The sequence below is a fragment of the Streptomyces cavernae genome (genome assembly GCF_004023625.1).
Classification (GTDB): domain Bacteria; phylum Actinomycetota; class Actinomycetes; order Streptomycetales; family Streptomycetaceae; genus Streptomyces; species Streptomyces cavernae.
The window spans coordinates 208940-266610 of sequence record NZ_ML137708.1 but is presented as its reverse complement, the minus strand read 5'-3'; the positions used below and the strand labels follow the sequence as shown (position 1 = coordinate 266610).

The following is a 57671-nucleotide window of genomic DNA, read 5'->3' as shown; positions in this document are numbered from 1 at the left end:
TCCGACGGCAGCACGATGGTCTGCGGGGCGGGTGAACTGCCGACGGTGACGTCCAACTGGAGGTCCGGATAGGCGGCGCGGATCTGCCCCGCGACGGAGTTGACCCGGGCCCGGGAGGCGGGGTCGACACCCTTCACACCCTCCACCCGGATCCGGATGGCACTGATCGGCGCCTTCTCCTGCGCCGTGGCCTTTCTGCGGCTGTGGGTGAAGACGGAGATCGAGTCGAGCGTGGTGAGCAGGGTGGGCGGCGCGCTGAGGTAGCCCCCGAGGTTGCGGTCGGGACGCAGCGGCTGGTTGTCCAGGGCCTTCCGCGTAGCGTCGTCCGCGCCGGTGACCTCTGGCGACTGGTACGTCTCCAGCGGCACCTTGGACAGCGCGGAGAAGCCGCGCAGCTTGGCGGCGTCGTAGCGGCCGACGACGTTCAGCACCGGCGCCGGCCCGCGCCCGCGGTCCTCGGGCTCGCAGTCCTTCCTCCCCAGGCAGCTGGTGGAGGCGTGCGGGGTGACCTTGCGGAACTGGGTGCCCGTGTTCTCCTCGGGGACGTTCCACTCCAGGGACTCGCCGACGTTGTCCTTCCACAGGCCCGGAGGCTGTGCGGGCCGGGTCTGCGCGACCAGGCCGTCCTCGGTGCTGCGGTAGCCGACCGGGCCGACCGTCCAGTAGTTCTCCACGATCTCGTTCACGGCGATCTTGGATCGGAAGCCCGCGGCGAGGTCGGCGGTCACCTTGCCGACGGCGGTGCCGCGCAGGCCGTTGACGAAGTCATGGGCCTGGGCGCTGCCCAGCTTGGCGGGCAGGGCGGCCGGGTCGCCGACGTCCAGCCGCTCCACGGTGGCGCTCAGGGTGCCGGCGGTCAGGGCGCGGCTGCTGAGCATGACCGGTGTCTGGTAGTCGTGCTGCCGTTGCGATTCCACCGGGTCCAGGCTGAACGCGTCGGGCCCCCACACCGGCCGGTCCTTCGCGGTGAGCATCCGCCCCGAGGTGACCGCACCGCTCAGGCCCACGAGTTCGTCCTCCGCGGCCGGGTCGATGGCCGACAGCAGTACCGGGAAGGCGACCGGCACCTCGGCGACGGGCTTTCCGTCCCCCGGTACGCAGGTCATGCGTGAGCGGGCGTCGGGGGAGAAGGCCGTTTCGGGTTCGGGGTTGAACAACGTCATGGGCCGGGGCAGCGGCTCGCCATTCCAGTCCTTCGTCTTCCCGCTCTTGTCCTCGTTGTAGAACCAGCAGACCGCGTACTTCTTGCCGCCCGCCTTCTCGTGCAGGAGGCCGGGCCAGGTCGTCTCGTTGAACTCCTCGTAGTCGACGATCGGGTTGCGCGTGAGGTAGACGTACTGGTCGGCGGACGGGTATCCGGCCAGCCCTGCGGTCAATTTCGGTTTGAGGCGGAGCAGTTGGGACTGCGCCTTGCTGTCCCTGAACGCCGACACGTCGACCGGGACGGTGCTCTGCACGAGTGTGTAGCCGATGTTGGCGACCGGTGCGGCGGTCTCGACTCCAGAGAGGGACTTGATCCGCCGGTACTGGTCGAGGGTCATGCCGCCGAAGACCCCCGACAGGAAGTTGGCCTCGACCAGACCCCGGTCACGCTCCACGGCGCCCTTGGTGCCGGCCGGCCGGACCAGGATGTCGTACGCGGAACGGGCACTGGCCTCGACGATCCCGGTGGTCCGTGCCTGGCTCGTGGTCACCGTCCCGGTAAGCAGGACGAAGCTGGTGGCGGCGACCAGGATGCCCGAGGCCAGCGCGAGGGCGCGGGAACGGCGTCTGCGCAGCTGGGAGAGGATCATGGCGATCACGGACGCAGACCCCCGAGCCGGTCGAGCACGTCGGGGGCCGGTGCCACGCGTTCGTCGGTGACGATCCGGCCGTCGTGCAGCCGCACGATCCGGTCGCAGGCGACGGCCACCTCCGGGTCATGGGTGGTGAGCACCATCGTCATCCCGTAGCGCTCACGCAGCGACAGCAGCAGATCGATGATCTCCCGCCCGGTCGCGCTGTCGAGGTTGCCGGTCGGCTCGTCCGCGAGCAGCAGCCCGGGCCGGTTGATCAGCGCCCGGGAGATCGCCACCCGCTGCTGCTGGCCACCGGAGAGCTCGGACGGCAGCGCGTCGCCGCGTTCGCCCAGACCGACCGCCTCCAGCAGCTCCATCGCGCGGGCCCGCCGGTCGAAGTCCACCCGGCGGGGCAGCACCGGTGCCATCACGTTGTCCAGCACGGTCAGCGCGGGCAGCAGATGGAAGCGCTGGAAGACGAACCCGACCCGACGGCGGTGCGCGTCCAACTCACGAGCCGTCAGTTCCTTGCCGTCCACCTCGACGGCTCCCTCGTCCGGCCGGTCCATGCCTCCGACCAGGTGCAGCACGGTGGACTTTCCCGAGCCCGACGGGCCGGTGACCGCTACGGCTTCGCCGTCCGCTATCTCCAGGTCGACGGCGTCCAGGGCGGTCAGCCCCGGATACCGTCGCGTCACACCCAGCAGTCGCACACCCATGATCTCTCCCACCCATCGTGCATTGCGGCAATGCAGCGGTACATTGTCACAATCCAGTGGAGGTGCAAAATGCCGCTGCATCACGCCGTGTTGGCGTTGCTGACCGAGGGGCCCGATCACGGTTACGAGCTCAAGGGTCGCTTCGAGGAGGCCGTGGGCCCGCAGTGGGGCGGGCTCAACATCGGGCACCTTTACCAGATCTTGGAGCGCCTCGTCCGCGACGGCTATGTCACCAGGTCCCAAGTGGCCCAGTCGGACCGGCCCGACAAGACCCTGTACAGCCTCACGGCGACCGGGCAGGAGGAGTTGCGGGAGTGGGCCACCAGCGCTTGGGTGCGCACGGGCGGTTTCCGCGACGAACTGTTCCTCAAACTGTTCGGTGCCTCCGCCCTCGGCGCCGACGCCCTGAACACCTTCGTGACGGCGCAGCGCCAGTCGTACCTCTCCGAACTCGCCGGCCTGACCCGGCTGCGGCGCTCCCACACGGGCGACCCCCTGGTGTCCCTCCTCATCGACGCGGCCATCGCCCACACCAGGGCCGACCTGGAACTCGTCGAGGGCGCGGCCGACCGGCTCGCCCCGCTCGCCGGGTCGCGCGTCCGCGCGCGCCCAAGGGCGGACCCGCACCAACGGCCCGAGCGGGCACCGGAAGACGGGCTGCGGGAGGAGTGGGCCTGAGGGCCTCCAGGCCCGACGGGTTCCGGGTCCCAAGGGGTTCGTTGCCCGACGGGTTCCGTGCCCCTACGGGACCCGTGCCCCGACAGACCCGTTTGGTGCGGCCGGCGGGTCGCTCAGAGCCGGTGCAGGGCGGCGAGGACAGGCGCCACCCCGTCCTCGGCGCGGATCCGCCCGGCCAGGTCCCGGGCCCGACGGGCGTCCGACGGCTCCCGGGTCGCCCGTAGGAGGGCCGCTGCGAGCCGGTCAGCGGAGAGCGTGCGCAGTGGGACCGCGCACGGCGCGACCCCGAGCGAGACCAGCCGCGCGGCCCAGAAACCCTCGTCGAACTGGACGGGCATCGGCACCGCGGGAACACCCGCGCACAGTCCCGCCGCGGTCGTGCCCGCACCCGAGTGGTGCACCACGGCGGCCATGTGCGGGAACAGCGCGGAGTGCGGGACCTCGTCGACGGTGAACATGTCGTCGCCGTCCGCCCGGAGACCGGCCCAGCCGCGCTGTACGACACCCCGCAGCCCGGCCGCACGCAGGGCCCGCACGATAAGACGGCTCACCAGCTCGGGATCGGGTACGGTCGCGCTGCCCAGTCCGATGAAACACGAGTACGGGGAGCAACGCGCGGGTCGGGGCGTGTACTTCATCGCCGCCACGCCGTCCGACGGAGGTGAGCGCGTCAGCGAAACGGTGGCGTCGTCGGCGCCGGGCCACCGGCCGCCGTCGACGAACTGCGCACCGCATTCTGGGCGGCGGCCTTCATGAGCACTCCTTGTCCGGACTATGAGCGAATGATGACGGCGGGCGATTGGGCTATCGAGGGCTGTTGTGCTGGGGGCATGAACAACAGGCACAAGTCCCGTCCCCGTTCTCCTCGCAGCCCCCGCCATGCCCTGAGCGCGGTCACCGCAGTCGCCGTGCTCGGCCTGACCTTGGTCGGGTGCGGCGAGGAGGGCACCGGCACCAGGGACGAAAGGAACGGCAACACAACGACGAGCGCAGGTACGAAGGTGCTTTGGCTGGGCGACTCCATCGCGGGCGCCCAGGCTCCCGCCCTGGGCGCGGCCCTGAAGGCGAGTGGGGTGGAGTTCAAGGACTCCTCTTCGAACGGTGGGGGCACGATCGTCGACAGCGGCGAGAAGATCACGCGGATGATCTCCAACGAGACATGGAAGCAACTGGGCAAGGACATCGAGTCGTTCCGTCCCACCGTGATCGCCTACCAGGTCACGACGTACGACTGGGGAAGCCAGGACCAACAGCGGGCCGCCTACCAGAAGGCCGTCGACACGGCCGAGGAAGCCGGGGCCAAGGCCGTGTTCGTCTCACCGCCGCCCATCAAGATCGACGGGTTCTACCGGCAGCACGAGAGGCAGATGCGCACCGCTCCCAAGGCAGCCGCGGAAGTCGCCGGGAAGAGCGGTGGCGCGGCGGCGTTCCTCGACGCCCAACAGGTGTGGGGCACCGACGCCTCGGCGAAGAAGGCGCAGCGCGCCCCGGACGGGATCCACAACTGCCAACAGGGGGCGGCCACTTTCGCCAAGTGGTTCACCGACGAACTCGGTAAGCAGGAGAGCTTCACGGCGGCGTCGGTGGACACCTGGGCCCAGGAATCCTGGACCGGTGACGAGCGATACAGCAAGCTCGGCTGTGCCGACTGACGGAACGGTTGACTTCATGCCTTCGCGTCTTCCGTCGCCCGCGCCGGTGCGCGGCCGCACGGTGCCTGCCCGGCACCGTGCGGCACGCCGCGGCGGGGTGGGCCGTGCGCACATTGCAGCTCTTGACGGGCTGCGCGGGTTCGCCGTCGCGGCCGTGCTGCTCTTCCACGCCGGGCAGCTACGGGGTGGTTTTCTCGGCGTCGACCTGTTCTTCGTGCTCTCCGGCTACCTGATCACCGGGCTGCTCCTCGCCGAGGCGACGGGGCGCGGCCGGATCGCCCTGGCCGTGTTCTGGGGCCGCCGTGCCCGTCGCCTGCTACCCGCTCTCGTCTGCGTTGTGGTCATGACCGTGGTGGCCACGTGGGCTTGGGGGAGCACGGCGCAGCTGCGCTTCGCGCTCGACGACATGCCCTGGGTCGGGGCACAGACGGTCAACTGGCACTACATCACGGAGCAGGTGGGCTACTGGAACGCCTCCGACACCCGCGTCTTCGCCCACCTGTGGAGCATCGGCGTGGAGTGGCAGTTCTACCTGGCCTGGCCGTTGGTGGTGGCGGTGGCCGCCCGAGGGCGGTGCGGTGAGGGGACCGTGGCCTCGCTCGCCGGCGCGGGTGCCCTGGTCTCCCTCGCCCTGACCGTCTCGCTGGGTGCCGCGGTGGACACCACCCGCGCCTACGAGGGTACCGATACCCGTGGCGCCGCCCTGCTGCTCGGAGCGCTCGCGGCCACCGCGCCGGTGTGCAACCTCGCGCGTCGCGTGCCGCGCCGCGCTGCCGACCTCGTGTGCCTGTTCCTGGGATGCGGGCTGGTGGTGGCGTGGGCCGTGACCGACGGCGAGACGGCGCCCCTGCTCTTCCAGGGCGGGCTCTTCCTCCACTCTCTCGCCGCGGCCGTACTGATCGTCCTGATGGCCCAGGTACCAGGCACCTGGGCGGCACGGATCGCGGGCAGCCGCCTGCCGCAAGGCCTGGGAAAGGTGTCGTACAGCCTGTACTTGTGGCATTGGCCGGTGTACCTGCTGCTGTTGCCACGACTGTCGGTCCTCGGGGACCGGGGCGGAACCGTCGTCGCGATCGGGGTTTCGCTGGTGGCCGCCGCGGTGACGAAGCGGTTCGTCGAGGATCCGGTGCGGTTCCGGGTGGGCTGGGCGCGCGGCAGGCGCGGGGTGATCGCGACGGTCGCGGTGGCCCTGGCCGGAGTCATCCTGTGGGGAGCGGTGCCTGAGCCGGTTCCGGGGGCGGGCACGGTCGACATCGACCAGTTGGAGTGACCCCCGGACCCCGGTCTCTCTGACGGCTCACACAATTGACGGAACAACACGCTCTCCGTGGAAAGGGAACCGCACATGACCCGTGTCCTGTTGATCGAGGACGATCCGGCCGTGCGCCGCGGTGTCGTCCTGGGCCTGGCCCGCAACGGGCACGAGACCGAGGCGGTCGGCACCGGCGAGGACGGGCTCGATGCCCTGGTCGCCATCAAGCCGGATCTGGTGCTCCTCGATCTGATGCTGCCCGGCATGAGCGGGCTGGAAGTATGCCGCCGCATCCGCGAGACCAGCCGGGTTCCCATCGTGATCCTTTCCGCGCGCGGCGACGACATCGACGTCGTGATCGGCCTCGAGGCGGGCGCCGACGACTACGTCGTCAAGCCCGCCGGGGCCGCGGTCATCGAGGCCCGGATGCGCGCGGTGCTGCGCCGCGTCGCCCCTGCCCCGGCCGACACCGACACAGGTGCCGGTCCGACCTCGGTGGGCGACCTCGAGATCGACCGCGACGCGCTGATCGTCCGCAAGCGCGGCGAAGAACTCCCGCTCGCGCCCTCCGAGTTGAAGCTGCTGCTCTTTCTCAGTGCCGCCCCGGAGCGGACCTTCAGCCGTCAGCAGCTGCTGGAGGACATCTGGGAGCACAGCTACTACGCGGACGCCCGCCTGGTCGACGCCTGTGTGATGCGGCTGCGCGCAAAGATCGAAGAGGATCCGCGCCGCCCGGTATACGTCCAGACGGTGCGTGGCTTCGGCTACCGCTTCGGCCCGCTGCCCGCATGAAACTCACCCTGCCCCGCGGACTGCGTCCAAGGCTGGTCGTCGCCTTCGTCCTCGTCGCCGCGCTCGGCGCGTCGATCACCGCCGTGCTCACCTTCCGGCAGGCCCGCAGCGCGATCCTGGACCGCACTCAGAACAGCGCGGTCAGCGAACTGCGCCTCCAGATCGACTCGCTTGCCCCCACCCTTCCGGCCGATCCCACTGACGCGGATCTTCGTATCCTGGCGCGCCAGCTGGACGGTGCCTCGGGCGCGCGGGGTTGGCAAACGGCCGTCGCCCGCGATGGCGGGCCACTCATCGGCACCGTGGGCGATGTCAGCGGCGCCCTGCGCGACATGACAGAGAACGGCGACGCCACCTTCTATGAGCGTGTGGAGCACGCCGACGGGCCGCGGCTGTTCATCGGCATGCCGATCAGCTACACCGGTGGGCGCGATGGAGCCGAGAAACCATCGGGGCTTGTCGCCTACGCCGTTCTGTCACTTGAGGACGAACGGGCCGACGTCTCCGCCCTGATCACCGCGGTCTGGGCGGGCGCCGTCCCGACGCTCGCCTTCGCCGTCGTGCCCGCCTTGTTCGCGGCCCACCGGGTGCTGCGTCCCGTACGGCAGCTGCGTATGGCCGCCGAGAAGATCACCTCGGGTGCCCTGGACACGCGCCTGGACGTCGTCGGCAACGACGAACTCGCCGCGCTGACCGGCACGTTCAACACCATGGCGGCCGCACTGGAGCGGGACGGCGCCGAACTGCGGCGGATGGAGGTCAATGCCCGTCGGTTCGCCGCGGACGTCTCGCACGAGCTGCGGACGCCGCTCGCCGCCATGGCCGCCGTCACCGACGCCCTCGACGAGGACGCCCACTCCGGCATCCTGCCTCCGGACACCGCCGACGCGGTCCTCCTCATCAGCGACGAGACCCGCAAGCTGGCCGGCATGGTCGAGGACCTCATGGAGATCTCCCGCTTCGACGCGGGTGCGGCGGTGTTGCACCTGGACGACGTGAGTCTGCGCACCGTCGTCCACAAGACGCTTCACCTGCGCGGCTGGCGCGAGCCGGAGGAGGTGATCACCGAGCTACCCGAGGACGACCCGCGCATCCGGATCGACGCGCGGCGCATCGACGTCGTCCTCGCCAATCTGATCGGCAACGCGCTGCGCCACGGCGCCGCTCCTGTCACGGTCCGGGCGACTGCCGCGCAGGAGTTCCTTGTGATCGACGTCGCCGACGACGGCCCCGGCATCCCGGAGGAGGTCCTGTCGCATGTCTTCGACCGCTTCTACAAGGCGGACGCCGCCAGGGGCCGGTCCGAGGGCAGTGGCCTCGGTCTCGCCATCGCGATGGAGAACGTACGACTGCACCACGGCACCCTCACCGCCGCCAATCTCCCCGACGGTGGCGCGGTGTTCACCGTCACACTCCCGCGCGCACTCCGGCAGGAGGACCAGCCATGAAGCGCCGACTCAGCTGTCTCGTAGCCGTGGTGGGCGTGCTGTCGGCAGGCTGCGGCATTGGTTCGACCGGCCCTGTCCGAGCCGGCGCCCCGGCGTCCGGCCTTCGCGAACCGGGGTCCGCGCACCACTATGCCCAGCTCTACTTCGTCAGCCCGTACGGCATTCAGGCCGTCACCCGCGAGGTCGACGCCCCCCTGACCCCGCAACAGGCACTCGACCTGCTCCTCAAGGGGCCCGACGCCGCCGAACGGGCCCGCGGCCTGATCACCGAGGTACCCCCACTCGACTGGAGGCTGGTCGCGCAGGGCGCCGACAACGCTGTGGACCTGCGCCTCCCAGTGTCCGTGGCGGACATGACCCGCGGTGGCGGCCTCGGGCTCAGCCAGGTCATCTGCACCGCGGCCAACGCCCAGGCGTCCGACAGCGAACAATCCTCCGACGTGGACGTGCGGGTCTACGAGGAGGGCTACGAGACGCCCTGGACCGTCCGCTGCAACGCGGCGGGCAATGTCGTGCCGGTGCCCGACCCGTAGCCCCTCCTCCCACCGCCACGGCACCGGGGCTCCCTGCGTGTCGCTGGTGCTCGGAAGTGTCACTGCGACGACTCAGCCCGTCGCCAGGGAGACCTCCGTGGACTTGATGAGAGCGACGGCCGGGGCGCCCGCCGCGAGGTCCAGGGCGGTCACCGCGTCATTGGTGATCACCGCCGTCAGCTCGCCGCCCGGCACGGCGACCTTGACGGACGCCATGGCCCCACCGGGGCTGATGTCCATGACCTTGCCCGGGAGTTGGTTGCGGATGGACAGGCCCTCCATCACATCGGTGGCGAGCGCGACCTCCGTCGACTTGACCAGGGTGCGCACGGCCGTGCCCTCCGCGAGGTCGAGTTCCTGGACGGCCTCCAGCGTGATGGCCGCGGTGATCTCCTGGCCCCCGTCGAGCCGGACCTTCACGATGGCCAGCACCCCGCCCGGGGTGATGGCGGTGACAAAGCCGGAAAGCTGGTTGCGGATGCTCAGGCTCATGGGGGACGCCTCACAGAAAGAGAGGAATATGTGGTTTGTCCAATTCTGGAGTCACCCTATCCGCATGAGTGGCCGCCGCGGCGTCAGGCGGGATACGCATGCGTCTGCATGGCCTTCACCGTCGCCCAGACCGGTGCGCCCGGGTGGAGGCCGAGCTCAGCGGCGGCGACCGTGGTGAGGTCGGCGGCCAGGGCGAGCTCACCGGTGAGGTCCGTCCGGATCCGGTCCCCGTACGACTCCAGGCCGACGACCCGGCACTGCCACAGATTGCGTGCGCTGGAGCCGGTGGGCCGGTCGCGGTGCAAGGTGACGGCACCCGGCGGGAAGGCCACGAAGGCGGGCCCGGTGAGGTCCTCGGTCGTGGTGATCGCCGGTCCGTCGTCCAGCCGGACGGTGTGGCCCTCGGCCCGGCCCCGGTAGAGGTTGAGACCGACGAGACGCGCGATGTAGTCGCTGCGCGGATGACGGGCGATGTCGGCGGGGGCGCCGTCCTGCACGACCCGGCCCTCCTCGATCACGACCAGCCGGTCCGCGAGCACCATGGCGTCCAGCGGGTCGTGCGTGACCAGGACGGCCACCGCCTCGAACGCGGCGAGGTGGCGCCGGAGCTGTGCGCGTATCTCCAGGCGGGTGCGGGCGTCCAGCGCGGCCAGCGGCTCGTCGAGCAGCAGCAGCCGGGGCCGGACGGCCAGCGCCCGGGCGAGCGCCACACGCTGGGCCTGCCCACCGGAGAGCCGGCGCGGCTTGACTCCCGCGCGGTCGGCCAGCCCCATGCGGTCCAGCCACTCCGCGGCCCGGGCCCGCGCCTCGCCCTTGGGCACGCCCTGACAGCGGGGACCGAAGGCGACGTTGTCCAACGCGGTGAGGTGCGGGAAGAGCAGGTAGTCCTGGAAGACGACACCGACGGGCCGGGACTCCGCAGGGGTCCTCTCCAGTGACTCCCCGTCCAGCCGCAGATGCCCGCCGCCGAGCGGGGCCAGTCCGGCCAGCGCCCGCAGCGCGGTCGTCTTCCCCGCCCCGTTGGGGCCGAGCAACGCGACCACCTCACCGGGCGCGGCGGCGAGCGGCACGTCGAGACGGAAGGAACCCCGCTCCACGAGGAGCCGGGCGTCGAGCCCTTCGGCGGCCCCGGGTGCCGTCGTCCGGGGGCTGCCGTCCTCGGCGGGGCCGTCGGCGGTCATGACGTGGTCATCCAGCGGTCGCGCAGGCCCGCCAGGACGGCGATGGACACCACGAGCAGCACCAGACTCAGCGCGATCGCCGCCTCGGGGTCGCTCTGCAGCGCCAGGTACACGGCCAGCGGCATCGTCTGCGTACGCCCGGGGAAGTTGCCCGCGAAGGTGATCGTCGCACCGAATTCACCGAGCGCGCGGGCCCAGGCCAGCACCGCGCCCGCCGCGATCCCCGGCGCGATCAGCGGCAGCGTGACCCGGCGGAACACGGTGAACCGGGACGCGCCCAGCGTCGCGGCGGCCTCCTCGTAGCGCGGATCCGCGGCCCGCAGCGTCCCCTCCACACTGATCACCAGGAACGGCATGGCCACGAACGCCTCCGCCACGACCACCCCGGCCGTGGTGAACGGCAGAGTGATCCCGAACCACGCGTCCAGCCACCGCCCGACGACCCCGTTGCGCCCGAGTGCCATCAGCAGCGCCACGCCGCCCACCACCGGAGGCAGCACCAGCGGTAGTGTCACCAGGGCCCGTACGAGACCCCGCCCCGGGAAGTCCGTCCGGGCCAGCAGCCAGGCCAGGGGCACACCGAGCACCAGGCTCACGGCGGTGGCCGCCGTCGCGGAGACCAGGGACAGCCGCAGTGCCTGCCACACCGCCGCGCTGGTCAGCAGCTCCGGCAGACCCCGCCAGGGACTACGTACCAGCAGGGCGATCAGCGGCAGCAGCAGGAACGCCAGACCGATCAGCGCGGGCAGCAGCAGCGCCGCCGGGGGCCTCGCGGCCGCCGGCTTCCGGGACCCGCCCGGACGGATGAGGCCGCGGCGCCGCGGACCGCCCGCCAGGGTGTTCGCCGCGCCGTCGGACGACGCCTCGAGCCGGGTCATGGGTCGTGGGGTCACGGCTGGAGGAAACCCGCCCCGGTCAGGACCCGGCGGCCCTCGGCGGACGTCACCAGTTCGATGAACGCCTTCGCCGCCGCCGCGTTCGGCGCGTCCTTGAGCAGGGCGATCGGATAGTCGTTGACGGCCTCGGCGGACTCGGGGAACGTCACGCCCGCCACCTTGTCGCCCGCCGCCTTCACATCGGTCTTGTAGACCACCGCGGCGTCCGCCTCCTTCAGCTCCACCTTCGTCAGGGCGCTTTTCACGTCCTGCTCGTAGGAGACGGGGGTGAGCTTCAGACCCGCGGCGGCGAGCGCCTTCCGGGCGGCGGCGCCGCAGGGCACCGCCTCGTCGCACAGGACGACCTTGAGGCCGGACTTGGTGAGGTCCTTCAGGGAGGAGATCCTTTCGGGGTTGCCCGGCAGGGTGGCGATCTCCAGCTGGTTGCGCACGAAGGTGACCGGCGCGCCGGCGGCGGCCCGTCCGTCGGTGACGATCGCCATCGTCTTGGTGCTGGCGGCGGCGAAGACGTCGGCGGGGGCGCCGCCCGTGATGCTCGCGGCGAGCGTGTCACTGCCGCCGAAGTTGAAGGTGACCTTCGTGCCGGGGTGGTCCTTCTCGAACTCCTTGCCGAGCGTCGTGAAACTTTCCTTGAGGGAGGCGGCGGCGAACACGGTCACCGATCCGGAGAGCCCGTCCGACCCGTCCGAGGGCACCCCCGCGGCCGCCGTGGAATCGGAGTCGGTGGTGCCGCCCCCGGCGCCGGACGAGGAGCAGGCCGTCAGCGTCAGCAACGCGGCGGCACCCGCCGCGGCCCAACACATGCTCGGGCCGGGTCGACGTACGGAACTGGCCATGACAGCTCCACCCCTCTGCTCACGCTGTCGCACCTCGCGCATGCGTCGATCATACAGACGCATATGCGAGGTGTAAGGGCCCTGAGGCATCGCATGAGCCGGGTCTCGACGCCGATGGAGGGCGTATGTGCGTTCGGCGTGGAAGCCGGCGGAGCGACTCAGGTGCGATCGGCGGAAGCCGGTGGAGTCAGGTGCGATCGATATGGACGTTTGTCGACTTCACCCGTGCGGTGGCCTCCATTCCGACCTCGAGCCCGAGCTCCTCCACCGCCTCCCGGGTGAGCAGCGCGACCAGCCGGTGCGGTCCGGCCTGAATCTCGACCTGGGCCGCGACATCACCGAGCTTCACGGCGGTCACGATCCCGGGGAAGGCGTTGCGTGCGGAGGTGTAGGACACCTCCTCGTCGGCGTCCGCCTTGGCGAGTTCCACCGAGAAGGCGGCCAGGTCCCGCCCGTCGATGAGCCGCCGCCCGCTCTCGTCGCGATGGGTGGCCACCCGTCCGGCATCCGCCCACCGGCGTGCGGTGTCCGGGCTGACACCGAGGAGGCGTGCCGCCTGACCGATTGTGTAGGACTGCATGCCGATCAAGCGTAGTCAGCAGGCTCACGCCGGTGACGCGCGGTTCGAGGGCGTGGGCGAGCCGGGTCCCTGCGCGGAGGTGAGCGATCTCCCCGGCGGGGTACTCCGACCGGGCGCCGAGCAGGTGGGCAAGGTGAGCCCGGGGGAAGTGAGGACTGGGTGACCGGGGTGACCGGCGCAGGAGACGGACACGAGGAGCGGTCAGACATGACAACCGCGGACGACCTGCCCGTGCTGGGCTCACTCGGGGAGGTGGCGGCCCTGGTGGAGCGGAATCCACGCCTGTTCGTGCGCTGGTCGCACGGTCCCGCGGCGGACCTCGGCTCCGCGGAGAGCACCGACGAGCTCACGGGGGTCCGCATGCCGGGCCTGTCCGCCAACCCGCTGGGCATCGAGCCCTGGTGGGAGGACCGGTCCCCCGAACTGTGGGTGGCACGCCGCCTGCACGACTACTCCCATCTGCCGCGGGACAAGGGCCCGGGAGTGCGGCCCTGGGTCCTGCTCGGACGGGTCGTGGGGCGCGGCCCCGACAACGAGCCCCTGGTGGGAGACGTGGAGCCGGTCGCCTGGATCGACGAGAGCGTCATCGAGGCCGCCGAGGAAGCGGTCGCCCGGCAGGGCAGCCCCTGGGGCACGCTGCGGCGCAACGAATGACGGGGCGCCGGTTTCGTCGGCCGGGGCGGCTGCGGGCGGGCCGGTGATGAGCCGACGGTCATCCGGACCGTCACCGTGCTCGGCCTGTGCAGGGTCGGCCTGTCCAAACTCGGCCTGTGCCAGCTCCGCCCGTCGAAGCTCCGCCTGTGCAAGGACGAGACCGAGGACGAGCAGCGGGCCCGGCTCGTAGCGTCATCGCCGGCCCGCCGGACGACGGGTGCCCCCGCGCGGCGGTGATCGGCACGGCCGGAAATCGCGGTTCGACCCGGGCGGCTCACGGGTACCCAGCGAAGTCGCGATGCCCGGAAAAGCACGGCCCGACAGCAGGAAGGTGCCATGAGCAGCGAGAGGAACCCCCTGAAGAAGGTGGCGGCGAAGGCAACCGAAGTGGCGGAGACGCTGCGTGAAGACGGCCCGTCAGAAGGGGTGCCGGGCAAGCCTTCGCCCGCGACCCCACCGGTCGACGAGCCCACCGAACCCCGTCCGCCGCTGCCGCCCAAGCACGACCAGAGCGCCCCCGAGCCGGTGAGCCCCACGGGACGCCGCGTCGACGCCGATCCGGCCTACCGTTCCCAGACGGACCCGTATCTGACCACCGCTCAGGGAGCCCGCCTCTACGAGACCGACCACTCGCTGAAGGCCGGCCCCCGGGGCCCGGTCCTCCTCCAGGACCACCATCTGCGGGAGAAGATCACCCACTTCGACCACGAACGCATACCCGAGCGGGTCGTGCACGCGCGCGGCGCGGGCGCCCGCGGTGTGTTCCAGAGCTACGGCACCGCGGCGGGCATCACCAAGGCGGCGTTCCTCGCCATGGACGTCGAGACCCCGGTCTTCGTACGGTTCTCGACCGTCCTCGGCTCGCGGGGCTCCGCGGACACCGTGCGTGACACCCGGGGGTTCGCGACGAAGTTCTACACCAGTGAGGGCACGTTCGACCTGGTCGGCAACAACATCCCGGTGTTCTTCATCCAGGACGCCGTGAAGTTCCCCGACGTCATCCACGCCGGGAAGCCGCACCCGGACCGGGAGATCCCGCAGGCGCAGAGCGCCCACGACACGTTCTGGGACTTCGTCTCCCTGCACACCGAGGCCACCCACCACACGCTGTGGAACATGTCCGACCGCGGCATCCCGCGTTCGTACCGGATGATGGAGGGCTTCGGCGTGCACACCTTTCGGCTGGTGAACGCCGAGGGCACCACCACGCTGGTGAAGTTCCACTGGAAGCCGAAGCTCGGCGTGCACTCCCTGGTGTGGGAGGAGGCGCAGATCGTCGGTGGCATGGACCCGGACTTCCACCGCCGCGACCTGGCCGACGCCATCGAGGCCGGCGCGTACCCGCAGTGGGAACTGGGCGTGCAGACCTTCCCCGACACCCCCGAGCAGACCTTCGAGGGCATCGACCTGCTCGACCCGACGAACATCGTCCCCGAGGAGCTGGCGCCGGTGCAGCCGGTCGGGCTGCTGACGTTGAACGCCAACCCGGCCAACTACTTCGCGGAGACCGAGCAGGTCGCCTTCCACCCCGGTCACCTCGTGCCCGGTATCGACATCACCGACGACCCGCTGCTGGCGGGCCGCCTCTTCTCCTACCTCGACACCCAGATCAGCAGGCTGGGCGGTCCCAACTTCGGCCAGCTTCCCGTCAATCGCCCGCACGCCCCCGTCAACGACATGCACCGCGACGGCATGCACCAGACGGCCGTGCACAGCGGGGTGGCCCCCTACCACCCCAACTCCCTCGACGGCGGCTGCCCGTTCATGGCGGGCGCGGACACCGGCGCGTACGTCGAGACACCGGTGACGGTGCCCCAGGCGAAGAAGGTCCGCGAGGCGGCCGAGTCGTTCGCGGATCACTTCAGCCAGCCGCGCCGGTTCTGGCTGAGCATGACGCCCGTGGAGCGCGAGCACATCATCGGCGCCTACACCTTCGAGCTGAGCAAATGCTATGAACAGGCGGTCAAGGAACGGCAGTTGCGAGTGCTCGCCAATATCGACCCGGAGCTCTGCGCGGCGGTGGCGACCGGCCTCGGTCTGCCCGCGCCGGAGGCCACCGTGCCCCTGGTGGACGTCGAGCCCAGTCCCGCGCTGTCCCAACTGGGCCGCACCTGGCCCCTGGACGGCCGCATCATCGGCATCGTCGCCGACGAACGCGGTGACCTGGACGGCGTACGCGCCGTGCGCGAGGCCGTCCTGAACGCGGGCATGGTGCCTCTGGTGATCGGCCCGCACGGCGGAAGGCTCGACCCGGAGGGCGAACCGCTCACGGTGCAGCGCACGTTCGCGGCGGCCCGGTCCGTCGAGTTCGACGCCGTCCTGGTCGCGGGCAACCCGCGGCCGGGCGGGGACGCCCTGGGCGTGCGGGACGCCAAGGCAGGGGACGCGGCGCCGACGGGCACGGACCCCCGGGTGCGGCTGCTGCTGTCGGAACTGTTCCGGCACGGCAAGGCGATCGGCTGCTGGGCGGACGGCACGGGGGCACTCGCGTCCGCCGGGATCCCGGCGGACGCCTCCGGCGTCATCACCGCCGACACCGGAACGAGCGCCCTGGAACAGCTGACGGGGCTGCTCGCCGCGCACCGGGTCTGGGAGCGGTTCGAGCACGGGCTCGCCGTGTGACGAACGGGGGCCGTCCGCCGGGTCCGGGTGGTCCGATTGGGGCTGGCCCGGCTGGGGTTGGTCCGGTTGGGGCCGGCCCGGCCAGGGGACCCTAACCGAGCGTCTCGTCGGGCAGCGCGGTGCCGCAGCGTGAGCAGAAGCGGGCGTCGGACTGCTCGGCGAGGCGTCCGCACTCGGCGCACACCCGGTGCAGCAGACAGGCTGGTTCACCGGCGGCCGATTCCGAGGGCGCGGCGGAGCCGATGGTCATGCCCGGGCGGCGGGCGTGAACGGTCAGGTAGTACAGCCCCGCCGGGCCGGCGTGCAGTGCTCGCCGGGAGGTCCTGGGGAGCCAGACGGCGGTGTGCGGGGTGAGTTCGTGCGCCCCTTCGTCCGACTCCAGCCGGCCGTCGCCTCCGAGGACGACCAGCAGGACGTCCAGTACATCCTCGCGATGCCAGTCGACGGTCGTGCCGGGTGGCAGCCGTACGGCGTTGGCGTCCAGCCCGCGCCCCGGCTCGGCCAACCGCCACAGCGCACCCTGCCGGTCCGCGGGAGCCTTGGCCAGCCGGTCGTCGAGATCGGCCAGAACGCGGGCGATGGCGGGCATGGTGCTGCCTCCGGGCGGGTGTCGTGCGGCTGGGTGGGGGACCGATGGTAGGCGTTCGCCGCCGGTGCCGGACACGATTCAGCCCCTCCGGCCCCCAGCCTCCACCCGCCGGGTGGGTCGGTCCAGTGGGGCCCGGCGCAGCGCCGGGCCCCACTGTCGTCTCGCCGACTCCGGGCCGGTCGGTGGGCTCAGAGCCTGCGGCCGTTCGGCTCGGGGCCGGTCAGTCGGCCCGAGCCTTCTACCGGTCGGCTCGGGGCCGGTCGGTGCGCTCAGAGCCGGCCGAGGATGGCCTTGAGCTCCTTCACCTCGGCCGACTGCCCGCTGACGATGTCGCCCGCCATCTTCACGGCGTCGGTGTACTCGCCGTTCTTCTGCTCGTTCTTGGCCATGGTGATGGCGCCGTTGTGGTGGTCGATCATCATCTGCGCGAACATCTTGTCGAACTCCGCGCCCTTCATGGCCTTGAGCTCGTCCATGTCCTCGTCGGACATCATGCCCTCCATGCCGCCCGCACCGTGGTCCATGCCCGGCATGGACTCCATCGCGGTCGGCTTGTTCCAGGACTCCAGCCAGCCCGTCATCGTCTTGATCTCGGGCTCCTGGGCCTGCTCGATCTTCCCGGCGATGTCCTTGAGCCCGGCGTCGGCGGCGCGCCCGTCGGCCAGCTTCGCCATCTCCAGCGCCTGCTGGTGATGGGGGATCATCATCTGCGCGAACATGACGTCCGCGTCGTTGAAGCCCCCGGACTTCCCGGACTCGGCGGACGCCGACGCGGAACTCTTGCCGCTGCCGCTGCCGTGGTCCATGCCGCTCATGTCATCGCCGTCGCCGCCGCAGGCGGACAGGAGCAGGGCCCCCGCCGCTACGACTCCCACGGCGGACATCCGGCGGACGGGCGTGCGGCTCAGGGCGCGCGTGAAGGCAGTCATGGTCGTTCTCACCTCGTGCTGTCGGTTCTGTGGTGGTTCGGTGAACTGTGTGGCGTACGCCAGATCGCGGAGCCGCGCACGGTGCGCGCCCGCGGGGCGTTCCGGCCTACAGCCGCAGCACTGACAAGGAGGTGAGATCCGGGCCTCTCGGCGGAGGATCGGGGCGGGCTGAGGCGAGGGCCCGGGCGAGGAGATCCGCAGGGGAACCGGGACGACGGGCGAGTGCCGACCGCAGCAGGGCGGCGAGCACCCAGGCGCCGAGCAGCACCGCCACGCACAAGGAGAGCATGTCCATCGCCATGACGGGCCGGTGGACGGACGCCGCGTGCGGGTCCGCCTCGCTCACCCGACCCGGCTCCCCGGCGGCCTCGGCCTCCAGGTCCTTCATCGCGGTCTTCGCCTTCATGGCGGCCTCGGCCTGCATCGGGACTTCGCCCTTCATGGCGACTTCAGCCTTCATGGCGGCCTCGGCCCCCGATGCGGATCCGGATGTGCCATGAGCCGTGGCGCCCGTCCGAGCTGTGGCGCCCGTCCTAGCCGTGGCGCTCCTGTCGACGGTCGACGTGTGCGCCGCGGGATCCATGCCCATGGCGGAGGAGTCCTGAGGGTGCCCCACGGTGTGCATGACGAACACACCGAGCGCGAGCACGACGACGAGCAACAGGTGCCCGAGGGCGCCCCCTGCCCGTACGTGTCGGCTCACGTTCACCGCGATACCTCCGACCTCTCCCGATCGTCCGTCAACCTCTTCACGGGCAGCCACTGCGGACCGCCGCAGCCGACAGTACTAAAGGAGGACGGAACCTGCCGCGCGGGGGAGGTAAGACTGCTGTTCTGCTAAGCGGATTGGCGGAAATGGGCGAGATCGCGACGGCGTCCGGCAGGGGGCCAGCCCGTCGGCGAGGGCTTGCGCACCGGCAGACTACGATGAAAATTCACTCGTCCGGAGGTATGACGCTCCGGCGGCGAAGGGAGTGAGCGTGCGTCAGCTGGGTGAGCTGGAGGCGGAGATCATGCACCGCCTGTGGGCCTGGGGGCGTCCGGCGACCGCGCGTGACGTGCTGACGGACATCAACAAGCAGCGGCCCCTCGCCTACAGCACGGTGAAGACCGTCGCCGACATCCTCCACCACAAGGGCATGCTCACCCGGCACAAGGAAGGCCGCGCCTGGGTGTACACCCCGACCTGTACGCGCCAGCAGTACACGGCGTCGCTGATGCAGGAGGCGCTCGGCAGCAACCCGGACCCGGTGGGCGCCCTGGTGAGCTTCGTCGAGCGGATCACACCCGAGGAGACCAACGCGCTCCGGGCCGCACTGCGGGCGGCGAAGAGGCGGAACGACGCATGATCACCGCCGTGGCGCTGGCCGGCTACGCGGCCCTGGTGGGCGCCGCGCTGCCGCCTCTCCTGGCGCGCGCCGGCTGGGCCCACCGGACACCGGCGGTCGCCGTCCTCGCCTGGCAGGGCCTGATGCTGACGTTCGTCGTCGCCGCCTCACTCGCCGTGTACCACCTGGTCTTCGCGGGCGAGCACGCACACGGCGGCCTCATCGGTCTGCTGGCTGTCTGCGGGCTGGCCCAAGGTGCCCCGTCCCACGCCCCCGCCGCGGGTGACGCCTTCGTCCTGGCCGCGCCGGTCGTGGTGCTGGTGCTGCCGGTGGGGTGGCTCGTGCGCTGCGCCCTGCGGGCACGCCGTGCGCGACAGCGTCAGTTGGACATGCTCGCCCTCGTCGGGGAACCGGCCCCCGAGTACGGTGCCACGGTCGTCGACCATGGCGCCCCGGCCGTCTACTGCCTGCCGGGACGCTCCTCCCGAGTGGTCGTCACACGAGGCGCGCTGGACGTCCTCTCGGACGCGGAACTGCGGGCGGTGCTCGAGCACGAGCGCGCCCACATCACCGGGCGTCACCATGTGCTGCATCTGGTCGTGGACGCGTTCTCCCGGGCGTTCCCCGGTCTCCCGCTCGCCCGGCACGTCAAAGGGCAGACCGTACTGCTGCTGGAGATGGTGGCGGACGACCGTGCCCTGCGCTCGCATTCCCGGGACGCTCTGGCCACCGCGATGTGCGAGGTGGCGGGGGGCCGGGTGCCGCGGGTGGCCCTGGGGGCCGACGGTGGCGGTTCCGGCGCGCTGCTCCGGCTGCACCGGGTGCTCACTCCGCAGCCGCGCCCGCACTGGACGGCGTGGCTGGGGATCGTGACGGCAACCGTGGCGGCACCGCTGCTGCCGCTGCTGCTGGTCTGCGGTCCCTGATCCCGTCTCGGTGACCGCGTGTCGGTGACCCCGCGTCGGTGAGTCGGTTACGCGTCTTTGCGCTGTCCGACTGCACGTCGCGCGGGCGAACCCGCCATGCGTAGTTGGCGCACCTCGCACGGCCCCGGCCCGTCTTCCTGTCGGCGCTCAGAGTGCCGAACGGGCCGAGGCTCAGGGGCGGCGAGGTGCTGTCGAAGATCGTACTGCTACGAGGGTTAGTAGTCGAGCAGCGGCACCAGTCGAACGTGTTGAACCGGGCGGGGGGAGTGGTGACGCCGAGGTCGGTGGAGCCAGTCGTCCGATCAATGGCCAATAGCTGGCGGCCCGTCGGTCATGCCCGTGTGGGTCGCCGCGTCTGTGGTCGTGTCCGTGGTCGTGGCCGACGACCCGTCCTTGGGTAGGAGCCCCGCGTGACTGACAAGAAGCCCTTTCTGTACGTCGTCGTCTGTGCTGCCGGTATCGCGGGCGATGTCGGGAAGCTGATCACCGCGGCGCAGGAACGGCAGTGGGAGGTCGGCGTGGTGGCCACCCCTCAGGGGCTCGGCTTCATCGACGCGGCGGCCGTCGAGGCGCAGACCGGATACCCGATCCGTTCGGCCTGGCGGCTGCCCGGCGAGCCGCGCCCGCTGCCGGACCCGGACGCCGTCGCGGTCGCCCCGGCCACGTTCAACACCATCAACAAGTGGGCTGCGGGGATATCCGACACCCTCGCGCTGGGCATCCTGTGCGAGGCGTACGGCATGGGCGTCCCCATCGCCGTACTGCCCTGTCTCAACGCCGCGCAGGCCGCTCACCCCGCGTACCCGGAGAGCCTCGCACGGCTGCGCCGGATGGGAGTCCTGATCAGTGGCTTCGAGCCCGGGGACGCCCGCGGTTTCCGCTGGGAGGAGGCGCTGGAGCTGCTGGAGCCCGGACTGCCGGAACCCCGCCGGCGGAGGTCCCGGCGCCCGGATGCGGATGCCGCGCGCTGAGGAGACCCTGGACGCAGGGGCCGCACGGCGAAGGGATCCAGCCATGTCCGTGATGGACAAGATCAAGCAGATGCTGAAGGGCCACGAGGGCGAGAGCCGGCGGGGGCGCCACCGGGCTGAGGAGCGCGTTCAGGAACGCAGCCGGGGCGAGTACCCCTCCCAGGCGGACATCGTCCGGGAGAAGCTCGGCGACGATTTCGGTCCGCAGGACAAGAACCCGCCGCGGAGCTGATCCGATCGCGGAGGCCGGTGAGCGGCAGCACCTCGGTGCGGCGGCTCTCCGGGTTCCGTGCGGGTCTCGAATCCGCCGTCTCCGGGTTCCGGGGGGCCTCAAGACCGCCGTCTCCCTTTCCGGAGGCGGCGGTTTCCCGGTCTCAGGGGCGGATCCGGGTGAGACGGGCCCGTAGCCGCTACACCGCCTCGTCGGAGCGGCGGCGGAGCAGCCGGAAGTACACGGCCGTGGAGACCGCCACCAGGCCCACGGCCGTCATCGTGCCCATCGTGGAGACGCCCGGGACGTCGGCCCGGGCGCTCGCCTCGGTGGGTGGCGTTCCGCCCGGTACCGCACCCGCCGACGTCCGGGCGGTGGGGCTGGTCCTCGGCGCGTCGGCGGTACTCGACGCACCCGGGGTCTCGGACTCCGTACAGTCCACCGTGAACGTCTTGGACCTGCCCACGCCGCTGCCCCCGGTGATCCGCCAGGTGAGCTTGTACCGCCCGTCCGGCAGCGACAGTGGCAGCGTGTGTCCGGTGCCGGAGCGCAGTGGGAGCGCGCCGTCGAGGCCGTCACCGCCCGATCCGGCCGGGTGCGGCTCGATCGCCCAGGTGGCGCCCTCGGCGCTGCCGAAGCCGAAGGCGGCGAGATGGAATCCGCAGACCTTCGGCTCGTCACGCTCGTCGGAGAAGGGCGTGCCGGTCTTGTGAATCTTGATGTCACCCTTGTTCGTGCTGGCGTCGTGGTCAGCGCTGCCTTGGTCGTCGCCGTCGGCACCGGGCACGGCGAATCCGGGAGCCGCGGCCATCGCGTCGGCGGTCGGCACGCCCGCGGCGAATCCGGGAGCCGCGGCCAACGCACCGGCGGTCGGCATGCCCGCGGTCAGCGCGAGCGCAGCGACGATCCCGGCCAGGGAGCGTCGAGGGAGTGGTGAAACAGGCATGAGGTCCTCCGAGCCGTGGGCTTGTCGTACTCGTCATCCCTTCGCGTGTCTCTGTCTCACATCCGCCCTCTCAACCCCCGGCGCATCGCTGGAGACCACCCGGGATATCGCCCGTCCGGCCGACATCCGAGCCGATCCCGTCGGAACCGTTGACGCCCGTCGCCCCCTTGTGAACACTGGCCTGACTACGTAGTCAACGCGACCCTCGCACCCTTGCGGGGCACGTTGACTACGTAGTCAAAGGCCAAGACCCAAGAAGCTGTCGCAGAGTCGCCCCACCGGACCGGAAGAAGCCATGCCGACCACCATGACGCAGGTCGCCCGCGCTGCCGGGGTGTCGCAGAAGACGGTCTCCCGGGTCGTCAACGGTGAACCGCACGTCAGTGCCGACGTCCGGGACCGTGTCCTGCGGGTGATCCGTGAGCTGGACTACCGGCCCAACAACGCGGCCCGTGCCCTGCTGATGGGCCGCTACCGGCGCATCGGCGTGGTCTCGCTGGGCTCCGCGCTCTACGGTCCCGCCACCCTGCTCATCGCCTTGGAGCGGGCGATGCAGCGGGTCGGCTACTCCTTCGCCCTGGCCAGCACCCTCGACGGGCAGAACGGCGGGGTCGCGGCGGCCGTGGAGTCACTCCTGGAACAGGGCGTCGACGGCATCGTCCTGTCCGAACCCATCGACGACGGCACCCCGCTCAGCGTCACGGCGGACGTGCCGGTGGTGAGCATGGGCGAGGGCGTGGAACCGGCCGGCGCTCCCAGCGCCGTGGTCTGCGCCGACAGCGTCGCCGCCGCCCGCACCGCCACCGAGCACCTGCTCGGGCTGGGCCACCGGACCGTCTGGCACGTCCCCGGCCCGCAGGACTGGTGGACCGCCCGTGACCGCGTGCGCGGCTGGCGCGAGGCCCTGGCCGCGGCCGGCGCTCCCGAACCGCCGCTGCCGCCGGAGGGCGACTGGACCCCGGCCGCCGGCTACCGAGCGGGACAACGCCTGGCCCGGGAGCGGGAGGCCACCGCCGTGTTCGTCGCCAACGACGAGATGGCGATCGGTGTGCTGCGCGCCTTCACCGAGGCCGGACGCCGGGTCCCGGACGACGTCAGTGTCGTCGGCTTCGACGACATCCCCGCCGCCGCCTACCTCACCCCACCGCTGACCACCGTCCGACAGGACTTCGCGGCCGTCGCCACCCGTGCCGTGGACGTCCTGCTCTCCATGATCGAGGACAGACCGCACCCGGCCGAATCCGCGGGCCCCGCCGTCGAGTTGACCGTACGAAGCTCCACGGCGGCCCCACGGCCAACCACCCGCTGAACCCACGGCCATCCACCCGCTGAACCCACGGCCAACGACCCGCGGAAGCCATGGCCATCCACCCGCTGAACCCCCTGCCCATCACCCGCTGAACCCGCGGCGGACGGACCGGGCACCGGTCCGGGCCGTTCCGCCCTGTCCGCGTGCGCCGCCGGGCGGCCGTCGCACGCGTGTCCGTAGCCGCACCGCGTGAGGAGTCACGTGTGTCACCTCCCCAGCCACGCCCCCGCACCTCGCCACCCCTATCGCGCCGCACCGTGCTGCGCGGTGCACTCGGCCTCGGCTCCGCCGCGGCACTCGCCGCCTGCGGCCGGGGCAACTGACCCCCACCGATCCCCTATACGTCAACTCATATGAAGGAGAAGCATGTTCCAGCTGCCCGGCCGGGTGCTGTTCGGAGCCGCGTACTACCACGAGTACCAACCGTACGAGAGGCTGAAGGACGACCTCGACCAGATGGCCGAGGCCCGGTTCACCGTCATCCGGGTCGGGGAGTCCGTCTGGTCGACCTGGGAGCCGGAGAACGGCCGCTTCGACCTGGACTGGCTTCGGCCCGTCCTCGACGGCGCGCACGAGCGCGGGATCTCCGTGGTCCTCGGGACCCCGACGTACGCCGTGCCGCCGTGGCTGGCCCGGCTGTACCCGGAGATCGCGGGCGAGCGTGAGACCGGACGCCGTATCGGCTGGGGTGCCCGTCAGGAGGTCGACTTCACGCACCCCGCCTTCCGCTTCCACGCCGAGCGGGTCATCCGGAAGATCGTCGGCAGGTACGCCTCCCACCCGGCGGTCATCGGCTTCCAGGTCGACAACGAGCCGGGCAACGAACTCCTCCACAACCACGGCGTGTTCCAGCGCTTCACCGACGAACTGCGCGAGCGGTACGGCGACGTGGAGACCCTCAACCGCGAATGGGGCCTGGTCTACTGGTCGCACCGGCTGTCGACCTGGGCCGATCTGTGGACGCCCGACAACAACGCCCAGCCCCAGTACGACCTCGCCTGGCGCCGCTTCCAGGCCCGACTCACCACCGAGTTCATCGGCTGGCAGGCCGACATCGTGCGCGAGTACGCCCGCCCCGACCAGTTCGTCACGACCTGCATCTCCTACGACCGGCCCGCCGTCGAGGACGACCGGCTGACCGAGCGACTCGACGTCACCGCGGGCAACCCCTACTACGCGATGCAGGACGGCCTCGCCCACCCCGACTCCGGGCAGGTTCCGCAGAACTGGACGACCAGCGGGACCTGGGCGCTGTACCAGAGCGCCGACCGCATGTACTCCTCGCGTCAGGAGCCGTTCCTGGTGACGGAGACCAACGCCCAGGCGATCGGCTACCCGTGGCAGAACCGGCCCGCCTACGACGGCCAATGGCGGCAGGCCGCCTGGGCGTTGATCTCCCGCGGGGCGTCGATGATCGAGTACTGGCACTGGCACACCCTGCACTTCGGTGCCGAGACCTACTGGGGCGGAGTCCTGCCCCACAACGGCAGGCCGGGCCGGGTTTATCGCGAACTGGCGGCGCTCGGCGCGGAGTTGGCGACGGCCGGCGATCTGGTGTCCTCGCTCACCCCGGACGCCGACGTGGCCTTCCTCTACTCCAACCCGAGCAAGTGGGCGCTGCAGGGCCAGCCGGCGCTGGCCACCGCGGACGGCGGGCCGGACCACCGCTCGTACCAGACGATCTTCGAGGCCTTCTACCGCGGCGCCTTCGACGCCGGCCTGCAGTCACGGCTCGTCCACCCGGGGCAGCTGCCGGACGTCGAACTGCCTCCGGTGCTGGTGGCTCCCGCCTTCTACGCGGCGGAAGACGAGACCCTCGACCGGCTGCTCGCCTACGCGGAGGCGGGTGGACACCTGGTGGTGGGTCCTCGCACGGCCTACGCCGACTCCGAGGCGAGGGCCCGTACGGACGCACAGCCGGCGCGGCTGGCGCAGGCGGCCGGGGTGACGTACGACGAGTTCAGCAACCTGGACAAGCCCTTGATGGTGCGCGGCACGGACGCCTTCCCGCTGCCGGCGAAGACCTGCGCCCTGCACTGGGCGGACGGTCTCCAACCGCGGGGCGCCGAGGAGTTGGTGCGCTACGAACATCCGCACTTCGGCCGCTGGCCCGCCGTCACCACCCATCGCCACGGCGCGGGCCGCATCACCCACGTCGGCACCGTCCCCGACCAGACCCTGGCCCGGGTCCTCTTCGACTGGGCGTGCCCGGAGGGCCCTTGGCGCCCGAACCAACCGAGCGTCACGTCCACCACGGCAACGGCGAAGAACGGCCGCCGGGTCCGCTTCCTCCACAACTGGTCGTGGAACCCGGTCACGGTGACTCTTCCCGGCCCGGCCCGGGACGTCCTCTCCGGGGAGCCCTGCGCGGACGACGTCCGGTTGGGGCCTTGGGACGTGAGGGTGTTCGAGGATTGACGCCCTCGCCTGCGTGAACGCAGGCGATTCCGGTCCGCACCGCTGCGCGGTGCGACCTTGGGTTCCTGCTTCACAGGCCCTCGCCCGCTCTCTTGCGAGAGCCGGTCTTACGTTCTAGGGCCTGTCCTGCTGCACCTGGCCCGTCTCCCAGGCCCAGGCAGCGATCTTCACCCGGTTGCGGGCGTTCAGTTTCAGCTGGACGCTCGCCAGGTGGGTCTGGACCGTGAAGAGGGACACGAAGAGTTCGGCGGCGATCTCCTGGTTGGTGCGGCCGGTCGCGACCAGACGGACGACGTCCAGCTCCCGGTCGGTGAGGAGCTCCGCGGGGTACGTGGCGGGGGGATGGGCGGGTGTGGACTGCTGCTCCGTGAGCTGTCCGAGGAGGCGGACCGTCACCGAGGGCGAGATGAGCGAGTCGCCCCGGGCCGCCGCGCGGACCGCCTCCACCAGGAGGGTGGGCCCGGCGTCCTTCAGGAGGAAGCCGCACGCGCCGCCGCGCAGTGCCCCGTACACGTACTCGTCCAGGTCGAACGTGGTCACCACGACCACCCGCAGGGGGTCCGCGACGCCCGGACCGGCCAGCTGCCGGGTCGCCTCCAGTCCGTCCAGGGCCGGCATCCGGATGTCCAGGAGACAGACGTCGGGGCGCAGCCTACGGGCCAGCGCCACCGCCTGCTCACCGTCCGCGGCCTCCGCGACCACGGTGATGTCCGGCTGGGCGTCGAGGAAGAAACGGGAGCCGGTGCGGACCATGTCCTGGTCGTCGGCGAGGAGCACCCGGATCGGCCCTTCGCCGCCGGAGGCGGACGACGGGGCCGACTGGCCGCCGTGTGCGGGCGGGGCAGGGGTCGGCCTCGGGTCGGAGCCGGATGCGGTCGTGGGCATGCCCCGATGATGCCTCGCCGATGCCGGGCCGGGGGGACCCGGGTGTCCAACCGACGGCTCGGGTCCGCCCTTCGCCGCGGAAACCTCCGAACAGCGGCCCCGGGGTCCGGCCCGTGCGCCGTTCGGGCGCCCCGGAGTTGACGGTCGTTCGAGGGGCGAACCGTCGAGTGGGCGCACCACGGGGTTGGCCGTACTGCCGTCCGGGCGGCCCTCGCCGATCAGCTCAGTCGGGCGCCGATCGCGTCGGTGATCACCCGGGCCATGCGCACGATGCCGGGGGAGCGGACCGGGCACGGCTTGGGCTTCGATGTCGTCGGCGCCAGACAGAAGTGCAGATAGTCGTCGTCGCGGTGGAGCGCGGTGCGGCCGTTGCCCGGCTGTGTGCAGTAGTCCGGGTGCTCGCGCTCGTACGCGGTGCACGGCAGGTACTGGGCCCAGGTGTAGCGTGCGCCGGCCGGGCTCACCGCCTTGCCGGCGTCCGCGAGCAGGCCGTCCGAGGCGGCGGCCTGCTTCTCGTAGATCCGGTTCACCCGGCGTACCCGGTCCGGCGTCATCGGGTCCGGCCCCTGCAGCACCCACATGACCTTCCCGGCTCCGGCCCCCTCGATCTGTTCGGTCAGCTTCCGGGCGTCGGAGGTGTAGCGGGCGAAGTACTCGTCGCGCCGCTTGCCGTAGGTGATGCCGTCCATGCAGGGCGTGTAGTCCCAGGCGTTCCCCCAGAACTGCAGCACCACGACGTCGGGCCTGAGCCGGCGCACCAGCGCCGCGGCCTTGTCATCGGGCGGGACGAGCGAGTCGACGCCGGTGCCCTCCAGATAGTCGCAGAGCGTCGTGCCCGAGTACGGCGCTCCGGTGTAGCGCGCCTTCAACTCGTCGCGCAGTAACTGCCCGAGCACCTTCTGGCTCTCCATCGCGAGCGAGTCGCCGAGATAGAGCACGGTGGGTTCCCCGGCCGGAGCCCGGGGTGAGGCGGGCGCCTGCTGATGGGTGGTCGGGGCCCGGGACATGGAAGGGGCGGGAGGCGGCGCTGCCCCTGGGCCGGAGTCCGGATCCCCGCAGGCACCGAGCAGCAGCACGGAGGCCAGCGTCACCACTCCGACCAACCGCGTTCTGCGCGCCGTGCACGGTCTGCGCATGCCCCAACTCCCGGTCCAGTCAGCCGAAACGGTCCCCCAGGCAAGCACAGTGTGACGCGAGGGGGAAGACGTGCGCCGGTCGGGAAAATGCGCGCCCCGAGTGTGATGTGTCGTGCGAGGACGCGCGCATGGCGACGATCAGAATGGGAGATGCCGCATAGGCGCCCGAACGCCGTCCGAGCCGAGCGTCGGCGGCTTCCGAGAGGTGTACCCGTCCGCCGGATCAGGGGTGTCTCCGCACGGACCCGCGCGGCCGTCCGCCGTGTCGAGGCCGAGTACCGGTGGCCGGAAGTGGTCCGGACGCCCTGTGAGGATATGAATTTGACCCACCGTCATCGATCACCGATTCCCGATCACCGATTCCCGAAGGACGGTCACCGATTGAGATCGGCGATCAAGGGCACTGGCCATGGAGTGACGGGGCACCCGGTCACGGTCAGGGGTAGCGCGGAGGCTGCCCCGGGCCGAGCGCCGGCCGGGACAACGGCGACTGGCTCGCCGGCCGGGCCGGCTCGAAGAATCCGGGAGCCGACAGACCCGGCCGCCGCATCACCTGGTCCAACTCCCGCAGCGTCTGCTCGGCTTCGCGGCGCACCTGAGCCGGAATGTCACCACGCTCCGCAATGAGCTGGTTGTAGATCAGAGCATCCTGAGACACGCTCAGCCAGTCCTTCCCGCACGGGACGTCACTCCCGGTCCGGAAGCGCTCGCTGAGTCTACGGGGTGCGCGAGGCCGCGGCATCCGCGGGAAGCCGCGATCTCACGCTGTCTCAGGCTGTGGACGTGGTGGAGTCCCCGCGAGGGGCTGGGACCGACTGGCCGGCCTACGGCTTGCGGCCGACCGCGCAGTACGCGTCGACGGCCAACTCCTTCTCCGAATAGCCGGGTTCGGGCCGCCATTTGGTGACCTGGGCGATGCCCGGTTCGACGAGTTCGAGTCCGTCGAAGAACCCGCCGATCTCGTCGATACTGCGCACGTAGTACGGCACGGCCCCGCTCGCGTTGTACGCCTCCGACGCGGCGATCATGCCCTCGCTGGTGGAGGTGCTGTCGCTGATCACCAGAAAGCTGCCCGACGGAAGACCGGCCATCAACCGCCCCACCAGCGAACGCGCCCGCTCGTAGTCCTCGACGTGGCCCAGGGTGTTGAGGATCATCAGGGCGACCGGCCGGGACAGGTCCAGCGTGGCCGACGCGGCCTTGACGACGGCCTCCGGCTCGTACAGATCGGCGTCGAGATACGCGGTCCTGCCCTCGGGTGTGCTGGTCAGCAGCGCGCGGGCGTGTGCCAGCACCAAGGGGTCGTTGTCGACGTACACGATCTTCGAGTCGGGCGCGACGCGCTGGGCCACCTCGTGGGTGTTGTTCGCGGTCGGCAGCCCCGTACCGACGTCGAGGAACTGCCGGATGCCCTGCTCCCCGGCCAGGAAGTGGACGGCGCGGCCAAGAAAGTGACGACTCGTCAGCGCAACGTCGACGAGACCGGGGAAGATCTGCTTGATCTGGTCGCCGATCTCCTGGTCGACCTGGTAGTTGTCCTTGCCGCCGACGAAGTAGTTCCAGAAACGCGCCGAGTGCGGCTTGGTCGTGTCGATCCGGGCGCGTATCTCGTCGGCGGAGACGGGCTGGGATGCGTGGTCCGACACGGGTGATGCCTCCTGGGGATCGTTGTGCAGTGAACGGATCCCAACCTAGACGCAGCGTCGGGTTCGCACGGCCGATCCGATGGTCAACCCACAGGTTCTCAGCGGTTTTTGGCCACGTGTCAATGCTGTGAACTGCGAGGAATGCCCGCCGTGGGACACCATGACCATTGGACTGGGAGTCCAATCGATGTACTGTGTGTCCAACCGGGGCGCCCCGGGCAGCGATCGGGGCGAGGGCTGATGGCGGAAAGATCGAGGGCGTGGAGCTGATGACGGACGGACAGCAACCGGCTGGGCGCGGTGCCGAGCAGGACGCGATCATCGCCGCCCTCGTGCCGGTCGCCGAGGGGCTCGCCGCGACCCTGGGCTCGTTCTGCGAGGTCGTGATCCATGACTACCGCCGCCCCGAGCGGTCCGTGGTCGCCGTCGCCGGATCGGTCACCGGCCGCAGTGCCGGCGGAGCGATGAGCGAGATCGGCATGAGCATGCTCGCCCGTGGCGACGAGGCGGAGGACGAGCTCAACTACATCACCCGGACGCAGTCCGGGAAGCTGGTCAAATCCTCCACGATGCTCCTGCGTGACGGCGCGGGCACCGTCTTCGGAGCGCTGTGCGTCAACGTCGACATCACCGCCGTCCATCAAGCGCACGCGCTGATCGGCGAGTTGGCCGGCGCCGCGAGCCCCGCCGGGGTGCCCGTAACGACCTTCGGCGACGACATCGACTCCGTCGTGGACGCGATCCTCGACGATCACCGGCAGCGGCAGAACAAGCCCTGGTCCGAACTCACCCGCGCGGAACGCCTGGAGCTCTTCCAAGGCCTCGACCGACGCGGTGTCTTCGCCGTGCGCGGTGCGGCCGTACAGGTCGCCCGCCGCCTCGGCATCTCCCGCGCCTCCGCCTACAACTACCTGGCCGATGCGCGTTCCCACTCCACCGAGCAAGGAGCCCGCACATGACACACACCCCGCCGGTCACCCTTGACGACGTTCGCGACGCCGCCGCACGGCTCGAGGGCGTCGCCCACCGCACCCCCGTACTGCGCTCGGGCACCCTGGACGAGCGGGTCGGTGCGGAGGTCTTCCTCAAGTGCGAGAACTTCCAGCGCATCGGGGCGTTCAAGTTCCGCGGCGCCTACAACGCGATCTCCCGGCTGCCGGACGCCCAGTTGGCCAAGGGCATCGCCACGTACTCCTCCGGCAACCACGCCCAGGCCGTCGCCCTGGCAGCCCGGGAGCTGGGGAGTTCGGCGGTGATCGTGATGCCCGAGGACACGCCGCGCTCCAAGCGCGAGGCCGCCGCCGGGTACGGAGCGGAGATCGTCACCTACGACCGCTACACCGGCGACCGGGTGGCGATCGGCGAGTCCCTCGCGGCCGACCGCGGGCTGGCACTGGTCCCTCCCTACGAACATCCGCATGTGATCGCGGGGCAGGGCACCGCCGCCTTCGAACTGCTCGAGGACGTGGGGGAGTTGGACGGGGTGATGACCCCGGTGGGTGGCGGCGGGCTGATCGCGGGCAGTGCGATCGCCGCGAAGGGCCTGCGGCCGGACATCCGGGTGATCGGTGTCGAACCGGAAGCCGGGGACGACACCCGGCGTTCGCTCCGTGCGGGGCGGAGGGTGTCCATTCCGGTGCCGCGCACCATCGCCGATGGACAAGCGGCCGAGATCCCCGGGGAGTTGACCTTCTCCGTCAACCGGCGGCTGGTCGACGACATCGTCGTGGTCAGCGATGACGAGATCCGCGCGGCGATGCGATTCCTCTTCGAACGGCTGAAGATCGTTGTTGAGCCGAGCGGGGCTTCCGCGGTCGCGGCGTTGCTGGCGGGGCGAGTGGAGGGAGTACCGGCCCGGGTCGGTGTGATCGTCTCCGGAGGGAACATCGATGTCGGCCGGTTCGCGGAGTTGTGCGGGGGCTGAGTGCCTGTGCGGCCCCCCGGGCCGGCCTTGTTCGCCCTCTCGGGCGCCGGAGGGCCTGCGTATCGCGGTCCGAGCCGCGTTGCATCAGCCCGTCCGGCGTCCGACCCGGACCGGACACTACGGCTTGCGCGCCACGCCCCCGTACACGTCCGTCGGTGCCGGGTCCGTCCCCGGCTCCGGGCGCCACAGGGGGCAGGAGACGATGCCGGGCTCCAGCAGTTCCAGGCCCTCGTAGTACGCCTTGAGCTGCTGGGGGCTGCGCAGGACGTACGGGATGGCGCCGGTGTCGTCGTAGCCCTGCTGGGCGCGCTTGAGTTCCTCGTCCGTGTCCGTGCTGTCGTAGTGCACGAAGTAGCTGCCGGAGGGCAGGGCCGCCTGGAGCCTGCGGACGATCGACTGGGCCTCCTCGTAGTCCTGGATGTGACCGAGGATGCCCATGAGCATCAGCGCGATCGGCTTGTCGAAGTCGAGGATCTGGCTCGCCGCTTCGAGGATCTTCTCGGGATCGTGCAGGTCGGCGTCGATGTAGTCCGTGACGCCCTCGGGGGTGCTGGTCAGCAGCGCCTGGGCGTGCCGGAGCACCAGTGGGTCGTTGTCCACGTACACGATGCGCGACTCGGGCGCGATGCGCTGGGCGACCTGATGGGTGTTGTCGTACGTCGGGAGACCGGTGCCGATGTCGAGGAATTGGCGGATGCCGAACTCTCCGGCGACGAGGGTCACCGTGCGGATGAGGTAGCCGCGGGAGGCGCGGGCCATGGTCTCGATGTTCGGGGCGACCTCCCGGTACGCGTCGCCCGCGACCCGGTCGACCTCGTAGTTGTCCTTGCCGCCCATCCAGTAGTTCCAGATGCGGGCCGAGTGCGGCACCGTCGTGTCGATCTTGGACAACGCATCTTGGTCGGGAGCGGGCCGGCCGTCTGCCATGGGAATTCTCCTGCCGTACGTCACGCGGTCTGTCATAACCTACCGTCAACTGTCGTAACCTACCGTCAACTTCCGTTTATTACGCCGAAGTTGAAAGCTGAAGGATGCGTGTGCGCGGATGAGGTGGCGGAGTTCGTTCGTGTCGTGCGTGACCACCGGGGCGCCCGTCGGGCCGATGGGCGGGTGGGTCTCGGCGACGGCCTGTGGGGAGTTCATCGCGGTCCCTCGGCGCGGGGTGCGGCATTGCGGCCCGCGGGGCGCGGAGGGCCCGGAGACAGCCCCGGAGGTCGGCACGGCGGACGGGTGTCTCGTCCCCCACGCCCCCGTCCGCCGTGCCTCCTCCGGGTGATCGCCCTCCCCCTGGGTGATCGCCCCCGCGCGGAAGTTCAGTTGTCTCAAGCCACCAGGAAGTCGGCCATCCCGGACTTGGCCCCGTCGAGGAAGGTGATCATTTCCTCCCGGGTGTAGACCAGGGCGGGCCCGTCCGGGTCGGTGGACTGGCGGAAGGCGACACTGCCGTCGGTGAGCCGCTTCGCCTCGACGCAGCTTCCGCCGTTGGTGCCGCTCCAGGGCTTCTCCCAGCCCTCGGTTCCCAGGTCGTTCGCAGGCATACCGTTGTAGACGGATCCCATGATCACAACTCCTTACGCAGTTCGCCCAGGATGGCCCTGGTCTTGGCGACCGGCTCCGCCTGCACGGACATCCGGTCCAGTACTTCGAGGTACGCCACGACGTCGTCGGGCTGGTCGACGTAGACCGCGCCGGAGAGGTTCTCGGTGTAGACGACGTCCGGCAGTTCGGAGAAGCCGAAGCGGAAGTAGTGGAACGGCCCGAAGGCGCCGGGATGCGCTCCGGCGTCGAAGCGCATGATCTGGATCCTCACCTTGGGGAGATCCAGCACCTCGATCAGCCTGTCTATCTGAGCCCGCATCACCTCGGCCCCGCCGACCGGGCGGCGCAGCACCGTCTCGTCGAGCACGGCCCAGATGGCGGGTGAGTCCGGTTTGGCCAGCAGGTCCTGGCGCTTGAGGCGCAGGGCCACGCGGCGGTCGATGTCCTCCTTCGATTCGTTCGGGAAACCCACGTGCATCAGCGCCGCGGCGTACTCGTGCGTCTGCAGCAACCCCGGGACGTAGTGGGGTTCGTAGAGGCGGATGACAGTGGCTTCGCTCTCCAGGCTCACGTAGGCGCTGAACCAGTCGGGCAACACGTCGCGGTACTTGTACCACCAGCCCGGTTTGTTGGCCTCCCGCGCCATGGACAGGAAGTCGTCTGTCTCCGCCGCCGGGACGCCGTACGTATGCAGCAACTCCCTGACGTACGGTATCCGCAGCCCGACCTCGGCCTTCTCGATCCGGCGGACCGTCAGCGGAGTCACCTCGATGACCCGCGCCGCGTCCTCGTACGAGACTCCGGCCTGTTCCCGCAGCTGCCTCAGACGCTTGCCGAGGACCATCCGCAGAACGGTCGGTGCACCGCCGCCCGAGCGGTTGTCGCTCACGTCCCTACCTCCCTAAGCGGCGTCACAGCGAGCAGTGTGCCATGCCTTCGCTGACACTGACAGGGACTTGCGGATCGTTTTGAAATTATCAGAACGCAGCTTGCGTCCTGAGTGTGTCGGCCGCCATAGTGATCGAGTGAACTGCCGCACGGTTCGCGGCGAGAAGTACAACCTTGCCTGATCGCAAGGGAATTGACGGCCCGGCAGACGCTGGGAAGGCGTGCCACTCCGTGATGTGAGAGCTGGATGGCCACCGTTGGGCAACGGACGGACGAGCCGACGCTGATCCCAGGCCGGCCCTGGGAGCGCACACGGCGGCGAAGTCCCGGGGCCTGCACCCGGTTCGCGGCCGCCGACGCGGGCGCGGTGTCCGGACGAGGGCCGGCCATCGTGGCCGCGCCGGCCGACGCCCCGGCCGCTCCCGGCGCCACGGGCACGCGGGTGTGGTTCACCCTGGCACTGCGGGGAGAGAGATGAACGGTTACGGACGACCCGGGGCATTGGCGGCGACGGAGCTCCCGCCGATGCGGGTGAGCGCGCTCGCGGACGAGTTACGCCGTAGAGCGGACGAGGACCGCGATCTCACCCGGCAGGCACAGGCCGGGCCTGTCCCGTACTTCCGGCGCCGTCTGATGGAGTGCCGCCGTGAGAACGCCGAGGTACTGCGGGCCATCGTCCACGGGCACGGCTGGCCCACCGCCGATGTGGTCGGCGAATCCGCCTCCACGGCGGCCCTGATGATCCTTCTGCACGGCCCGGACCTGGACTTCCAGCTCACCTGCCGCGACCTGATAGCCCAGGCCGCGGCGGACGGCCGGTGCCCGGCCGTGCACCACGCCTACATCGCCGACCACTGCGCCGTGGAAGAGGGCCGGCAGCAGTTCTACGGAACCCGCGTCAATCCCGTCACCCTCCGCCCGTATCCGATCCGGCAGCCGCACACCCTCGACGAACGACGCCGTGACGTCGGCCTCGGACCGCTCGCCGAACAGATGCGGCAGCTGCACCGGGGCGGTTGAGGCCGCCTCCTGGTGCAGGGCCGCCGACAGGCTCTCAGGGGTCCTTTCACCATGCCCGCCCGGGTCGCGTGGTCTGGTGTGAAAGGACCCCTCAACCCGGCAGCGGCTGTTCTGCCCAGATCGTCTTGCCCGACGGTGTCTGCCGGCTGCCCCAGCGTTCGGCGATCTGAGCGACCAGGAGCAGCCCGCGGCCCCCTTCGTCAAAGGCGCGCGCCCGGCGCAGATGCGGGGCCGCGCTGCTGCCGTCGGAAACCTCACAGATCAGGGTGTCGTGACGGATCAGCCGCAGCCGGATGGGCGCGCCGCCGTAGCGGATGGCGTTGGTGACCAGTTCGCTGACGATCAGTTCGGTGGCGAACGCCAGGTCACCGAGCCCCCAGTCCGCCACCTGTTCACCGGCCAGCCGACGCGCCTGCGGCACGGCCGCCGGGTCCGACGGCAGCTCCCAGGTGCGGATGTGACCGGCGTCGAGGGCGGAGGTGCGGGCCATCAGCAGCACGATGTCGTCCGCCGGACGGTCCTTGAGCACGTTGTTCAGGACCGCGTCGCACATGTCGTCCAGGGACCGGCCGGGCTCGGTGAGCGCGCGGCGCAGCCGCTCCATCCCGATGTCGATGTCCCGGTCCACGCCCTCGACCAGACCGTCGGTGTAGAGCGCGAGCAGACTGCCCTCGGCCAGTTCGATCTCCCTCGACTCGAACGGCAGACCGCCGAGCCCCAGCGGCGGGCCGGCCGGCAGGCTCAGGAACCGTACCCCGCCGTCCGGCGCGACCACGGCGGGCGGCGGATGCCCGGCCCGGGCCATCGAACAGGTCCGGGAGGCCGGGTCGTACACGGCGTACAGACAGGTGGCGCCGACCTCACCCATGGCCCCGCCCGGGCCCCGTACGTCCGGACCCTCCTCGCGGTCCAGCCGCACGACCAGGTCGTCGAGGCGGGTGAGCAACTCGTCCGGGGCCAGGTCGACGTCGGCCAGTGTGCGTACGGCGGTCCGCAGCCGCCCCATGGTGGCCGAGGCGTGGACGCCGTGGCCCACCACGTCACCGACGACGAGCGCGACCCGCGCCCCGGAGAGCGGGATCACGTCGAACCAGTCGCCGCCGATCCCGGTGCCGGTGCCCGCGTCCGCCGGGAGGTACCGGTAGGCGACCTCCAGCGCCGCCGGTCCGGGCGGCCGCTCGGGAAGCAGACTCCGCTGCAGGGTGAGCGCGGTGCGCCGCTCGCGCGTGAAACGGCGGGCGTTGTCGACGCTCACGGCCGCCCGCGCCACGATCTCCTCGGCGAGCAGCAGATCGTCCTCGGTGAACCCCTCCTGCGTCCGGTGCCGCAACATGTGCACCATGCCCAGCGTGATACCGCGGGCGCGCAGCGGCACCAGCAGCGCCGAGTGGATGTTGAACCTGCGTACGGTCTCGGTCCGGGCGGGGGAGGCCAGGACCCAGCTGCGCATCGCCGGGTCGTCGATGTTGTGCCGGGTGGCACGGCCGGAGGCCAGCGCCTGCACGGGAGAGGAGCCCGGCGCGTACACGTCGGGCTCGCCCGGCTTGACCACCGCCTCCGGACAGCCCCGCAGGACCGAGCGCTGGGCCGACCGCCGGAACACCACCGGTCCGGTCGTCGGCATCGGCTCCGGCTCGTCGCCGCGGAACACCGACTCCAGCAGGTCCACGGTGACGAAGTCGGCGAGCCCGCCCGTCGCCACCTCGGCCAGCTCCTCGGCTGTCGTCGTGACGTTCAGGGTGCTGCCTATCCGGGCGCTGGCCTCGTTGAGCACGACCAGCCGGCGCCGGGCCCAGTACTGCTCGGTGCTGTCGAAGACCGCCGCCGACACGCCCCGCACCGCGCCGTCCGCGTCCCGCACCGGGAAGAGGAAGATCGACCAGCTCTGTTCCCGCGTCGCGGTGGGCGAGCGGCCGTACAACTGATGGAAGACCGTTTCTCCGCTGTCGAGCACCTGCTGCTGCAGACGGTCCAGCTCGTCGAACGGGGGGTAGGGAGCCATCTCCCACAGGCTGCGTCCCAGCATTTCGCTCTCGGTGAGCCCCATCTGGCTCACCATGGCCTGGTTGGCGCCCACCAGCCGCCCCTCGTGGTCGTAGACCGCCACGCCCAACGGGAGCTGGGCGAGCGTCTCGTTCCACAGCGGCCCGGCCTGCGCCCGCGGCGCCGCCGCCCACGCCTGTGCTCCCGCCCGCTCTCCTGCCTCGGCGCGTGCCGCCTCCGTGCTCGCCGTCTCCCCGCGCGCGGCCTCCGCGCCCGCCGTCTGCCCGCGCGCCGCCTCCGTGTCCGGTGGGCGGGTCAGCAGCCATACCGTCTTGCCGTCGGAGTCCTTCAGTGGCCGCGCCCGCAGCCGTAGGACGACACGGTGGCCGTCGCGGTGGCGCAGTGCCACGTCACCGGTCCATGCGTCGGTCCCGGTGAGGCCGGGCGGCTCGTCCGCGAGCAACCGGCCCGGCATGGCCTCGGGCTCGAAGCCGAGCAGTTCGCGCGCATCGCCGTCCCAGGCGGTGATCGTCCCGTCGGTGTCGACGACGACCGCCAGGTCCTCCGGAGGCTCGTCGCGTCTGCCCGGATTGGTGCCGGACGCGTCGTCCATGAACTTCTCACCCTCGTTCTCACCACCGCCGACACCACGGCCATCGGCGACGAACGGCGGCACAGATCACGGCGTCGTCTCCAGCATCCTGCTGCGGTCGCCGACCATCAACCGAGGGAGGTCCGATGAAACCACGACATCGCCCCCTTCGCAGCGGAACGCGCACACCTGTGCTGGTCCCGTCCGTGCCGGATCCGCGGCCGGGAGCGTGCCGGCGCGATCAGCGTGTTTCGCCAGGTACTCGGGTTGCCGTGAGGCCCGCCGTGGGGCGCCTGATGCCCGAGAGGTCGTGGGCGGTGACGCTGTTGCGGTCCGCGACGGACCGGCCCAGCGCGTACTGTGGCCACAGCCCCGTGGCCACCCGCCGGCTGCGTTCGCTCCACTCGCGGGCCGCCGCGCTACTGGTCTTGTAGTAGTTGAGTGCGTAGCCGCCCTCGTGGATCCGCAGCAGACAGAAGCCGCCGGGGTACTCCTTGACCGCGCTCACCTCCTGCAGGGTGACCCGGGGTGCCCGGGGCAGCACGGTGCGCTTGTTGCGGTGGGTGTGGCCGGCGTGATGGAGGAAGACGCCGGGGGCGGCGGCGTAGGCGTCGAGGATGGCGCGGGCCTGCCGCCGGTTGAGACGGTGCCCGCTGGTGATGGGGAAGAGCGAGTTCCGCACGGTCAGCGGATGGTGCCCGAAGACCACGGTGGGCTGGTCCCGGTCCTCCCGCAGCCGGGTCCGCAGCCAGGACAGCTGCTCGCCGGACAGGGCGCCCGAGTCGCTCCCGTTGCCCCGCTTCTCGTACGTGTCCAGGCCGACGACCCGCAGCCCGCCCAGGTCGTGCGCGAAGTACGCCGGCCCCTCACCGCCCAGGAAGCCGTCGCGGAACCCGTCCCCACGGCGCCGGGGACGGTCGTGGTTGCCCCGGGTGACGAAGTAGTCCCGGCCGTGCGTGCCGAAGCCGTCCAGGATCCGTTTGGCCTCGGCCAGGTCGTGCGGTGCGCCGCCGGCCGTGATGTCGCCCGCCGCCAGCAGATGGTCGGCTCCGCGCTCCCGGGCCTCCTCGACCAGTGCCCTGGTCATGATCTCCGGGTACGGGGCCAGACCGGGCCCCTGACGGATGCCGCGCAGCAGCGGGATACCGGTGATCACCCCGGCGGTGGTCTCACCCAGGTGCAGGTCGTTGCAGAGCGCGATCGACAGCAGATGGCGGCCGGGCGGGGGCTCGGGGGTGGTGAAGGAGTACGGGCCGCCGGGCGTGCCGAGCCCGTACGGGGAGGTGCCCACGGCGTTGCCGTTGACCAGGTGCAGTGCGGTGGGGGTGGCGGCCGTACCGCGGGAGCGGGCCTGGTAGTAGTACGTCTGGCCGGGCTCGAGATCGGTCAGCTCGACGTAGTGATGCGCGGTGCGGCCGCGCTCGGAGGCCGTGCGGTTGAGCCGGGCGGGATGGGTGCCGTAGACGACCTCGCCCTCGGTGACCGCGGGCAGCATCCGCCCGAGACCGTCGTTGGTGCCGGGCACGCCCGTGTACCAGGTGATGATCGCGCGGTCCTCGGTCAGGGTCACCAGTTCGAGGTTGACGGCGGCTACGGCGTTCGGGGCGTAGGACTGGCGCACGCCCCTGGTGCGGAGGGCGGCGCGCAAGAGGTCGAAAGGCACGGTGAGACAGCAGCGCATGCTCGGTGTCTGTCCGGCCGCGCTGAACGACGGGGTGTGCGTAGGCAGCGGGCCCGCATCCGGGACACGACAACTGCTCTCGACGGGCATCGAGGCCTCCGCTCTGGGTAATTGCCGCGCCACAGTACTGGAATGGCGGCTCCGCTTGCCCGCCTTGGTCCGCTTCCGTACGCAATCTCACACGCCGTCGGGCCGCCATTTCGTCTCACGAGTAACACCAGTCACCACAGACAACTCACGTGTCAACGGGTTGCCTCTTTGAACGTCTCGAGGAAGTTGCTCAGCGCCCTCCGGTTGGCTGCCTTGCCGAAGTCGTCCGCCGGGGTCGTCCAGCGCAGCGAGTAGCCCTCGCGGGCGCCGGTGAGCCAGCCGCGTCCGAAGGTGCGGGACGTCACGTCGTCGACGGTGGCGAGCCACTCCATGTCGGCGCCCTGGTAGCCGTGGTACCTGAGGGCGCCGATGTCGCCCAGGCGCCGGTAGTCCGGGAAGTCCTGCTTCAGGTCCTGCTCGGCCTTCTCCCAGACCTTCACCGGGTCCGGCTTGAGCCGCTCGGCGAAGGTGACCACCAAGGTGCGCGGATCCCCGGAGGCACCGAAGACGGCACGGAACGAGTCGTTGCCGTCGGTGATGGTCTGCACGCGCTTGAAGCCCTTGGGCAGGTAGACCGAGAAGCCCTCCGGCGCGCGGTAGCGGTAGAAGCCGTCCAGCGGGTTGTCGGGGGCGGTGCGCGAGGGGGTGGGGGACGGCGGAGTGGACCGCGGCGGTGTGATGGTGCGGGGCGGGTCGGACGGGACGGGGTCGCGGCCGCTGTTGTTGCCGGACGGACTCGCCGAGACCGGCGGAGCGGTGGAGGGCGGTGCGGACGGTGACGGCGAGGGCCCGGCGTCCGACGCGGACGGCCCGGTGTCGCCACCGCCGCCGACGGCCGCCGCGACCACGGCACCGGACGCGAGGACGACCGCGACACCCACCCAGACCACCGCCGAGCGGCTCTTCCACCGCTGGCCCGCCCGGCAGGCGGCGGCGTACGCGTGCTGCACCCGCGGCCTGGAGTGCGCCTGCGCCGACGCTGCCCGGTCGTGTTCCCGCACCACGCGGACGAGCGCCTTGCGCGCCACGTTCTCGGTCAGCCGCTCCCGCCAGTTCTTGCGCAGCAGGCCCTGGATGACCAGGTCCAGTGGTCCGGCGTTCTCGGGGTCGATCAGGGGCAGCCGCTCGACGGCGCGCAGGGTGGCCTCCGGGCTGCCCCGGTCCACGAACGGCGGGCGGCCCTCGACCAGCGCGTACAGGATGGCGCCCAGCGCCCACAGGTCGGAGGCGGGGCCGGCGTTCTCACCGCGGGCCTGCTCGGGGGAGGCGAACGTCGGAGTGGTGACGGGCAGCGCGGAGGTGGCGCCGATCAGCCCGAATCCCGAGACCGTGACGGCGCCCTCCTCGCTGACCAGCACCTGCGAGGGGCTTAGGTCGCCGTGGATGATCTGGGCGCGATGCGCGGCGGCGAGCACGTCGAGGATCTCCAGCCCGATGCGGGCCGCCCGGCCCGGGGAGAACGGTCCGTCCCACCGGAGGAGTTCGTCCAGCGGGGTACCCTCCACCCGCTCGGCGACCGTCCACAGCACCCCGGTTTCCTCGACGACGGCGATGACGGTGGCGACCTTGCCCGGGCAGGCGATCTCCATGGCCTCGGAGTCCCGCATGATCCGCGCTGCGGTACGCCGGGAGGTGCCTTCCCGCAGCCCGCCGGGAAGGTACGACTCCGTCATGTAGACCGGCTGTTCGGTCTCGATGTCCTGACCGTGCCAGCTGTTTCGGCTCTCCCCCTGCTGGACGATCTCCAGCGGCCGGTATTTGCCGCCGACGACCCCGGGTTGGGAGACTCGCGGTTCGATCATGGCCATCCCTGCTGCACCTGTGGATTCGGATCTTTCCCAGAAGTACGGCGGGCGAGATGGTTAGCGTTCAAAAGAACGATGACTGAGGGAAGTTGAGACCGTCTCCGGTTCACCTCCTGCCCGGATTGCGCAGGTACGAGGGGTTGCGTGGAGCGCGGGGGCGGCGCGGGGTGGTGGGGCGTGCGCCGTCGAGGCACGCCGCCGCCCCGCTGGGCGCGCAAACCTCCAGAGGCCCGCGCCTGTCGGGCCTGGACCCCCCATCGGCCGGTTGCCCCCTTTTTTTGTCGGTAGCCGGATCCGCTTTCCGGCAGCCGGATCCCCGTTTAGGCGGCCGGATCCCCGTCGGTCGTGGATCCGCCGGCCGACGACCGCGCGCAGGTTGACGGCGTGTTACGTGCCGGGGATGGGAATGTGACACGGACCGGACGCTCGCCCGTGGGGTGCAAAAGGTCTGATGTGGCTGCGGAACACGGCTGAGCAGCCGGATCGTGCGATTTCTGAGATCTCCTTCCCCAGGGTTTCCGTTTATGGCTTGGGCGCCTTAAGGCGCGAAATCCCAGGTTGTGCACTCCGGCGCATTCGCGCCGCAAGTTCCGCTTGACGGGTGATCAGTCGAGATGGGGCCAAGTGTCCAAGTTGTCTTGACTCGCGCCATGATCGAAGGACAGAATGCTTCTCGCGTCTTTCGTCTGACCGGCATTTTTGGACCGAGCCGTTTCCGCCGACCGTAGGCCAAAGCCGCTTCCGTAACACTTCCGGGACAACGTCTCTCGTCCAGGCGTTCGCCCGCCATCGTGCAAGGGGGAGGCACGGCGCCGATGGACTACCTACGGCCCAGGTCAGGCCGCCCTGCCCCGTATGGACGCCGCAGACACACCCCTGTCGGCAGTCCAGTCCGCTCCCGGGCGACGTCCGGGTCATAAACCCAACCGTCGTTTCTCGTCACAAAGTCAACGGATTTCCAGCGGTGTGCGGGAGCGCCGCTTTCCATTCTCCTGCCTTGCGGTCTCTTGCCTTCCGGCCATTGCCCGCCGGCATCGGCTATTGCATGGATGTCAGCGACTGCTCGCTTGCGATCACCTTTGTTCGGAGAAATGCATGACCCTGTTCGCATTACCTGCGGCGCCGGCCGCCCAACCCATCACCGAGCTGACCACCTCGGGAAGGATCGATGACCGACGCGCGCCTGCCCATCAGTAAGTCCGCACCGACGGAGCGCCTTTCAAGCGCCCCGTCCTCGAATTCCGCTGGTCCGGCCCCGGCCGAAAAACCACGGCCGGAACGGATCGCCGGTATTGACGTGGCACGCGGTGTCGCCGTTCTCGGCATGCTGTCCGTACACGTCTTCGACACCTTCGACAGGGACGGAACGCCCACAGTGGCCTGGTCCGTCGCCGCCGGACGCTCCGCGGCGACGTTCGCCGTCGCCGCCGGTATCGGACTGGCGTTCACCACCGGCCGGCAGCGCCCCGTCACAGGACGCACCACCACGGTGACGGTCGCCGTCCGCGCACTCCTCATCACCGTCCTGGGGCTCGCCCTCAGCTATGTGACGGTGCCGGCGGAGCTGGACCAGGTGGGCATCGTCCTGCCCTACTACGGCCTGCTGTTCCTGCTGGTGATCCCGCTCCTCGGCCGGAGCCCGCGCACCCTGGCCTGCATCGCGGCCGGAATCGCCGTCCTGGCGCCGGTCCTGCTCCGCGCGCTGGCCCGGATCCTGCCCGAGCCCGGCCTCTCCCTGGACCCGACCCCCGGCGACCTGCTGCACCAACCGCTCGGCGTGCTGTCCCAGCTGCTGGTCTTCGGGGAGTACCCGGCGCTGGCCTGGCTCGCGTACATCTGCGCCGGACTCGCCGTCGGACGGCTGCGGTTGACGTCCGTCCGGGTGGCCCGGCGGCTGTTCCTCGGCGGGCTGGCGCTGGCGGTCACGGCCTGGGCCGCCGCGTCCCTGGTACTGCTGCGCCTCGGGGGGCTGCGGCACCTGTGGCGCGCCGAGTTCGACCACGAGCACTGGCCCGAGGCGCGGACCGTCGCGCTGTGGGAGGTCCCGGACGGCCACTCCTGGTGGTCGTTGCTGTCGCGGGCGCCGCACAGCACCACACCGTTCGACATGCTGCACACCCTCGGCTCGGCGCTGGCGCTGCTCGGCGCACTTCTCCTGGTGACACGGACCCGCACCGTCAACAGGCTGCTGTCACCACTGGCGGCGGCCGGCAGCATGCCGCTCACCTTCTACTGCCTGCACATCCTGTTCCTGGCCACAGGAGTGTTCAGCGGCTCCCCGTACACGCAGTACGCCGTCATGGTCGCGACCGCGCTGACCTTCGCGGTCGTGTGGCGGCACACGAGGGGGCGGGGGCCGCTCGAGTCAATGATCACCGTCATCGCACAGCGCGCCGGCCGCGCGGCCGGCACGCGCAAGGGGGACACGGGGGAACGATGACCACACCGATAGACGCGGAGGAGCCCACGGGGGCAGCGATCCGCAAAACCGAGCCGTACCCAGAGGGCGTTCACACGACCGAAGCCCCCGCCGGACACCCGGCACAGCTCCAGCCGTGGCGAACCCACACCGCCAATCCGTCCGCACCACCGCACACGCCGGCGCCGCAGCCGGTATCGCACACACCGACCCCACCCGCGGTACCGCACACATCGACTCCGCCCGTGCCGGCGACCACGCCGACGCCGCCCGTACCACCGCACATCGCCGCGAGCACGACCACTCCGGCTCCCGCGGCACCGGCTCCGGTGCAACCGCCCGCGGTGCCCACCGCGCACCCGGCGCCCGCCTCTCCGGGAGCCACCCAGCAGGTCTTCGCCGAACTGCTCGCCGCCGTCATGAAGGTCGACCAAGTCGCCGCCGACGCCCACTTCTTCGACGATCTCGGCGCCAACTCGCTCACGATGGCGCACTTCTGCGCACGCGTCAGGAAGCAGCCGGACCTGCCGTCGGTGTCCATGAAGGACATCTACCGGTACACCACCGTCCGGAGCCTCGCCCAGGCGCTCGCGGGGAGCGAGCCGGCGCAGACCGCCGCCGCGCCCGCGGCGGAGGCCTCCGGGGACGCCGGAACCGTGGTGCCCGCCGTCGTGCCGGCCGGTACACGGCGGTATGTGCTGTGCGGCGCCGCCCAGTTGCTGATCTTCCTCGGCTACTCCTGGCTCACCGGGCTGGTCACCGCCCACGGCTACCACTGGGTCTCCGACGGCTCGGGGATCGTCGACGTGTACCGGCGCGCCGTCGTCTTCGGCGGCGCCGTGTTCGTCGGCATGTGCCTCTTCCCGATCGCGGCCAAGTGGATCCTCGTCGGACGGTGGACCGCGCGTGAGTTCCCCCTCTGGGGCCTGACCTACCTGCGCTTCTGGACCGTCAGAGTCCTGCTTCGGGCGAACCCGATGGGCCTGTTCGTCGGCAACCCGCTCCACGTCCTCTATCTGCGCGCTCTCGGTGCGAAGATCGGCAGGCGGGTCACGATCCTCTCCCGCAGGGTCCCGGTCTGCACCGACCTCCTCACCGTCGGCGACGGCACCGTCATCCGCAGGGAGGCGTTCATCCACTGCTACCGGGCGTACGCCGGCCGCATCCAGACCGGTCCGGTCACCCTCGGCCGCGACGTCTACGTCGGCGAGCACACCGTCCTCGACATCCACACGGCCATCGGCGACGGAGCCCAGCTCGGCCATGCGTCGGCGCTCCAGCGTGGCGAGGCGATCCCGAGCGGCCAGCGCTGGCACGGTTCCCCGGCTCAGCGCACCGAAGTCGACCATGTGCGGGTGGCACCGGCCCAGTGCGGCACCCTGCGCCGGGCCGCCTACGCCGTCGGCACTCTCCTGCAGACCCTGCTCGTGGCCGTTCCCCTCGGAGTCGGCGGTGTGTACATGCTGTTCAGCGGGGTGCCCGCGCTCGCCGACCGGCTGGCCCCGGGCGTCGAGGACATCACATCGCCGACGCTCTACACCGACGCCCTGCTCCTGTCGCTCGCCCTGTTCTCCGGTCTGGTCGTCACGGGACTGCTCGTGATGTTCACCGTTCCGCGCCTGCTGAACCTGACGGTCAAGCCCGACCGGGTCTATCCGCTGTACGGCTTCCACTACTCGGTGCACCGGGCGATCACCCGGCTGACCAACATCAAGTTCTTCGCGTGGCTCTGTGGCGACAGCTCCTACATCGTCCACTACCTGCGCTGCCTCGGCTACGACCTGTCCAAGGTGGAGCAGACCGGCTCGAACTTCGGCACGGCCGTCCAGCATGAGACCCCGTACCACGTCTCCGTCGGCAGCGGAACCATGGTCGCCGACGGACTGTCGATCATCAACGCGGACTACTCCAGCAGCTCCTTCCGGGTCTCCCGCGTCTCGATCGGCTCCCACAACTTCCTCGGCAACTTCATCGTCTACCCCTCGGGCGGCCGGACGGGCGACAACTGCCTGCTCGCGACGAAGGTGATGGTCCCACTCGACGGCGAGATCCGCGAAGGCGTCGGCCTGCTCGGCTCGCCGCCCTTCGAGATCCCGCGCACCGTGGAGCGGGACACCCGTTTCGACCACCTCCGCTCCGGCGACGAGCTGCGCCGTCGCCTGGCCGCGAAGAACCGGCACAACCTCCGCACGATGGGTATCTGGCTGTTCATCCGGTGGCTGCACTTCTTCCTGCTGACCGTGCTGGGCCTCGCCACCCTCGAACGCTACGACGCCGTCGGACAGTTGATGATCGCCGGCTATGTGGTGCTCAGCCTCGCCCTCAGCGCGGGCTACTTCATCCTGGTCGAGCGCTGCCTGACGCGCTTCCGGCCGCTCGAGCCACGACTGTGCTCCATCTACGACCCCTACTTCTGGTGGCACGAACGCCTGTGGAAGGTGCCGGACACCTACCTCGCCCTGTTCAACGGCACTCCGTTCAAGGGCCTGGTATGGCGCCTGGTGGGGGTACGCGTCGGCCGCCGCCTCTTCGACGACGGATGCACGCTGACGGAGCGCACCCTCACCGCCATCGGCGACGACTGCACGCTCAACGCGGCGAGCAAGATCCAGTGTCACTCGCAGGAGGACGGCACCTTCAAGTCCGACCACAGCACGATCGGCGCCGGTTGCACGCTCGGCACGGGCGCCCTCGTCCACTACGGAGTGACGATGGGCGACGGCGCCGTGCTCGCCGCGGACTCCTTCCTGATGAAGGGCGAGGAAGTACCGCCACTCGCGTACTGGGCGGGCAATCCCGCCACCGCCCCGGCGGGCCCACGAGCCCGCTGACACCCGGACCGCCCACCGGTTCACGGCACAGACACGGGCCCTGGCTCCCGGAAATCCGGCACAGCGCACCAACACTCATGGCAAACGGGGGGAAATCAACGATGGAAAAGTCCCTGGACGACGCCCGCGCATTCTGGGCGGGAGTACTCACCGCCGGCGGCTTCACCGCGATTCCGCGGTGGACCCTGACGCCGGAACCCGGCGTCGCCGTATACGAAACACCGGTTCCGGACGACCTCGGCGCGGCGGCGCGACGGCCGGGCGGGCTGATGGCCGCACACGCCAAGGTGCTCGCCGCGCTCTCCGGCGAGCAAGAGATCACCACCGGACTCGCCGTGGGGGACCGTGCCCTGCCGTGCCGGCTGACGACCGACTCCGGCTCCTGGCACGACCTGCTGGCCGACGCCCACCGTACCGAGACCGCGCTGCTCGCCCACCAGCACCACCCCCTCGACGACCTGAGGAAGGAACTCGGCCTGACCGGGCCCGCGTACGAGACGATCCTCGACCCGGCCGGCGGCGACCCCACCGAGGAGGTCGTCCTGCACGTGGCACTCGTCGCCGGGACCGGGGCAGACGACGGCGACGTACTGCGCCTGCGGTACCGCACCGACGCCCTCGACGCCGACTGCGCGGCCCGGATCGCCGGCTACCACCTCACCGCCCTCCGGCTCATGCACACCGACCCCGCCCGCGACCACCGGCGCCAGAGCCTGCTGACCGCCGACGAACTCCGCCACCAGCTCGAAGGACTCGCCGGACCGCACCGGGAACTGCCCGACGCCCGCGCCCACGAGCTGTTCGAGCAGCGGGTCCTGGCCCACCCGGACACCGTCGCGGCCGTGCACGGCGCGCGGCAGTGGACGTACCGGGAACTCAACTCCCGCGCCAACCGCCTCAGCCGGGCCCTGCTGGCCCGCGGGCTCGGACGCGAAGGCGTCGTCGCGGTGGTCACCGAACGCAACCTGGACTGGATGGCGGCCGTCCTCGCGGTCTTCAAGGCCGGCGGGGTCTATCTGCCCATCGAGCCGCACTTCCCGGCCGACCGCATCGCCGCCACCCTCTCCCGCGCGGAGTGCGGACTCGTCCTCACCGAGCCCGCGAGCACCGGCACCCTCGACAAGGCCCTGGCCGACCTGCCGCACGTGCGCAAACTGCTGGTGGACGAGGCGTACGCGGACGGACACCCCGACGACAACCCCGCCGTCACGGTCACCGCGGACCAACTCGCGTACATCTACTTCACCTCCGGCTCCACCGGTGAGCCCAAAGGCGCCATGTGCGAGCACGCCGGCCTGCTCAACCACCTTTACGCCAAGATCGACGACCTGGGCATCGGGGAGGGCCAGGTCGTCGCGCAGACCGCGCCCCAGTGCTTCGACATCTCCCTGTGGCAGCTGATCTCCGCGCTCCTGGTGGGCGGACGCACCCTGCTGGTCGAGCAGGACGTGATCCTCGACGTCCGGCGGTTCGTCGACCGGATCGCGGACGGCCGGGTGAACGTGCTCCAGGTCGTGCCGTCGTACCTGGAGGTCGTCCTCACCCATCTGGAGCGGCACCCCCGCGAACTGCCGGACCTGCGCTGTGTCTCCGTCACCGGAGAGGCGCTGAAGAAGGAGCTCACCGAGCGCTGGTTCGCGGCCGAGCCGAACATCGGCCTCGTCAACGCCTACGGTCTGACGGAGACTTCGGACGACACCAACCACGAGGTCATGGACCGCGTCCCCGAGCGTGAGCGGGTACCGCTCGGGCCGCCCGTGAACAACGTGCACGTCTACGTCGTCGACGAGCGGCTGACACCGGTGCCGCTGGGCGCGCCCGGCGAGATCGTCTTCTCCGGGGTGTGCGTCGGCCGCGGATACGTCAACGACCCCGAGCGCACCCGGCTCGCCTTCACCACCGATCCGCACCGCCCCGGCCGACGGCTCTACCGCAGCGGTGACCAGGGCCGTTGGCTCCCCGAGGGCAAACTGGAGTTCCTCGGCCGCCGGGACACCCAGGTCAAGGTCCGCGGCTTCCGCATCGAGATCGGCGAGATCGAGAACACCCTGCTGCGGGTGCCAGGTGTCCGCGACGGCGCCGTGGTCGTCGCCGAGGGGCCCGACCGGGGCAAACGGCTGGTCGCCTTCTACACCGCACCGCACCCGATCCAACCCGACGCCCTGCGCGAGGTGTTGGGCCGCTCGCTGCCCGCGTACATGGTGCCCTCGGCCTTCCACCGCCGCGAGCGGCTGCCGCTGACCGCCAACAGCAAGACCGACCGGAAGACGCTGACCGCGCTCGCCGCGGAACTCGACGCCGCCGACGACACCTGCCCGACCCGTCTCGAGCCGCGCACCGCCACCGAACAGCGGCTCGCCGCGGCCTGGGCACAGGTCCTCGGCATCCCGCAGGAGCGGATCGGCCGGCTCGACCACTTCTTCGACCGGGGCGGCTCCTCGCTGTCGGCGGTGAAGCTGGCGATCGCACTGGACCGCACGGTGTCACTCAAGGACGTCACCCGCCATCCGGTCCTCGCCGATCTCGCCGATCTCGTCGACGGCCGGACCGAACGCCGGACCGAGCTGCTGCAGACCCTGTCCAAACCGGACGGTACACCGGTTGCCTCACTGATCTGTTTCCCGTACGCCGGCGGCAACGCGGTCAACTTCCAGCCCCTGGCCCGCGCGTTGCGGGGGAGCGGTATCGCCGTGCACGCGGTCGAACTGCCCGGCCACGACCCGACGACGGGCAGCGAGGCGTTCGCGGCACTGGACGAGATCGTCGGCAGCGTGGTCGCCGAGATCGACCGGCTGGGGCCGACGCGGCTGATGTTGTGGGGCCACTCCGCCGGGTCCGCCTACGCCGTGGAGACCGCCCGGCGCCTTCAGGCCGCCGGCACCGAAGTCCAGCACGTGTTCCTGGGGGCCCAGCTGCCGGGGGACGCAAGGAGCCGCCGGAACGGCCTCGAGCGGCTGATGGCCCGCGGCAACCCCGACATCGTCGCCGACCTGCGCGCGGACGGCGGCTACACCGAACTCGATGAGCTGGACGCGCGGCGCGCCGAACAGGCCGCGGCGGCCTACCGGTACGACTGCGTGTGCGCGCACCGGTACTTCGTCGACGCCCTGTCGACCCCGCCCACCGTCAAACTGTCCGCGCCCGTCACCGTGGTGCTCGCCGCGGACGACGCCGGCACGGCCGGCGACCCCCTGCGCCACCGCGCCTGGGAACTGTTCGCCCACCACGTAGAGCTCCATGAACTGCCCGACGGGGGCCACCACTTCATCCGCACCCGCCCGGCCGCCGCGGCCCGGGCCGTCCTGCGGCCGACCACGCCGTCCGCGCACGCGGCACGGACCGACTCCCCGGCCGCGACGACCGAATCCTGAACCCGCGAACCGAAAGGAACCAGCGACATGTCGACCTCCGCCTCGGCATCCCTGCTCGACGTCGAAACCCGCCCCGGGAAGCCCGCACTGCTCACCGCCGAGTCCCTCGACCCACCAGGGTGGGCCACCACACACCGGGCCGCCCTGCGCTCCGCGGTCGTCGAGCACGGAGCGGTCCTGGTGCGCGGACTCGGCCTCGCCGACCCGGACACCACCGGCGCCGTCCTCCGCCTGCTGGCCGACGGACTGATGACCGAGCAGGAGGCCTTCGCACCCCGCCGCACCTACGCCGACCGCATCTACTCCGCCACCGCCTGGCCCGCCAACCAGCAGATGTGCATGCACCACGAACTCAGCTACCGGCTGGAGTTCCCCGGCCTGATGCTCTTCGCCTGTCTCACCGCGCCCAGCCGGGGCGGGGCGACCGCCGTGGCCGACGCGGAAGCCGTACTGCGCGCGCTGCCCGCCGAGGTCGCCGCTCGCTTCGAACGCGAGGGCTGGCTGCTCACCCGCAACTACAACGACGAGATCGGCGCGTCGTACGCGGACGCGTTCGGCACCGAGGACCGGGCCGCGGTCGAGGCCTACTGCCGGGCCAACGCCATCGAGTTCGCCTGGCAGCCGGACGGCGGACTGCGCACCCGCCAGCGCCGCAGCGCCGTGGTGCGCCACCCGCTGACCGGCCGACGCTGCTGGTTCAACCAGATCGCCTTCCTCAACGAGTGGACCCTCGATCCGGAGATCCGCGACTACCTTGTGGACTTCTACGGCCCGGACGGACTGCCGTTCAACACCCGCTTCGGCGGCGGCGATCCGATCGGACCCGAGATCGTCCAGCTCCTGAACGACGTCTACGAGCGGCACACCGTGCGCGAACCGTGGCAGCCCGGCGATCTGCTGCTCGTCGACAACGTCCGCTGCGCGCACGCCCGCGAGCCCTACGAAGGCGACCGCGACGTGCTCGTCGCGCTGGCCGACACCGTGTCCCTGACCGACTGCGAGCCGACTGCCGAGGTGACCTCCCGATGACGAGCACCCATGAGACCGCCCACTCCACCCGATCCGCGGACGAGCCCCTGGGCTCCCGCCCCTCGATCGTGCCGCCGTTCACGGTGATCCCCGGTGACCAGGTCCAACTCGCCCTGCGGGGCCGCGAGAAGAAGGTCATGGAGCTGGTCGAGGCCACGTACCGGTTGCACGGAGCCGGTGACTCGGTGAACCCGCCGTCGTACTTCCTGCGCTTCCCCGACCGCCCGACCTCGCGGATCATCGCCCTGCCCGCGTCCATCGGCGGTCCGAACCGGGTCGACGGCCTGAAGTGGATCTCCAGCTTCCCGCAGAACGTGGCGAGGGGCGTCCCCCGGGCATCGGCCGTACTGATCCTCAACGACCACGACACCGGCTATCCGTTCGCCTGCCTGGAGAGCTCCATCATCAGCGCCACGCGCACAGCGGCCTCGGCCGCGCTCGCCGCCGACCGCCTCAGCCGGAACCGCCGGCGGCCCGCCCGGGTCGGGTTCATCGGCACCGGACTGATCGCCCGCTACATCCACACGTTCCTCACCGGCACCGGCTGGTCGTTCGACGAGATCGGCGTGCACGACCTGTCCGCCGACAGCGCGGCCGGCTTCCGCACCTACCTCGAACAGTCGGGCTGCCCCGGCCGGATCACCGTCCACGACAGCGCCGAGCAACTGATCCGGCACAGCGACCTGATCGTGTTCGCCACCGTGGCGGCCAAGCCGCACATCACCGAACCCGCGTGGTTCGACCACCATCCGCTGGTGCTGCACGTGTCGCTGCGCGACCTCGCACCCGAGATCGTGCTCGACTCGGCCAACGTCGTCGACGACGTGGAGCACTGCCTGAAGGCCGACACCTCCGTCCACCTCGCCGAACAGCGCACCGGCAACCGCGACTTCCTGGACGGAACACTCGACGACGTGATCACCGGGCGGATGTCACCGCCGGCCGACCGGACGCTGGTGTTCTCGCCCTTCGGCCTGGGCGTGCTCGACCTGGCGGTCGGCAAGTTCGTCTACGACGAAGTGGCGGCCGGCGGCGAACTCCACGTCGTCGACGACTTCTTCCATGAGCTGCGCCGGTACGGATGAGGCAGTCGGGGGACTGCTGCAGGACCAGGGGGGCAACGTGCCAGTCATTTCATTACCCACGGACTTCAACGAGGAGGAGCTGTACGTCGACCTGCGGTCGATGCTCGGCCACTCCCTCTACCTGAAGTGCGAGGGCTTCAACTTCGCCGGTTCCATCAAGCTGAAAGCCGCGCAGGAGATGGTGGAGGCGGCCGAACGGGGCGGTGTGCTTTCACCGGGATCGATTCTCGTGGAGTCGTCCTCGGGGAACCTCGGCGTGGCGCTCGCGACGATCGCCGCGAGCAAGGGCTACCAGTTCGTGTGCGTCACCGACGCGCGCTGCAACCTCTCGACGCGGCGGCTGATGGAGGCGCTCGGCAGCCAGGTGCACATCATCGCCGAACCGGACGTCAGCGGCGGGTTCCTCGGCGCGCGGATCGAGTATGTCCGCGCGCTGTGCGCCTCCGACGACCAGTACGTCTGGTTGAACCAGTACACGAATCCCAACAACTGGAAGGCGCACTACCGCACCACAGCTCCGGCCATAGCACGCCAGTTCCCGCACCTGGACGTGCTGTTCGTGGGGGCGGGCACCACCGGCACCCTGATGGGCTGCGCGCGCTACTTCCGGGAACGGCGCCGCCCGGTGCGGATCGTGGCCGTCGACAGCGTCGGCTCGGTGACCTTCGGCGGCCCGCCGGGTCGGCGGATGATCCCGGGGCTGGGGACGAGCGTCCGCCCGCAGCTCCTCGACGAGTCCTATGTGGACGAGGTCGTCAACGTGGAGGAGGCGGACACCATCCGGGCCTGTCACCGGCTGGCCAGACGCGGGTTCCTCTTCGGCGGCTCGACGGGCACCGTCGTCAGCGGCGCCGCACAGTGGCTCGACCACCACGATGTGCAGGGCCGGCTGACCGCCGCCGCCATCGCCCCGGACCTGGGCGAACGCTATCTGGACACCGTCTACCAGATGAACTGGCTGCAGGACCTCTACGGGACGGCCCTGCTGCCCGACGACGAACTCACCGCCGGAGTGACACCGGCCTGACCCCCAGGCCCTGTCGTCGAATTCCCGTCTGCCGCGCGACGCCATGCACGCTCCCCCAAGCTCTTCGAGCAGGGGGACCCCCCACTCGCCGCACCGAGCGAAAGCCCAAGTACATCCAGTACGAGGGCTTCCGCCCGGCACTAGCCCCGACGGCCCCAGGCTTGCGGGGACGCGAGACCGGGCCGAGCTTCGTCCCCGCCCCAGGGGGACTCAGCTCGGCCCCGGACACCAGCGGTCGCAGCACCCTGGTGTGCTGGGCACCCCAAGGGGGTGTGTCGAAAGTCCCACACAGCCTCCCCGGCGCCCGGCACGCTCCCCCAAGCTCTCCGAGCAGGGGGCACCCCCACTCGCCGCACCGGCCAAAGACCCAAGTAGCTCCGCTACGAGGGCCTTTTTCCGGCACGCCGAGACCACGCACCGGACACCGCGGGCACCGCTCCCGGGACTTTCGACACACCCCGGAGGTCCTAGTGCTGCTGCGCCTTCTGCGGCGTCGCCTCGCTGGGGCGTACGACCACATGACCCTGGCCCTGCAGCATGAGCTGCACCGCCTCGCCGGAACCGCCGCGGAGCATCGAGCCCAGGGACTGGGAACGGTGCAGGGAGGTCTGGAGGTGGGCCGTCCACCCCACGATCGCGTCCGTGTCGACGTACACGGGCTGCTGCGGCGAGACCGGGATGACCAGCGGATTGCCCTCGCAGACCAGGCCCAGTCGGCCCTGGCCGGTGAAGACGCTGTTGAAGAGGCCGCCGCCGGTCATCCCGGCGCCCTTCACGGTCTTGATGGAGTACGAGAGCGTGGCGTCGAAGCACAGGACGTTGCGGCCGTTGACGGTGAACTCGTCGCCCGGCTCGACCTCGACGATGAAGCAGTTCTGAGCCTCGTGCGCGAACCAGGCCTCACCCTGGCCGCGCACCGTCATGAGCGGCAGCCCCTCCCCGGTGACGGCCCGCTTCAGCATGCCGCCGACACCCTGACCCTTGCGTTCGAACTGCAGGTTGCCGCGATAGGCGATCATCGCGCCCTGCCGTGCCAGCATTTCCCCGTTGACGGCGTACTTGATGGACTTGGCGTTCTCCACGGTCATCCCGGGCGCGAACGCGGGCTGCACCATGTGCTCACCGGAAAACAGGTCACCCTTCATACCGGCATAGTGACCCGGAGCCGTCCCTTCCGCCAAGATCACCGCACCGAGTGCCGGGCGCGGCCCGCAGGGGGATGCGCGTCGGGAGCACGCTCGCCACTGCTCTAGCCTGGCGACCATGAACGCACGGGGTGAAGTCGTCGACGAGCGCTTCGAGTTGCTCGAGCCCTTGGGCAGTGGGGGCATGGGGACGGTGTGGCGGGCCTGGGACACCGTCCTCCACCGCGACGTCGCCCTCAAAGCCGTCCGCTCCGACGCGGAGTCCTCCGCCGCTGTGCGCGAACGGGTGTTGCGCGAGGCCAGGGCGCTCGCCCGGATCTCCCACCCACACGTGGTGACGGTCCATCACATCGTCGACGCTGAACCGCATCCCTGGATCGTGATGGAACTGGTGCCCGGCCGCTCCCTCCAGGAGCGGCTCGACGACGGTCCGCTGCTCCCGAACGAGACAGCACGCGTGGGCCGTCAGGTGCTCTCCGCACTGCGCGCCGCGCACGCGGCGGGCATCCGGCACCGCGACGTCAAACCCGCCAACATCCTGCTGCGCGACGACAAGACCGCCGTGCTCACCGACTTCGGCATCGCCGCCCTGCAGGGTTCCACCTCGCTGACGGCCACCGGCGAACTGGTCGGCTCGCCCGAGTACATCGCCCCCGAGCAGATCCGCGGCCGCGGCGACGGCCCGGCCTCCGACCTCTGGTCCCTGGGCCTGGTGCTGTACGTCTGTGTGGAGGGCGTCAGCCCCCTGCGCCGCGAGACCACCCTGGCCACCCTGGCCGCCGTGCTCGACGATCCCGTACCGCCCCCGGTGCGCTCCGGCCCCCTCGCCCCCGTACTGCAGGCCCTGCTCGTGCGGGACCCCGCGGCGCGCCCCGACGCGGGGACGCTGGACGCGATGCTGGCGCAGGCGGAGTCGGGAGGGACGGCCGACTGGCCGGAACCCACGTCGGTGGAGACGGTCGACCTGAGTCCGGTGGCGCCGCCGACCACGGTGTCCCCGGTCCCGGTGCACGACGTGCCTCCGGCCGCCGATCCGGGGCCGCACGCGTCCACCCGGGCCGACGGCACCCGGCCCACCGCGCCGGCGCCTCCGTCCGGGCGGTGGCGCCGCAGGGCGGTCGTCGCCGCCGTCGCCGCGGTGGCGGCGGTGGCCGTGGGGGCCGTACTGATGTTCGCCGTAGGTGACGACGGTGGCGAGCGGCGCGTGGCCGATGGGGGCGCGGGCCGCGGCCCGGCATCCACCTCGCCCTCGCGAACCGGCCCCGTCCCGATCACCGGGTCAGGGTCCGGCAGCCCGTCACCCGTCGGCTCACCGGCTCGCGGCAGCACTCCGCAGTCGGGGCCCGCGGACGGGAGCTGGATCGCCCAGCTCCACTCCGAGCCCGTGTCCGCCGGCACCGCCGCCCGTGACCAGCAGCTCGCGACCGTCCGCCAGTCCGTACCGGAGGCTCAGGTCCTCCGCAGCGACGACTACGCCTCCCTGAGGCCGGGCTACTGGGTGATCTACGCCCCGGGCCCGTTCGACGACGGCCGCGCCGCACTGGCGTTCTGCGCGGAACGCGGCCGGACCTCCAGCACCGCCTGCCTGGGCCGCGTCCTCAGCGGCAGCACGGCGGACTTCGGCCTGCAGTGCGTTCCCCCGGCGGCCAGTCCGGTCGGCCGCTGCACCCGTTCGTAGTCGGCGCGGCCTCGCGAACAGGAGCCGGATGCGGCGTGGCACCCCGGGTGTTTCCTCGGGCGTCAGGGCTTGACGAGTACCTTCAGGCTCTTGCGGTCGGCCATGTCCTGGTAGCCGGCCGGGACGCCGTCGAGGTCGGTGGTCACGTCGAAGACCTTCCCCGGCTCGATGGTGCCGTCGAGGATGTCGGGCATCAGTTCCTCGATGTAGGCGCGGACCGGTGCGGGTCCGCCGGCCAGGCGGAGGTTGTGGCGGAAGAGGCTGCCGAAGCCGATCGGTGCCTCCTCGTACTGCGGGACGCCGACGCGGCTGATGACGCCGCCCGGGCGAGTGATACCGACGGCCTGCTCGTAGGCGGGCATGTTGCCGACGCACTCCAGGACCACGTGCGTGCCGTGCCCACCGGTCAGCTCGCGGACCGCCTCCATGCCTTCCTCGCCGCGGGCGGAGACGACATCGATGGCGCCGAACTCGCGGCCGAGGTCGGTGCGCGCCTGGTGGCGTCCCATGAGGATGATCTGTTCGGCGCCCAGGCGATTGGCCGACAGGACCGCCAGCAGGCCGACAGCGCCGTCACCGATCACGGTGACGCGGGTGCGCTCGTTGACACCGCCCGCCACGGCGGCGTGGTGGCCGGTCCCGAGAACGTGCGAGAGCGTCAGCAGGGACGGGACGAGGGCGGAGTCCGCTGCGACGGGGAGCTTGACACGCGGTTGGGGAAGTCCCGGCCTCCGGACGGTTCCCCCGCGCGGACGGCGGCGATGATGCCGTAGGCCGAGGGACTGCTCCGTTCCGAGGGCCGGGCACACTTGCGTTGAAGCGCACTTCAAGAGCCAGTCTCTTCCACGGGCCCGAGGACGTCGGGTCCGGAGGGGAGAAGGCATCGTGAAGTACCGCACCATGGGGACCGACCCCAAGACCCGCCGGGATGTGAGCGTGCTGGCGCTCGGGGCGATGCTGTTCGGGTCGGTGACCGACGAGAGGACGTCGTTCGCCGTGCTGGACCGCTATGTCGAGGCCGGCGGGAACTTCATCGACACCTCGGACAACTACGCGTTCTGGGTGGACGGCGGACAGGGCGGACAGAGCGAGGAACTGCTGGGGCGGTGGCGGCGCAGCCGTGACGTCGGGGACGAGATCGTCTTCGCCACCAAACTGGGCGCCCGGCCGCTGGCCCCCGGCACCGGCTACGTCGACAATCCCGAGGGCCTGTCGGCGAAGGTGATCCGGGAATCCGCCGAACGCAGCCGGGAACGGCTCGGCGTGGAGCGGATCGACCTGCTGTACGCGCACATCGAGGACCGCACGGTCCCCCTGCGGGAGACCGTCGAGGGCTTCGCGGAACTCGTCGCCGACGGCACGGCCGGGATGCTCGGCGTCAGCAACCACGCCATCTGGCGAGTGGAGCGGGCCCGCGCCATCGCCGCGGCCGCGGGACTGCCCGGCTACGAGGTCCTGCAGTACCAGCACAGCCATCTGCGGCCGCGCACCGACGTCCCCGAGGCGCTGTTCGAGGACGGCACTCTCGGCGTGGCGACGGCCGAACTGTTCAGCTACCTGCGCGCCGAGCCCGGACTGACGCTGGTGGCGTATTCGCCCCTGCTGAAGGGCGCCTACGGCGGCGGCGCCGCCAAGCCGCTGCCGCCGGACTACGACCACCCCGGAACTCCCGCACGTCTCGCCGTGCTGAAGCAGGTGGCGCGGGAGACGGGGGCGACCGTGAACCAGGTGGTCCTGGCCTGGCAAATCGGCGGCGCGTTCCCCGTGATCCCGCTGGCCGGGGCCTCATCGGTGGCCCAGCTGGAGGAGAACCTGGCGGCGGTGGACCTGGAACTCACCGCGGACCAGCGGGCCCGGCTGGACGCCGCGCACTGAGAGGAGACCTGCACAGGCTGCCACGGCCCACCTGGGACACCCTGCCGAGGACCGCTCAGCCGCGCCGCGTGGTGAGGAGGAGCACGATGTCGTCCGGGCGTTCGGCGGCCTGCTGGGCCTTTTTGGTCAGCAGGTCCGCCGCACTCGCCAGGGACGCGCCGTCCGGCCGGTCGCACAGCGGGTCGGCGTTCTCCAGCGCCGCGCAGAGGGCGGCGATGCCCTCGTCGATGTCCGCTCCCGGCCGCTCCACGAGCCCGTCGGTGTAGAGGGCCAGCACCGCGC

Annotated in this window: 48 protein-coding genes and 2 pseudogenes (2 of these 50 running past the window's edge); 25 read left to right on the top strand and 25 right to left on the bottom strand. The window is 70.9% G+C overall.

From position 1 onward, the window contains the following. Nucleotides 1-1793: the 5' portion of an FtsX-like permease family protein gene (locus EF387_RS01260; protein ID WP_128374723.1), read on the bottom strand. The gene continues 1021 nt to the left of window position 1, outside the view; only the first 1793 of its 2814 coding nucleotides appear in the window; its start codon is at nt 1791-1793; the stop codon falls past the left edge of the window. Nucleotides 1794-1798: 5 nt separating this feature from the next. After that, on the bottom strand, nt 1799-2497 hold the full coding sequence (locus EF387_RS01255) for an ABC transporter ATP-binding protein (RefSeq protein ID WP_128374563.1): 699 nt from the start codon (nt 2495-2497) through the stop codon (nt 1799-1801). A 69-nt stretch (nt 2498-2566) separates the two neighbouring features. On the opposite strand from EF387_RS01255, the gene EF387_RS01250 reads away from it, so the two are divergent. Continuing rightward, nucleotides 2567-3175, top strand: a complete 609-nt coding sequence (locus tag EF387_RS01250; protein ID WP_128374562.1) for a PadR family transcriptional regulator — start codon at nt 2567-2569, stop codon at nt 3173-3175. Between the two features lie 113 nt (nt 3176-3288). Here EF387_RS01250 and EF387_RS01245 read toward each other — a convergent pair. Next, nucleotides 3289-3780 (bottom strand): annotated as a pseudogene (locus EF387_RS01245) (glycosyltransferase); the annotation flags it as partial. Nucleotides 3781-4005: 225 nt separating this feature from the next. On the opposite strand from EF387_RS01245, the gene EF387_RS01240 reads away from it, so the two are divergent. The 5 genes from EF387_RS01240 (at nt 4006) to EF387_RS01220 (ending at nt 8852) form a co-directional block, all read left to right on the top strand. Beyond that, nucleotides 4006-4827: an SGNH/GDSL hydrolase family protein gene (locus EF387_RS01240; RefSeq protein ID WP_128374561.1), complete on the top strand. Its 822-nt coding sequence runs from the start codon at nt 4006-4008 to the stop codon at nt 4825-4827. A 16-nt stretch (nt 4828-4843) separates the two neighbouring features. After that, on the top strand, nt 4844-6097 hold the full coding sequence (locus EF387_RS01235; protein WP_202918106.1) for an acyltransferase family protein: 1254 nt from the start codon (nt 4844-4846) through the stop codon (nt 6095-6097). A gap of 75 nt (nt 6098-6172) precedes the next feature. Continuing rightward, complete coding sequence (locus tag EF387_RS01230; protein WP_128374560.1) at nt 6173-6871, top strand: response regulator transcription factor; 699 nt, start codon at nt 6173-6175, stop codon at nt 6869-6871. Further along, nucleotides 6868-8319: a sensor histidine kinase gene (locus EF387_RS01225; RefSeq protein ID WP_128374559.1), complete on the top strand. Its 1452-nt coding sequence runs from the start codon at nt 6868-6870 to the stop codon at nt 8317-8319. The genes EF387_RS01230 and EF387_RS01225 overlap by 4 nt, the downstream gene beginning before the upstream one ends. Then, entirely contained in the window at nt 8316-8852 is a 537-nt protein-coding gene (locus EF387_RS01220) for a GerMN domain-containing protein (RefSeq protein WP_128374558.1), read from the top strand. The genes EF387_RS01225 and EF387_RS01220 overlap by 4 nt, the downstream gene beginning before the upstream one ends. 72 nt (nt 8853-8924) lie before the next feature. Here the strand turns inward: EF387_RS01220 and EF387_RS01215 are convergent, their stop codons facing one another. The 5 genes from EF387_RS01215 to EF387_RS01195 all read right to left on the bottom strand — a co-directional run bounded on the left by EF387_RS01215 (nt 8925) and on the right by EF387_RS01195 (nt 12837). Then, complete coding sequence (locus EF387_RS01215) at nt 8925-9344, bottom strand: TOBE domain-containing protein (protein WP_128374557.1); 420 nt, start codon at nt 9342-9344, stop codon at nt 8925-8927. An 83-nt stretch (nt 9345-9427) separates the two neighbouring features. Continuing rightward, on the bottom strand, nt 9428-10525 hold the full coding sequence (locus EF387_RS01210; RefSeq protein WP_128374556.1) for an ABC transporter ATP-binding protein: 1098 nt from the start codon (nt 10523-10525) through the stop codon (nt 9428-9430). Further along, entirely contained in the window at nt 10522-11403 is an 882-nt protein-coding gene (gene modB, locus EF387_RS01205; protein WP_128374721.1) for a molybdate ABC transporter permease subunit, read from the bottom strand. Before modB ends, EF387_RS01210 begins: the two co-directional genes overlap by 4 nt. 11 nt (nt 11404-11414) lie before the next feature. Continuing rightward, the gene (modA, locus tag EF387_RS01200; RefSeq protein ID WP_128374555.1) at nt 11415-12257 is read right to left on the bottom strand and encodes a molybdate ABC transporter substrate-binding protein; all 843 of its coding nucleotides are present in this window, start codon (nt 12255-12257) and stop codon (nt 11415-11417) included. 187 nt (nt 12258-12444) lie between these two features. Then, entirely contained in the window at nt 12445-12837 is a 393-nt protein-coding gene (locus tag EF387_RS01195) for a TOBE domain-containing protein (RefSeq protein ID WP_128374554.1), read from the bottom strand. Between the two features lie 207 nt (nt 12838-13044). Between EF387_RS01195 and EF387_RS01190 the strand changes: the two genes are divergently transcribed. Beyond that, nucleotides 13045-13491, top strand: coding sequence for a DUF6098 family protein (locus EF387_RS01190; RefSeq protein WP_128374553.1), 447 nt, complete (start codon nt 13045-13047; stop codon nt 13489-13491). Between the two features lie 336 nt (nt 13492-13827). After that, nucleotides 13828-16113, top strand: coding sequence for a catalase (locus tag EF387_RS01185; RefSeq protein WP_128374552.1), 2286 nt, complete (start codon nt 13828-13830; stop codon nt 16111-16113). Between the two features lie 91 nt (nt 16114-16204). On the opposite strand, the gene EF387_RS01180 is transcribed toward EF387_RS01185, so the two are convergent. From EF387_RS01180 to EF387_RS01170, 3 genes are all read right to left on the bottom strand, one after another. Next, complete coding sequence (locus EF387_RS01180) at nt 16205-16702, bottom strand: zinc ribbon domain-containing protein (protein ID WP_128374551.1); 498 nt, start codon at nt 16700-16702, stop codon at nt 16205-16207. A gap of 269 nt (nt 16703-16971) precedes the next feature. Continuing rightward, nucleotides 16972-17631 (bottom strand): DUF305 domain-containing protein, encoded by a 660-nt coding sequence (locus EF387_RS01175; protein WP_128374550.1) that lies wholly within the window; start codon nt 17629-17631, stop codon nt 16972-16974. Nucleotides 17632-17737: 106 nt separating this feature from the next. Further along, on the bottom strand, nt 17738-18334 hold the full coding sequence (locus tag EF387_RS01170; protein ID WP_162467054.1) for a hypothetical protein: 597 nt from the start codon (nt 18332-18334) through the stop codon (nt 17738-17740). A 277-nt stretch (nt 18335-18611) separates the two neighbouring features. Between EF387_RS01170 and EF387_RS01165 the strand changes: the two genes are divergently transcribed. The 4 genes from EF387_RS01165 to EF387_RS01150 all read left to right on the top strand — a co-directional run bounded on the left by EF387_RS01165 (nt 18612) and on the right by EF387_RS01150 (nt 21088). Then, on the top strand, nt 18612-18980 hold the full coding sequence (locus EF387_RS01165) for a BlaI/MecI/CopY family transcriptional regulator (RefSeq protein WP_128374548.1): 369 nt from the start codon (nt 18612-18614) through the stop codon (nt 18978-18980). Then, complete coding sequence (locus EF387_RS01160) at nt 18977-19885, top strand: M56 family metallopeptidase (RefSeq protein WP_128374547.1); 909 nt, start codon at nt 18977-18979, stop codon at nt 19883-19885. The genes EF387_RS01165 and EF387_RS01160 overlap by 4 nt, the downstream gene beginning before the upstream one ends. A gap of 410 nt (nt 19886-20295) precedes the next feature. Then, entirely contained in the window at nt 20296-20856 is a 561-nt protein-coding gene (locus tag EF387_RS01155; protein WP_128374546.1) for a flavoprotein, read from the top strand. Between the two features lie 43 nt (nt 20857-20899). Further along, nucleotides 20900-21088, top strand: coding sequence for an antitoxin (locus EF387_RS01150; protein WP_128374545.1), 189 nt, complete (start codon nt 20900-20902; stop codon nt 21086-21088). A 178-nt stretch (nt 21089-21266) separates the two neighbouring features. Here EF387_RS01150 and EF387_RS01145 read toward each other — a convergent pair whose 3' ends face one another. Further along, complete coding sequence (locus EF387_RS01145) at nt 21267-22013, bottom strand: hypothetical protein (RefSeq protein ID WP_128374544.1); 747 nt, start codon at nt 22011-22013, stop codon at nt 21267-21269. Between the two features lie 295 nt (nt 22014-22308). Between EF387_RS01145 and EF387_RS01140 the strand changes: the two genes are divergently transcribed. Both EF387_RS01140 and EF387_RS01135 read left to right on the top strand, forming a co-directional pair. Next, nucleotides 22309-23322 (top strand): LacI family DNA-binding transcriptional regulator, encoded by a 1014-nt coding sequence (locus EF387_RS01140; protein ID WP_238431274.1) that lies wholly within the window; start codon nt 22309-22311, stop codon nt 23320-23322. Nucleotides 23323-23688: 366 nt separating this feature from the next. Further along, nucleotides 23689-25740, top strand: coding sequence for a beta-galactosidase (locus tag EF387_RS01135; RefSeq protein ID WP_128374543.1), 2052 nt, complete (start codon nt 23689-23691; stop codon nt 25738-25740). A 114-nt stretch (nt 25741-25854) separates the two neighbouring features. Here the strand turns inward: EF387_RS01135 and EF387_RS01130 are convergent, their stop codons facing one another. From EF387_RS01130 to EF387_RS01115, 4 genes are all read right to left on the bottom strand, one after another. Continuing rightward, nucleotides 25855-26625, bottom strand: coding sequence for a response regulator (locus EF387_RS01130; protein ID WP_128374542.1), 771 nt, complete (start codon nt 26623-26625; stop codon nt 25855-25857). Between the two features lie 218 nt (nt 26626-26843). Then, complete coding sequence (locus EF387_RS01125; RefSeq protein ID WP_128374541.1) at nt 26844-27761, bottom strand: SGNH/GDSL hydrolase family protein; 918 nt, start codon at nt 27759-27761, stop codon at nt 26844-26846. A 436-nt stretch (nt 27762-28197) separates the two neighbouring features. Next, a complete protein-coding gene (locus EF387_RS01120) occupies nt 28198-28419 on the bottom strand; it encodes a hypothetical protein (protein ID WP_128374540.1) in 222 nt (73 codons plus the stop codon). A 166-nt stretch (nt 28420-28585) separates the two neighbouring features. Further along, a complete protein-coding gene (locus EF387_RS01115; protein ID WP_128374539.1) occupies nt 28586-29407 on the bottom strand; it encodes an SAM-dependent methyltransferase in 822 nt (273 codons plus the stop codon). A 269-nt stretch (nt 29408-29676) separates the two neighbouring features. Here EF387_RS01115 and EF387_RS01110 point away from each other — a divergent pair, with 269 nt between their 5' ends. Together EF387_RS01110 and EF387_RS01105 are read left to right on the top strand one after the other, a co-directional pair. After that, the gene (locus EF387_RS01110; protein ID WP_128374719.1) at nt 29677-30366 is read left to right on the top strand and encodes a helix-turn-helix transcriptional regulator; all 690 of its coding nucleotides are present in this window, start codon (nt 29677-29679) and stop codon (nt 30364-30366) included. Further along, nucleotides 30363-31331: a threo-3-hydroxy-L-aspartate ammonia-lyase gene (locus EF387_RS01105; RefSeq protein WP_128374538.1), complete on the top strand. Its 969-nt coding sequence runs from the start codon at nt 30363-30365 to the stop codon at nt 31329-31331. Before EF387_RS01110 ends, EF387_RS01105 begins: the two co-directional genes overlap by 4 nt. 117 nt (nt 31332-31448) lie before the next feature. On the opposite strand, the gene EF387_RS01100 is transcribed toward EF387_RS01105, so the two are convergent. From EF387_RS01100 to EF387_RS01090, 3 genes are all read right to left on the bottom strand, one after another. Continuing rightward, nucleotides 31449-32258, bottom strand: coding sequence for an SAM-dependent methyltransferase (locus tag EF387_RS01100; RefSeq protein ID WP_128374537.1), 810 nt, complete (start codon nt 32256-32258; stop codon nt 31449-31451). Nucleotides 32259-32653: 395 nt separating this feature from the next. Then, nucleotides 32654-32890, bottom strand: coding sequence for a DUF397 domain-containing protein (locus EF387_RS01095; protein ID WP_128374536.1), 237 nt, complete (start codon nt 32888-32890; stop codon nt 32654-32656). 2 nt (nt 32891-32892) lie between these two features. Then, complete coding sequence (locus tag EF387_RS01090; RefSeq protein ID WP_128374718.1) at nt 32893-33714, bottom strand: helix-turn-helix domain-containing protein; 822 nt, start codon at nt 33712-33714, stop codon at nt 32893-32895. 518 nt (nt 33715-34232) lie between these two features. Between EF387_RS01090 and EF387_RS01080 the strand changes: the two genes are divergently transcribed. Continuing rightward, a complete protein-coding gene (locus EF387_RS01080) occupies nt 34233-34778 on the top strand; it encodes a DUF6624 domain-containing protein (RefSeq protein ID WP_420802507.1) in 546 nt (181 codons plus the stop codon). 91 nt (nt 34779-34869) lie between these two features. Here EF387_RS01080 and EF387_RS01075 read toward each other — a convergent pair whose 3' ends face one another. From EF387_RS01075 to EF387_RS01065, 3 genes are all read right to left on the bottom strand, one after another. After that, a complete protein-coding gene (locus EF387_RS01075) occupies nt 34870-37374 on the bottom strand; it encodes a SpoIIE family protein phosphatase (protein WP_128374535.1) in 2505 nt (834 codons plus the stop codon). A 220-nt stretch (nt 37375-37594) separates the two neighbouring features. Continuing rightward, nucleotides 37595-39016 (bottom strand): purple acid phosphatase family protein, encoded by a 1422-nt coding sequence (locus EF387_RS01070; protein WP_238431272.1) that lies wholly within the window; start codon nt 39014-39016, stop codon nt 37595-37597. A 260-nt stretch (nt 39017-39276) separates the two neighbouring features. Then, nucleotides 39277-40926: a protein kinase domain-containing protein gene (locus EF387_RS01065; protein ID WP_238431271.1), complete on the bottom strand. Its 1650-nt coding sequence runs from the start codon at nt 40924-40926 to the stop codon at nt 39277-39279. 1192 nt (nt 40927-42118) lie between these two features. Between EF387_RS01065 and EF387_RS01060 the strand changes: the two genes are divergently transcribed. From EF387_RS01060 to sbnA, 6 genes are all read left to right on the top strand, one after another. Next, nucleotides 42119-43369: a heparan-alpha-glucosaminide N-acetyltransferase domain-containing protein gene (locus tag EF387_RS01060; protein WP_420802510.1), complete on the top strand. Its 1251-nt coding sequence runs from the start codon at nt 42119-42121 to the stop codon at nt 43367-43369. 398 nt (nt 43370-43767) lie between these two features. Then, nucleotides 43768-46179, top strand: a complete 2412-nt coding sequence (locus EF387_RS01055; protein ID WP_238431288.1) for a Pls/PosA family non-ribosomal peptide synthetase — start codon at nt 43768-43770, stop codon at nt 46177-46179. A 101-nt stretch (nt 46180-46280) separates the two neighbouring features. Beyond that, entirely contained in the window at nt 46281-49550 is a 3270-nt protein-coding gene (locus EF387_RS01050) for a non-ribosomal peptide synthetase (RefSeq protein WP_128374533.1), read from the top strand. A 27-nt stretch (nt 49551-49577) separates the two neighbouring features. Further along, the gene (locus tag EF387_RS01045) at nt 49578-50579 is read left to right on the top strand and encodes a TauD/TfdA family dioxygenase (RefSeq protein WP_128374532.1); all 1002 of its coding nucleotides are present in this window, start codon (nt 49578-49580) and stop codon (nt 50577-50579) included. Further along, on the top strand, nt 50576-51664 hold the full coding sequence (gene sbnB / locus EF387_RS01040; protein ID WP_128374531.1) for a 2,3-diaminopropionate biosynthesis protein SbnB: 1089 nt from the start codon (nt 50576-50578) through the stop codon (nt 51662-51664). Before EF387_RS01045 ends, sbnB begins: the two co-directional genes overlap by 4 nt. Before the next feature lie 37 nt (nt 51665-51701). Next, entirely contained in the window at nt 51702-52691 is a 990-nt protein-coding gene (sbnA, locus tag EF387_RS01035) for a 2,3-diaminopropionate biosynthesis protein SbnA (RefSeq protein WP_128374530.1), read from the top strand. Nucleotides 52692-53158: 467 nt separating this feature from the next. Here sbnA and EF387_RS01030 read toward each other — a convergent pair whose 3' ends face one another. Continuing rightward, nucleotides 53159-53836: an AIM24 family protein gene (locus EF387_RS01030; protein WP_128374529.1), complete on the bottom strand. Its 678-nt coding sequence runs from the start codon at nt 53834-53836 to the stop codon at nt 53159-53161. A 118-nt stretch (nt 53837-53954) separates the two neighbouring features. Between EF387_RS01030 and EF387_RS01025 the strand changes: the two genes are divergently transcribed. Continuing rightward, nucleotides 53955-55514, top strand: a complete 1560-nt coding sequence (locus tag EF387_RS01025; RefSeq protein WP_128374528.1) for a serine/threonine-protein kinase — start codon at nt 53955-53957, stop codon at nt 55512-55514. Between the two features lie 62 nt (nt 55515-55576). Here EF387_RS01025 and EF387_RS01020 read toward each other — a convergent pair. Further along, a pseudogene (locus EF387_RS01020) lies at nt 55577-56263 on the bottom strand (zinc-binding dehydrogenase); the annotation flags it as partial. A 136-nt stretch (nt 56264-56399) separates the two neighbouring features. Between EF387_RS01020 and EF387_RS01015 the strand changes: the two are divergent. Next, complete coding sequence (locus EF387_RS01015; protein WP_128374527.1) at nt 56400-57389, top strand: aldo/keto reductase; 990 nt, start codon at nt 56400-56402, stop codon at nt 57387-57389. Between the two features lie 55 nt (nt 57390-57444). Here EF387_RS01015 and EF387_RS01010 read toward each other — a convergent pair whose 3' ends face one another. Further along, nucleotides 57445-57671 carry the final stretch of a SpoIIE family protein phosphatase gene (locus EF387_RS01010; RefSeq protein WP_128374713.1) on the bottom strand. Its footprint extends 2440 nt past the window's final position, so only the last 227 of its 2667 coding nucleotides appear in the window; the start codon falls outside the window, past its right edge; the stop codon is at nt 57445-57447.

Coding starts and splice junctions, on each gene's coding strand:
- EF387_RS01175 (WP_128374550.1), bottom strand. CDS start 17,631: ATGACTGCCTTCACGCGCGCCCTGAGCCGCACGCCCGTCCGCCGGATG.
- EF387_RS01095 (WP_128374536.1), bottom strand. CDS start 32,890: ATGGGATCCGTCTACAACGGTATGCCTGCGAACGACCTGGGAACCGAG.
- EF387_RS01195 (WP_128374554.1), bottom strand. CDS start 12,837: ATGCAGTCCTACACAATCGGTCAGGCGGCACGCCTCCTCGGTGTCAGC.
- EF387_RS01065 (WP_238431271.1), bottom strand. CDS start 40,926: ATGATCGAACCGCGAGTCTCCCAACCCGGGGTCGTCGGCGGCAAATAC.
- EF387_RS01255 (WP_128374563.1), bottom strand. CDS start 2,497: ATGGGTGTGCGACTGCTGGGTGTGACGCGACGGTATCCGGGGCTGACC.
- EF387_RS01235 (WP_202918106.1), top strand. CDS start 4,844: ATGCCTTCGCGTCTTCCGTCGCCCGCGCCGGTGCGCGGCCGCACGGTG.
- EF387_RS01130 (WP_128374542.1), bottom strand. CDS start 26,625: ATGCCCACGACCGCATCCGGCTCCGACCCGAGGCCGACCCCTGCCCCG.
- EF387_RS01140 (WP_238431274.1), top strand. CDS start 22,309: ATGCCGACCACCATGACGCAGGTCGCCCGCGCTGCCGGGGTGTCGCAG.
- modA (WP_128374555.1), bottom strand. CDS start 12,257: ATGGCCAGTTCCGTACGTCGACCCGGCCCGAGCATGTGTTGGGCCGCG.
- EF387_RS01090 (WP_128374718.1), bottom strand. CDS start 33,714: ATGGTCCTCGGCAAGCGTCTGAGGCAGCTGCGGGAACAGGCCGGAGTC.
- EF387_RS01110 (WP_128374719.1), top strand. CDS start 29,677: ATGACGGACGGACAGCAACCGGCTGGGCGCGGTGCCGAGCAGGACGCG.
- EF387_RS01100 (WP_128374537.1), bottom strand. CDS start 32,258: ATGGCAGACGGCCGGCCCGCTCCCGACCAAGATGCGTTGTCCAAGATC.
- EF387_RS01135 (WP_128374543.1), top strand. CDS start 23,689: ATGTTCCAGCTGCCCGGCCGGGTGCTGTTCGGAGCCGCGTACTACCAC.
- EF387_RS01080 (WP_420802507.1), top strand. CDS start 34,233: ATGAACGGTTACGGACGACCCGGGGCATTGGCGGCGACGGAGCTCCCG.
- EF387_RS01250 (WP_128374562.1), top strand. CDS start 2,567: ATGCCGCTGCATCACGCCGTGTTGGCGTTGCTGACCGAGGGGCCCGAT.
- EF387_RS01240 (WP_128374561.1), top strand. CDS start 4,006: ATGAACAACAGGCACAAGTCCCGTCCCCGTTCTCCTCGCAGCCCCCGC.
- EF387_RS01150 (WP_128374545.1), top strand. CDS start 20,900: ATGTCCGTGATGGACAAGATCAAGCAGATGCTGAAGGGCCACGAGGGC.
- EF387_RS01030 (WP_128374529.1), bottom strand. CDS start 53,836: ATGAAGGGTGACCTGTTTTCCGGTGAGCACATGGTGCAGCCCGCGTTC.
- modB (WP_128374721.1), bottom strand. CDS start 11,403: ATGACCCGGCTCGAGGCGTCGTCCGACGGCGCGGCGAACACCCTGGCG.
- EF387_RS01045 (WP_128374532.1), top strand. CDS start 49,578: ATGTCGACCTCCGCCTCGGCATCCCTGCTCGACGTCGAAACCCGCCCC.
- EF387_RS01210 (WP_128374556.1), bottom strand. CDS start 10,525: ATGACCGCCGACGGCCCCGCCGAGGACGGCAGCCCCCGGACGACGGCA.
- EF387_RS01050 (WP_128374533.1), top strand. CDS start 46,281: ATGGAAAAGTCCCTGGACGACGCCCGCGCATTCTGGGCGGGAGTACTC.
- EF387_RS01185 (WP_128374552.1), top strand. CDS start 13,828: ATGAGCAGCGAGAGGAACCCCCTGAAGAAGGTGGCGGCGAAGGCAACC.
- EF387_RS01105 (WP_128374538.1), top strand. CDS start 30,363: ATGACACACACCCCGCCGGTCACCCTTGACGACGTTCGCGACGCCGCC.
- EF387_RS01055 (WP_238431288.1), top strand. CDS start 43,768: ATGAAGGTCGACCAAGTCGCCGCCGACGCCCACTTCTTCGACGATCTC.
- EF387_RS01145 (WP_128374544.1), bottom strand. CDS start 22,013: ATGCCTGTTTCACCACTCCCTCGACGCTCCCTGGCCGGGATCGTCGCT.
- EF387_RS01230 (WP_128374560.1), top strand. CDS start 6,173: ATGACCCGTGTCCTGTTGATCGAGGACGATCCGGCCGTGCGCCGCGGT.
- EF387_RS01220 (WP_128374558.1), top strand. CDS start 8,316: ATGAAGCGCCGACTCAGCTGTCTCGTAGCCGTGGTGGGCGTGCTGTCG.
- EF387_RS01125 (WP_128374541.1), bottom strand. CDS start 27,761: ATGCGCAGACCGTGCACGGCGCGCAGAACGCGGTTGGTCGGAGTGGTG.
- EF387_RS01025 (WP_128374528.1), top strand. CDS start 53,955: ATGAACGCACGGGGTGAAGTCGTCGACGAGCGCTTCGAGTTGCTCGAG.
- EF387_RS01215 (WP_128374557.1), bottom strand. CDS start 9,344: ATGAGCCTGAGCATCCGCAACCAGCTTTCCGGCTTTGTCACCGCCATC.
- EF387_RS01160 (WP_128374547.1), top strand. CDS start 18,977: ATGATCACCGCCGTGGCGCTGGCCGGCTACGCGGCCCTGGTGGGCGCC.
- EF387_RS01075 (WP_128374535.1), bottom strand. CDS start 37,374: ATGGACGACGCGTCCGGCACCAATCCGGGCAGACGCGACGAGCCTCCG.
- EF387_RS01225 (WP_128374559.1), top strand. CDS start 6,868: ATGAAACTCACCCTGCCCCGCGGACTGCGTCCAAGGCTGGTCGTCGCC.
- EF387_RS01190 (WP_128374553.1), top strand. CDS start 13,045: ATGACAACCGCGGACGACCTGCCCGTGCTGGGCTCACTCGGGGAGGTG.
- EF387_RS01180 (WP_128374551.1), bottom strand. CDS start 16,702: ATGCCCGCCATCGCCCGCGTTCTGGCCGATCTCGACGACCGGCTGGCC.
- sbnB (WP_128374531.1), top strand. CDS start 50,576: ATGACGAGCACCCATGAGACCGCCCACTCCACCCGATCCGCGGACGAG.